Here is a 55,945-nt window from a genome sequence, read left to right on the forward strand (position 1 = left end):
GCCTGCGCGCCGAGCATCCGCTGGAAGTCAAGGCAACCGGCGCGGCCAAAGCGGCCGAAATGACGCCGATCGATTTCGAGGCGTTCAAGAAGCATGTTTCCGAATACACGCTCGACAAGGTCGCGGAACTTGCCGGCGTCGACAAGGGTTTTCTGGAACAGCTGGCGGAACTTTATGCCGACCCCAAGACCAAGGTCATGTCACTCTGGACCATGGGCTTCAACCAGCATGTGCGTGGCGTCTGGGCCAACCAGATGGTTTACAACATCCATCTCCTCACCGGCAAAATCTCCGAGCCGGGCAACAGCCCCTTCTCGCTGACGGGCCAGCCCTCGGCTTGCGGCACCGCCCGCGAAGTCGGAACGTTTGCCCACCGCCTGCCCGCCGACATGACCGTGACCAACCCGGAACACCGCAAGCATGCCGAGGAATTGTGGAACATTCCGCACGGCATCATCCCGGAAAAGCCCGGTTATCATGCCGTCGAGCAGGACCGCATGCTGCATGACGGCAAGCTGAACTTCTATTGGGTTCAGGTGAACAACAACATGCAGGCCGCTGCCAACAACAGCAACGAGGCCTATCTCGGTTATCGCAAGCCGGACAACTTCATCGTCGTTTCGGATGCCTACCCGACCGTGACCGCCATGACCGCCGACCTTATCCTACCCGCCGCCATGTGGGTGGAAAAGGAAGGCGCTTACGGCAATGCCGAACGCCGTACCCACGTCTGGCATCAGCTGGTCAATGCACCGGGAGAAGCCCGCTCCGATCTCTGGCAGCTGGTGGAATTTTCCAAGCGATTTACCACCGACGAGGTCTGGCCACAGGACATCCTCGACAAGAACCCCGACTTCAAGGGCAAGAGCCTGTACGAAGTGCTTTATCAGAACGGCAATGTCGACAAGTTCCCGATCTCGGAAGTCTCGACGGACTATGAGAACCGCGAGGCCAAAGCTTTCGGCTTCTATCTGCAGAAAGGCCTGTTCGAGGAATATGCGAGCTTCGGACGCGGCCATGGTCACGACCTTGCGCCATACGACATGTATCACGAGGTGCGGGGTCTTCGCTGGCCGGTCGTCGATGGCAAGGAAACCAAGTGGCGTTACCGCGAGGGTTACGACCCCTATGTCAAGGAAGGTGAAGGCGTCAAATTTTATGGCCAGAAGGATGGCCGCGCCGTCATCCTCGCCGCGCCTTACGAGCCGCCGGCAGAATCGCCGGATGAGGAGTTCGGCTTCTGGCTGGTGACGGGCCGTGTTCTCGAACACTGGCATTCCGGCTCTATGACCATGCGCGTACCGGAGCTCTATAAGGCATTTCCGGGCGCCCGCTGTTTCATGAACGGCGACGACGCACGCCGCCTCGGCATCAACCAGGGCGGACAGGTGAAGATCCAGTCGCGGCGTGGCGAGATTATCAGCCGGGTGGATATCCGGGGTCGTAACCGTATGCCGCATGGCGTGATCTTCGTGCCGTGGTTCGACGCCAGCCAGCTGATCAACAAGGTCACGCTCGACGCCACCGACCCCATTTCCAAACAGACGGATTTCAAAAAATGCGCAGTCAAGATTCTTCCCGTCGCCTGAGCCAGCGTTTCTGGACTTTCGTCGCGCTCGCCCTGTGTCTGGTAACGGGCACGGTGGCGATTGCGCAGACCGTTCCGCAGCTATCGGGCCGCCCGAGCCCGATGGAGAACACCGGTGCGGAGCCACTGCCGCGCTGGATCGTCGACGACATACAACGGATGCGCAACTATCCGGATCAGCCGCCAATCATTCCGCATTCGATCGAAGGTTATCAGCTGTCGGTGAATACCAACCGCTGCATGTCGTGCCACCGGCGCGAAATGACCGAAGGTTCCGGCGCGCCGATGATCAGCGTGACCCATTACATGACACGTGAAGGCCAGATGCTCGCCGATGTTTCGCCACGTCGCTATTTCTGCACGGCATGCCACGTACCTCAAGCCGACACGCGTCCGCTGGTTCCCAACATGTTCAAGGACATGAGTGAACTTGGGTTCAAACCGACGGGATCTGGCCAATGATCGGAAAAATCAAAGCGATCCTTCTGTGGGTCTGGCGGGTTCTTTCCACGCCCGCGGGAACCCTGAGCCTCGGCTTCCTGACACTCGGCGGTTTCGTCGGCGGCATTATCTTCTGGGGTGCATTCAACACTGCACTGGAAGTGACCAATACCGAAGCCTTCTGCACCGGCTGTCACGAGATGAAGGACAACGTCTACGAGGAAATGACACGCACGGTGCATTTCTCGAACCGTTCCGGTGTGCGCGCATCCTGCCCGGATTGCCATGTGCCGCATCAGTGGACCAACAAGATTGCCCGCAAAATGCAGGCTTCGAAAGAAGTCTGGGGCAAGCTTTTCGGCACCATCAACACGCGCGAAAAATTTCTGGATCACCGGCTTGAGCTTGCCCAGCACGAATGGGCCCGCCTGAAGGCCAATGACAGCCTCGAATGCCGCAACTGCCACTCGTCCATTGCCATGGACTTTACCAAGCAGACAAAACGCGCGGCCGAAATTCACACGCGGTATCTTCTGACCGGCAAGGCGACATGTATCGACTGCCACAAAGGCATTGCACATGAGTTGCCGAACATGGAAGGCGTTGATCCGGGCTGGAAAGTGCCTGCAGAACTGATGGGTAAGGCAGGAACTCACGGCCTGCAAGATACAGACCAGCTTGCGGCGTTTCTTGAGGGCGTGGAAGGCTGACAATATCAAAGTGATTACAGATCTGAACAGCTTCCGAAAACCGCCTGCGGCAGCCATCGCTTCGATGATCGACAAGTTCGGTCGGGCGGTCACCTATCTGCGCGTATCCGTCACCGATCGCTGCGATTTCCGCTGCACATATTGTATGGCGGAAAACATGACCTTTCTGCCAAAGAAGGACCTGCTCTCGCTGGAGGAACTCGACCGGCTCTGTTCAGCCTTCATCGCCAAGGGCGTACGAAAACTCCGCCTGACCGGCGGCGAGCCGCTAGTGCGCAAGAACATCATGCGTCTGGTGCGCTCGATCGGCCGCCATATCGAAACCGGCCATCTCGATGAACTGACGCTGACCACCAACGGATCGCAGCTCGCCCGCTTCGCGCAGGAACTTTTCGATGCCGGCGTGCGCCGCATCAATGTCTCGCTCGATACGCTCGACCCGCAGAAATTCAAGGAAATCACGCGCTGGGGCGATTTTTCCAAGGTCATGGAAGGCATCGACGCCGCGCAGAAGGCCGGGCTGAAGATAAAGCTCAACGCCGTGGCGCTGAAAGGTTTCAACGAGGACGAGATCCCGGACATGATGCGTTTCGCGCATGGTCGCGGCATGGATCTGACCGTTATCGAAACCATGCCGATGGGCGAGATCGAGGAAGACCGCACCGACCGCTACCTGCCGCTCTCGGTTCTGCGTGAAAACCTCGAAAAGCAGTTCACCTTCAAGGATATCCCCTTCAAGACCGGCGGCCCAGCCCGTTATGTCGAGGTTGCCGAAACCGGCGGCCGCATGGGCTTCATCACGCCGATGACCCACAATTTCTGCGAGGGCTGCAACCGCGTCCGCCTCACCTGTTCCGGCACGCTCTACATGTGCCTCGGCCAGAACGACGCAGCCGACCTGCGCGAAGTCTTGCGCGAAAGCAATGACCCGGTGCATCTGGCCGCCGCCATAGACGAGGCGATCGCCCGCAAGCCAAAAGGCCACGACTTCATCATCGACCGCAACAACCGGCCGTCCGTGTCAAGGCATATGAGCGTCACCGGCGGCTAAGGCGGGGCACCTGTCGCCGCTAATTCTCAATTGTCAGGACCAACAGAAAGCCTTTCGAGCCGCTTAGCGTCTAAGACCACAATGGTCTGAACATTTTCGACGTCAATGACGCGCATGCGGCGTAGGCGCCCAAGCGTGCGGCTGGTTGTCTCGATTGTTAGTGCGAGATAGTCTGATAAATCAGCCCGAGAGATGGGCAATTCTAAGCGGAAACCATCTTTAACGCCGCCACATTGCCAGCGCGCAATAAAAATCAAAAAGCTAGCGAGTCTCTCGACCGCACTTTTTCGACCGATGGCAAGAAGCCATTCTCTAGCCTGCTCTAATTCCTCACATATGCTTTTGATCACTTCAGTGGCGAGAAAAGACGAATCGCGAACGTGCTCGTCCATTATCGCAGAGGGAATTAGACAAATTTCGAGTTTTGTCGCGGCAGATATATGGATGGGCCTCGTTACATTTGGCGGCGTAATGATTCCTGGCGCGAACTTTATGCCTACAATCTGCCGCCGACCGTCGCGAAGAGTTTTTGCGAGCAAGGCGATCCCATCGATGATGACAATAAAGTTTGAAGACAACTCGCCCTCGAAGACCAAAGTATGGCCAACGTCGACAACTCGCGTCATCCCGACCTTGCCAAGCTCTCGACGATTTATGAACGATTAAGCATCACGGGTTCCGAGAAATTAAGCTGCAGGTGAAATGCTGCTGTCATTCGGAGGGATATGACATCGTTCCGCGCATGAACATGAAAAAATATCCAAATTTGCGTGCGTTGTAATGATCTCTTCAATCATAAGCCTCTTCACTGTCCGGGATGACGACCCCACTTTGGTGGTCGCTCAGCAGACGGCGCTATCCAAACAGATACCGCTGATGTACTTCATCCTCATGGTGAACACATGGGGCGTCGCAATAACGCATCTGCCCGTCGCCCCATTTTTTCTAACTGTCATCGTCCCGTCGGCAATGACTGCGGCCTGCACCGTCCGCATGCTGCAGTGGGGGCGTCGTGTCCGCAGACCCGCGGCCAACGCAAGTCAGGCGATAGCTGAGCTGCGCCGGACGAACAGGATCGCCTGGGTACTTGCCGGCATATTTGCAGGCTGGGGAATTGGCCTGACACCTTACGGTGACAGTTTCATGCAAAGCCATGTCGCGTTTTACATGGGTATCACCGTCATCGGCTGCATATTCTGTCTCACCCATCTTCTGCCTGCCGCAATGGCCGTGACATTCATCGTCAACATTGCGTTCGTTGCCTATTTCGGACTAACCGGAAACGCTATATTTATGGCAATGGCGGTCGATGTCGGTCTCGTTTCTGCCGCAATGCTCATGGTGCTTTGGGTACAATATAGAGACTTCACGCACCTCGTTGTTTCCCGCAGGGAACTGGAAAACAAGAAGAATGCGCTGGAAAAACGCGAGCTGGAGCTGGTCAACGAGCAAAAGCAGACGGAGGCCCTAAGCGAGGAAAACAGAAAACTCGCCAACATGGACAGCCTGACTGGACTTGCCAACAGACGGTTTTTCTTCAGCAGTCTCGAGCAAATGATCGGTCAACTGAAACCTCAAAGCGATCCGATCCATGTCGGGCTGATCGACCTCGACGGTTTCAAGCCTGTCAATGATGTCCATGGGCACAAAGCTGGAGACGAACTTCTTTCGCAACTGGCGTCGCGGCTCGCGCGGACAAGCCATGGCAAAGCTCTCGTGGCCCGCCTCGGCGGCGATGAATTCGCCTTTCTGTTGCAGACAGCTGATCCCGCTGCACCGAAAAAGCTTGCGGAGGAAATCTGTGGCGTGTGCCGCGAGCCGTTCGTCATTGCCGATGCAATGATCGAGGTTGGTGCATCCATTGGATTTGCAAGCAGCGCGCTTTGCCGGGAAGAAATGACACGCCTTTATGATCAGGCCGATTTCGCACTGTATCAGGCGAAAAGAAATGCACCCGGCACCGCCGTCGCATTTTCGCCGGAGCACCATCACAGCCTGTCTCGGCTAACGGTGATCGAACACGCCTTTCGGGACGGCAGCGTCAACCAACACATCTCACTTGCCTTTCAGCCGATATTTGATGTCGCGAACAACACCGTCACGGCATTCGAGGCTCTGGCGAGGTGGCATCATCCGGTTCTCGGGCAGGTCTCTCCCGCCGAATTCATTCCGGTTGCCGAACGGCTGGGACTTATCAACCATCTCACGCGCACGCTTCTGAGCATGGCCTTGCAGGAAGCGCGGTTCTGGCCGCGTCACATTCGGCTTTCGTTCAACCTTTCAGCGAGAGACCTATCGTCGAGCGATCACGCGATGCGTCTTTTAGCGCTGATTGCTAACAGCGACATCGGATCCTCTCGTATCGATCTCGAAATCACCGAAACCGCAATACTTACCGACCTCGAGCGAGCTCGGGCAATTGCTGAGGCCTTCCGGTCTGCAGGTATAGGAATATCCTTGGACGATTTCGGCACGGGCTATTCGAGCCTGACGCATCTCCATTCGATGCCGCTCACTAAGATCAAGATCGACAGGAGTTTCGTGACGAAAATCGAGGATGATGCAGCAAGTGCAAAAATCGTCAAGTCATTGATCAGGATGGCCGATGACATGGGTCTCGACTGCATAGTCGAAGGGATCGAAACGCAAGCGGAGATGGCAACGATTTGTGATCTCGGAGGTCGTTTCATTCAGGGCTTTCACATTTCTCGTCCACTCACCGCAGCAGATGCGAGAGCGTTCGCCGAAGGCGCACGGGCGTCGCTGGCATCTTAGCGACCCTTCGGACGAAATGGGGCCGCAACGTTGATGCCCACTCGGCGTTGTGAGAGCATGCTTTGCCCTGAAAACGCCACTGAGGTTGTCTGATTGTGTTGAAGGGATTCGAACCATCGGCACCTTTCGGAGAACCGGAAAAATTCAGCGGATCGGCATAACTCAGACACTCGCGTATCTGCCTCGTGTTCCGTCATTATGCCGTTGATGTGTTGGCAGTGGAAACGGTTGCGCTCAATTCTCTGGTCCTCTCAATGGGTCAGAGCTCACTTCAACTTGGATTAGTTCTGCAGGGCAAGGTCAAAGGCGCGGCTCTGCCTTGAAGTGCGACTTCTGCGCGATTCATCCTTGTCTCGCACGTAAACGCAGACTGTTGTGCTTCGTCCGGGTATCGTGATGTCCGTTTGACTATTCGAGGCGCTGACCGCCATCCTCACCGAACAGATGGACGGCCGCAGCGTCGGGCATCACCTTGATAGCGGCACCGGGTGACAGGGCCACGCGCTCGCGAAACACGCCGATGACCTGTGTGTCGCCAAGCCGCAGCGTTACCTGCGTTTCGGCGCCCATCGGCTCGACCAGCAGAATTTCCGCCGGGACGCCCGCCGGATCCAGCCGGAGATGTTCGGGCCGTATTCCGAGGATAGCCGGCCGGCCGACATGGCGTTGCGCTTTAATCGGCAATGGTACGGTCAAGCCCGCCGCGGCAAAGCCAGCCGGGGTGATCGTTCCCTCAAGGAAATTCATCGAAGGCGAGCCGATGAAGCCGGCGACAAAACGGTTTGCCGGACGATCGTAGAGATCGAGCGGCGCGCCGATCTGCTCCACCCTTCCGCCGTTCAGAACGACGATCCGGTCGGCCATGGTCATCGCCTCGACCTGGTCGTGGGTGACATAGACGGTGGTGGTCTTCAGCTTCTGGTGCAGCGACTTTATCTCGCCGCGCATGACGACGCGCAGCTTGGCATCAAGGTTCGACAATGGTTCGTCGAACAGAAAGACCTGTGGATTTCGGACGATAGCCCGGCCCATCGCCACGCGCTGGCGCTGGCCGCCAGACAGCTGACGCGGGTAGCGGTCGAGCAGGCTTTCAAGGCCGAGAATGCCGGCCGCCCAGTTCACCCGTTCTGTGATCTCAGCCTTGGTCCCGCCGCGATGCTCGAGCGAGAAGCCCATGTTGGTCGCCACCGTCATATGCGGGTAGAGCGCATAGCTCTGAAACACCATGGCGATGTCGCGATCCTTGGGATCCAGATCGTTAACGATGCGACTACCGATATCAAGCGTGCCGCCGGTGATGGTCTCAAGCCCGGCGATCATCCGTAGCAGGGTGGACTTACCGCAGCCGGACGGACCGACCAGCACGACGAACTCACCATCGTTGATCTGGAGATCGACGCCATGGATGACGTTAACGGAGCCGTAGCTCTTGCGGATATCGGATAGCGTGACCTGAGCCATGAATGGATCCCGTTGTTCAGCCCTTCAGGCCGGTATGCGCCAGTCCTTCGACGAACTGCTTCTGAGCGATGATGAATACGATGAGGACGGGCAGTGCCGTCAGCGTGGCGGCGGCGAGCTGGATGTTCCACATCGGACCGCCGTAGGCGTCGGTGTATTGCGTGAGCGCCTGCGGCAGGGTGAATTTGTCGGCACTCGACAGGAACACGATCGGTTCGAGGAACAGGTTCCACGAGTGCAGGAAAGTGAAGATCGCGACCGAGGCCAGCGCCGGCTTTGCCAGCGGCAGCGCGATCTTGCGGAAGATCTTTAAGCGGCCGAGACCATCGACGCGGGCTGCCTCCTCCAGTTCGGCCGGCAGCGTCACGAAGAACTGCCGCATCACGAAAGTGGCGAACACGCTCGGTGCGCCGAAGATCGGCACCAGGATCAGCGGCCAATGCGTGTTCACCATGCCGGCCTTCAGAAACATCTGGAACAGCGGCACGATCGTCACCTCCGAAGGGATCAGGAGGCCGAGCAGCACGATCATGAAGATCGTGTCGGCATATGGAAATCTGATCCGCGCGAAGGCGTAGCCGGCCATCGACGACACGACCATCGTACCGATCGTGACGACAGCGGCAATATAGGCCGAATTCCAGTACTGCTGCACGAAGGGCTGCAGTTCGAAGACTTTCGAGTATGTCGTCCAGTCATAGTTCTGCGGGATCAGTTGCGGCGGGAAGGCAAAGATGTCGCTGATCGGCTTGATCGATGATGTCACCATCCACCAGGTCGGGAAAACGAAGGGAATGAGCAGCACGCACATCAGGCCGTAAAGCGTCACCTGCATGCGCGGGGACAGGTCAGTTTTCATAGAACACGATCCTCTTGCGCATCTGCCACTGGGCAAAGGTCAGGACGGCGACGATGACGAAAAGCAGGATGGAGAGCGTCGAGCCGTAGCCGAAATAGTGGAACTGGAAGGCCTGCTGGTAGAGGTAGTAGACCAGCACCGTGGTCGAGAGGCCGGGGCCGCCTTGGGTGAGCACCGCGATCTGCGCGAACACCTGCAGCGAACCGACGATGGTGATGATCGAGGTTAGGAGAATGGTCGGGCTGATCAGCGGCAGGGTAATGCGGCGGAACTGCTTGAACGCCGGCGCACCATCGATGCGAGCCGCCTCGTAGAGCTCCTTCGGCACGCCCTGGAGGGCTGCGAGAAACAGGATCATGTTGAGCCCGACATTCTTGAAGACCTGCACGACGATGACCGAGATCATCGCGGTCACGTCCTCGCGCAGCCAGTTCGGGCCTTCGATGCCGACCATCAGCAGCATGCCGTTGATGCCGCCGTTCTTCTGCAATAGGAAACCCCAGACGATCGTCCAGGCGACCAGCGAAACCACGACCGGCGAGAAGAACAGCGTGCGGAAGACAGCGATGCCGGCGAGCTTCTGATTGAGAAGGACGGCCAGCAGCAGCGCCAGCGACATGTTGAGCACGACGAGACCGACCGAGAAGATGGCCGTGGCGCTAAGCACCTCGAGAAGGTTGGTGTCTTCAAGCACCATCCGGTAGTTCTGGCTGCCGGTGAAGGTGAACGTGTTGGCCAGCACGTTCCACTCATGCAGCGAATACCAGAACACCAGGCCGAGCGGCACCAGCACGAAGGTGATGATGCCGATCAGTTGTGGCGCGATGAACAGGAAGCCGGCGAGGCTGTCGCGCCGCGCGATCGTCCAGAACGGCGGCGGTGCGCCGGTCTTCGACGTTTCGTGATGATGGTGCGCGACAGCCATGACGATGTCCTCAGCGCTTCAAGAGCGGGCCGATTTGGCCGCAGATCTTCTGCAGTGTACCGGACACATCCGCTTCCGGGCGCCAGATGGCGTCGAGGTTCGAGCGCACCATCTGCTGGATCTGAGCAAAGCCGCTATGACCGGGCATGACCTTGCCGGTGGCGATACCGTTGATTACGACCTTTTCGATCTGCACCTGGCTCAGCAGCGGATTGGTCTTCTTCAGCACCTCGGCATTCAGCAGCGACTTGCGTGCCGATGGGAAGAACTGGCTGAGCTTCGCCGAGTTTTCCGGGTTGGTCATGTAGGCGACGAACTCCGCCGCGGTCTTCGCGTTTTTACCCGACTGCATGACACCGATGCCAGCCTGGCCGATCAGCGCGTACTCTCCGGCCGGGCCCTTCGGCAGCGGGACGAGATCCCAGGAAAACGGCTTGTCCTTGGGCAGCAGCGAGGCGCGGCTGATCTGAGTAATGGTCATCGCCGCATTGCCGGCGAAAAAGTCCACGGTCTCGCCGGGGCCGGGCATCGCCTTCTTTGTGAAGATGGCTTCGTGGACGAACGACAGGGCGTCCGCCATCGGCTTGTCGGCCATGCTGCAGGTCTTGCCGTCCTCGCTCCAGGGCGATGCGCCCCAGCCGTTCCAGACCGAGGTCAGGTACTGCCAGTTCTGGTAGTTGAAATCGCGGACGACCAAGCCGCCCTTGCCGGATTTGCCGACGGCCGAAGCGGTCGCGATGGCGTTCTCCCAGGTCCATTCGCCGCTGGCGATCATCTCGGCCGGGGTCTTTGCACCGGCGGTCTTGATGACGTCGTTGTTGACGAACATCGCAAATGGCGAGGTCGAGAACGGATAGGCATAGAGCGTGCCATCCTGCATCCAGCGCTCGGCTGCACCGGCGCTGACTTCCTCGAGGTTGTAGCCCTTCGCCGCCTTCAGCGTGTCGGTCAGCGGATAGAGCGCTCCCGACTTGACGAAGTCGTAGGCGGAGGTCTCGAAGATCCAGGCCATGTCGGGGGCGTTGCCACCGGCAATCTGGGTGGTCAGCGCTGTCGTGTAGGTATCGAACGGCAGCGACTCGTAGGCCACCGTGACATTCGGATGCTCTTTCTTGAAGCCGGCGGCGATCTCGTTGAACAGCTTCAGATGTGCCTCGTTGGCACTCCAGATGGTCATCCGCAGGTTCACGGCGTCCTGAGCCTGGGCAATGCCGCCCAGTCCCAGAAGACCGAGCGCAAAGACAGTCGATTTCAACGTCAGATGATAGGGCATTCCCAGTCCTCCTCCAAAGATGGGTTCGAGCTACAGATGGTAGTGTGGCTTAATAGGCCGCAACCTCGGGCCAGCGGATCTCGATGCCCTCGCGGGTCAGTGCGGCCTGGAAGTCGTGAAGGTGCTTGTCGTCGGCCCGCACCTGATGCGGCGTCAGGCCCTTTTCGAGGCTGAAGGCGGCCAGCATCCCGGCGACTTCACCGATATTCCATTCGACCGGATGCAGGCGGTAGCAGCCATTGGTGATGTGTGTGGTGCCGATGTTCTTGCCAGCCGGGATCAGGTTCTTCACCCGTTGCGGCAGAAGTGCGCCGAGCGGGATCTCGAACGGGCAGGACGGCACGTCGACATAGTTGTCACCACCGGTCGAGGGGTGCAGGTCGATTCGGTACATACCGATGCCGATGCTGTCGCGGTAACGGACAGCACCCCTTTCGCCGCGAACCGTGAACGACAGATCCTGTTCGACGATGCGGGTGACCGGCTTGATGCGCCGGCTTTCACGCACATAGGGCGCCATGGCAAGGCCGTGCTCGGTGCCGGTGATGTCGCCACGCAGGCGCAGGCCGCGATAACCCTGTCCGCCATCGAGCCGCGGCGCTTCCGTCTGCAGCCAGTAGAAGACCGAATAGGACAGATCGGCGGCAGACTTCAGGTGCCGTACCTTGTCTTCTTCGGAAACGTCGATGATGGTGCCGTCCAAGTAGTCGATCATCGGCCAGTTCACGAGGCAGATGTCGGACGTGTAGAAGCCCGGCGCAAAATTCTTGCGGGCGGCTATCCGCCGGAAGATCCAGAGGTTCTCGTCACCGCCACCCTTGCGCTGGTCGGCATCAACGAGAAGCGGATCGTCATCTGGATTGGGCGTGAAGGAGCGGGTCGTGTGCTCCAGCGTGCGCGGATGCGGGGCGGTCAGGCCGAGCATCGGGCCACCCCAGAAATGCGGCTGGTACTGTTTCCAGTAGTCGTAGTTTTCCGGTTTGTCGATCGTCTGGTCCCCATCCACGTGGTCGATGGCAAAGCAGATCGACACGGCTTGGACATTGTCCGGCTGCGCCTGCGCCCCCGCGCTCGGCTCGCCGGTATCCGATTGTGCCTCGAAGCCCTTGGCATATTCGGTACCGGTCATCGGCAGGAGATCGCCAAGCTCGGTGGCATCGAGGATGTAGTCGGCGGAAATCACGATCTCGGCGCCGCTGTCGCGGTGGCGGACGGTGATCGACCGGACGGTATCGCCGTCGACGTCAGCCGCCACCGGCCGATAGGGTTGCAGCACCGTCAGGCGGTCGGCGCCGCGATAGGGTGCGAGCATGCTTTTCATAACGGCAAGGCTGACGCGCGGTTCGGCACAGATGCGGCTGACCCAGCCGCCGCCGGGATTGAGATCGCCCCAGGCGCGGGCGCCCTCGGTCAGCGGATAGTGGTCGCGGTAATATTGGCGCACGCCCTGGCGCAGCTTGCGATAGGAGCGGGTGATGCCGAACTGCTCGACCCAGGTATGTTCGTCGGACGGCACCGCCTGGCTGGTGAGCTGACCGCCGATCCAGTCGTATTCCTCCGTCATGATGACGCGCTTGCCAGCCCGCGCAGCACCGAGTGCTGCCGCAACCCCGCCAAGACCGCCACCCACGACAAGAATATCTGCTCGCATCTCTTTCACGTCATACCATCCGTTTTTTGTGCTGGATCTGAAGGACAGGGTCCCAGTGTCTCTCCCTCGACGGGCTCGCAGGGAAGAAGGATCTGCGTGTCGGCGCCGCCGGTCTCGATACGGGTCACCAGCATGGCGGTCGCCTGTCGACCCATCTCTTCGCGCGGGATTTCGTAGGAGGTGAAGCGCACCGCGCTGCGTCCGGCGCGGATGTGGCTGCCGAGCACGATCATCGAGAGATCGCCGGGCACCGAAATTCCACGCGCGCGCGCCAGGATCTCCACCCGGACGGCGTCGGCCAGCTCGATGAAGAAGGCAGCCGTCGCGCTCGACGAAAGGATCGCGTCGAGGATCTCTTCGGCGGGGCGGTTGACGGTGGGGATATGGACCGCCAATTCCGCGCCTGTTGCCGACAGCGCCGCCTGGTATCCGAGCCAGCGGTCGGCGACGGATTCCGCCGGACCCTGCGGTCCGATATAGGCCAGTTTCGAATGGCCCAGCGAACAGGCCTTCTCGACCAGCGCGCGAGTTCCGGCTGCATAGTCTCCGCCAACGTAAGGAACGGGTCCGCCGGCGTCCTCACGTCGGCCAATCGCCACGAACGGGTAATCCTCGGCCACCAGTCGTGCGAGCTCTGCGCGATCGAATTCGCGGCCGAGAACAAGGCAGCCATCGGCAATGCGTAGCCGGTTGCCCTCGGAAAAGATCTTGCGATTGTTGCCGACGCCGGCGCTGGTCAAAAGCAGCAGGTCGTAGTTCTGCTGCTGCGCCTCTTCCTCGATGCCGAGCAGGAAGGGCGTGAAGAAATCCGCTTGGGCGCTGGGAAAAGCCGGCTCGTAGGTGAAAACGCCGAGAATGCGGTTAAGACCCTTGGCCATGCGACGGGCGATCGGATCTGCGACATAGCCGGTCGTGCGGATGACCTTCTGCACACGCTCCCGGGTTTCCGCCGGAATGCGCGCGATAGCCGTCGGCGCACCATTCAACACGAGGGAAACGGTGGCCTGGCTGACGCCAGCGAGCTTCGCGATATCGTTCTGGGTCAGACGCTTGGTTGCTGCCACGGTCCCGTTTCCAAAGGCTCCAATCTGCTAATACGTATTAGCAGCTAATGCGCATTAGCAGTCCATAGGCCGCTCCTGTCAAGCGAAAAATGGACGACGCGACCAAGCACGGCATCGAGCAACCGCAGCGTGGGGTGAAAGGACAGCGCGAAATTCGATAGAGATGCGCTGGGAAAGCGCCGGCTTTGCATCCCGGCGGTTCTCGCCACCCTATCACGCCAGCCGATCAAGCGCAGATGCGCATTTTCGAAAGCGTAGCCATCATCATCGTGGGGACGGCTTGAGAGCTCCTGAAATCCGAGCTCATGGTATCAAACCATTGCCTGTTGATTGTCGGTGTCAACCTCAAGCTCCAGCTCACCTTTGAGCCTGAGAGCATGAGCCACAAGGTTACGCCCTATACCAATCCCTTGCCTATCAGGAGAAACAAAAATCCCTCCAATGTACTCGTCGAGCAGGCTGATGGAGCCGCAGGGCTGATCGCCCATTCATGCAACCCAAGTCTCGGTGTTAGGCTAACCTGAGATAAGCTCGCCTGGCATCAACGGTAGAACGAGCACCGGGAACGCGGCCTTTAGATCAGCCATCACGGCCAACTCGCGCCTTGAAAGGAATCGCACCGGTGACCCCGTCATTCCTTGCTACATTCGCGATAAATTTTCCAACCCGGTCAACCACTTCTCGAATGTCCGGTGAGCCGTCATCGGACCGTCTCCTTTGAGTGCCTCAAGAGAGAATAGCAACCGGATGCTGTCAGCCCTCATCGCTGGACCGAGTTCCTGCCTGGGATTTCCTTGCCGTTTGCTACCACCCCGACGATACGTGATCGCTTGCTTATCTGGCGATGGCGCACCTTGACCACAGCCCGATCACAATGACCAGGCGTTCTGCCAGCGGTGCCACATCCATGACCGGTCCGAGCATTTAGGGCGCCGACGACTGGCTTTTCTCATGACGCGGGCGCTGGGCAACCTGTTTGACGGCCAGTACTAGACGCGATGAACCTCGTCACAGCTTCTGGCTAAGAGATTTGTACAATTTCCGAGGATCCCCGGGATTCGGGACGTAAGTAAAGCAGTCGCAATACTGGTCGATCGCGTTCATGACGCCGAGCAGCGCCGGCGCTGTGAAGGCCAGAGCCTGGCCTGTTCCCCAGTGACTGGTGAAGTTTCCAACGATCGTCGCCATGTTGGCGTTCAAGCCTGCCTCCTGAGCGGGTTCGAGAATAAGGGATCCCCCCGCCTTGTGGAGTTTGACGGCGGCGTCGATCGCACCGAGGAATTCCCCCGCCAGCTGCTTGTTGTCACTGAAGGCGACGTCCACAGGTACGGGGATGCGCAGCTTGCTGATGAGATCGCTCAGCCGATATTCGAGATACTGCCGGACTCCCTCTTTGGCGAAGTCGGCCTGTCCGGCCTGCAACATTGAAATTGTAAGATCACGCACCTTGTTCACCGCGCCGGCTTGCGGCAGCACCGCGAACTGAGGGTTGCCTTCGAGCCGCTGGTGCCACCAGACGCCGGAGCCAGTGTGCTTGTTGAAGAGCTTTTCCAACATGGTGTCGGGGCTCAGCAGGATCACTTGCAGCCCGTCCGGGTTGGCCGGCCGGGCAAAGCTTTTCCGGAGCAATTCCACGAGATAGAGCTGGTGGCCCGCATCAAAACTGGAGGTCACATCATCGAGCACGATAAACTTGGGCATGCCGCCGTACAATGACGCGGCGGCAAGATAGAGCGCGATGGCGAAAGCATTGCGGTAGCTTTCCGACAACAGCGCCTGGGGTGACAGGTCGGCCAGGCCGTGGAACTCCTGCAAGCGGATTTGAAGATCCTCGCTGTTGGCCCGTTTGACGACCTCAGGCGTGACACCGAAAAACGACATCTCCGCGAAGTTGGTCTTGAATACGGGTTCTACGGCGGCCAGACGGCCTTGCTGATCGCCGCCTCTGCCACCGCGAAATCGTCCGAGGCCCGGTCCAGAAATGTCTTCAAACGCGACACGCGGCCGGCGCGGGCTTTCTCCCGGTCAAGGTCAGTCTGTGCGGCGTCGAGTTTGCCGAGGCTCTCTTGCATCCGGCGGGCCGCCTCAACCTTCTTCGTCACCTCAACTGAAGACTGGGGAAGGATCTCCAGTTCACGCTGCTCTTTCTCGAGCGCCGTATCCCGGGCGCCCGCGCGCTCGTGCAACGTCCCTAGCCAGATGGCAAGGTCCTTGGCCTGCGCCTCGGTAAGCACCCCCTTTTGTGCCGTATTCGACAGGGCAGCGATCGGGCGCTTGGTGGCATCGGGTTCCAACAGCTTCTCAAGTCCTGTCAGGTCAGCCCAGCCCGCCTGGTTCCATTCGAGGCCAACCGCCTGCGTCGCTTCGTCGAGTGCAGTGAATGCGGAGAGCTTCGTGCCGACGTGACTGTGAAGGTCATGGGCAACTGCGCTGTCGCACAGCGGGCATACACCGGCATTTGCCCACTCGGGCAGTTCAAGCGCCTTGGCCCCTGCCTGATAGAGCTGGAGGATGACATCGCCGGCCGTCCTGGCCACGGCCTCCTCGCGGTTCTTCGCGACATTCGCCAGCTGGTTGGTGCGCTCGGCATCAGGCGCCTGCACGTTCAGCGTGACCAGCTCCTGCCGGAGCCGAACACATTCCCCGAGGCGCTCCCGTTGCGGGCCGCCCTCGGCAGCCTTGACGGCTTCGATACAGGCGTCCACGTCGATCTCACGGAACGTCTTGCCGGTTTGATCATTCCAATCGGTGAATGGGTTTTAGAGGAGGCTTGTCGCCAGGCGATAAACTGGCCTCGAGACGTCAAGGTGGCGGTGAACCTATCACCCAAGCAATTCGCCGGCTTTGGTCTGGCGGCAAGCGTCGCACGGGCTCTAACCATGTCCGGCTTGTCCCCAGATAGACTGGAACTTGAGATTACCGAGTCCGTGTTCCTCGCCGACAGCAATGATAACATACAACTCTTGAATGATCTCAAAGACCTTGGAGTGCAAATTGCGCTTGATGATTTTGGGACAGGATACTCCAGTCTCTCCTATTTGCGAAAGTTTTCCTTCGACAAACTCAAGATTGACCGATCGTTTATTACTGAACTACTAGAATACCCCGAAAGCCTGGCAATCGTACGTGCTGTCATAGGCTTAGGCCGAAGCTTTTCGGCCGTTGTTACCGCAGAGGGCGTGGAAAACCGGGCTCAAAGTGAATGTCTATCAGCAGAAGGTTGCGGGCAGTTTCAGGGTTATCTGTTCGGTAGGCCAACGAGCTCGCAAGAGGTGATGAAACGGTTCTATGGCCTAGATACTTACACGCGGCGCGGGGCAATCTAACACGCTCGAATTAATGAATGAATGAATGCCCGAAGAGCTTTGCCGACTTGCCACCAAGCTTCTTTGACAGCGAGGTCGACCCGCATCTTGGGCGCGACATTAACCCTACGGCCTATCGCATCGCTGAAACATCCCAGCCCAATGCCATTGATCCCGCGGATTAGAACTCACACATTACTACGTTTCAGGAGGTAATCCAGACCACCGGCTCGGTACCATCGATAACCGTAGGGTTCGATGACCATATTATGCTTGCCGCCACCATCTGCTTGGCTGTTGGTTCCGTCCGCTATGTCGATCAGATTACGGCCGTCATCGCCAACGCCAGCATCGAATGTGAATTCCACCGGCCTGTCGTGAAATTATAAATTATGACGACGGCATTGTCGCGCCAGTCGTAACGCATCGCCAATACCCCACGTCGCCGCAATCTAGCACTTCGAACGTCCCCCGACCGATCAGCATCGACTGAGCATCGCGGCGCTGGAAGGCGACGTTGAGGTGCTCAAAGCCGTAGGGCCCTTTCTCGATCACCAGTAGGACAGGATTGTTACCTTTCGTAAACCCGCCTTGGGGCTCGTTTACCACTGCATCGGTGTGCGCGCGCGCAGTTGCGCTCAAGTAGTGATAAATCGTCACCCATGCCGATCTCGTCACCGTAACGCAGAACCAGCGTTCCAGGCAGCGAATGCATCAGACTGTATGCAAGCTTGAGGCACCGTTCATCTCCGCCCATGGGAGCCCATCGACGGCGGACCCCACGATCGTAGAGCTGCATCGACTTGTCCGGCCCAAACGCAGCAAGTGGTTTCTGACCCCAGGGAAGACCATGCCTTCATCGGCATTGGCAGGCTTTTATCCGACCAGACGTACCAGTCTCGGTATTGAGAGTTCTTGTCAGAGCAGGCCTCGATAAACCAAGGGTGCTCGTTCGAGATATGGTTGACGACAAGATCTATCACCACCCGGATGCCACGCTGCTTTGCGCCGTGGGTAAATTCTACAAAGTCGCCAAGTGTCTCCCGTAGCGGGGTCCACGTTATGATAGTCGGAGGCATCATAACCGTCGTCACGGCCCGGCGATGTCTGAAAAGCCCACAACCAGACCGCGTCCACGCCGAGCCCGGCCAAATAATCGAATCGGCGTTGCAGTCCCTGAAAATCACCCACGCATCGCCATTCGAATCCATAAAGGTCTCGATAGACAAGCAATAAAGATGCGTTCTTGTACCAGAGATCGTTGATCAAAGCGCACCTCCACCTTTTGAGTGCGAGCAAGGTCAAGCGTACAGCCTTGAAAAAGGCTCCGAGATATTGCCATGACGGCCAATATTAGGTAATTAATTCAATATTACATCACATTCTAACTGAGATATTGATCATATGACCCCCCCTTCAGCGCCGGACTTATCCGCGCCTGCCATGCTTCTGCAGGCACTTGCAAATGCGAAGCGCCTCCACGTCATGCAGTTGCTGCACGCTAATGAATGGGACGTGACGTCGCTCGCCGAAAGAGTGGGTTTATCGCAATCAGCATTGTCGCAGCACCTCTCGAAGCTGCGCGCTGCTCGGCTGGTCAGCACCAGAAGGGTAGCGCAGACGGTATTCTATAGCTGTAATTCGGTAACCGTCGCGCAGATCCTCGCCGTCCTGAAGATCGACCTTGCTGCCACAGATGGGTCTCTGCTCGCGGCTTAACGGCTGCTTATGCTTGAAACCGCTTGACGTAAATTAGGCGACTCAAATATGCGTCACCTGGACGGCAGACCCCCGGCATGATTGCCGCTCCGTCATCCAGGAAGGCGTCCGATCATGAGGGTCGGGGCCTTCCTTTAGAGGTACGTGCAAGTTCCAGCAGCCGGCGCTAGGAAAGAGGCCGTAAGGCTCAGCTAATCGCTAACCGGCGGGTCCTTTCTAAAATACTAAATTTCAAACGCTGATGACAATGGGACGGGACTGTGGGCAGCTTGTTCGAGAACTGATCCTTGACGGTAGACTCTCCGAATATTTGAATGGCCTCAAGTGACGAGGTTGAGGTAATATCGGATGCAAGTTCGAAAGCATCTAAAGAGGCACAGTAAGAGGCTTCTACGTTTACCAGGTTTTCCGTACGCCACGCCGATGTTTTAACTACAAGCGACATATATCAACAGGAAAACTGTCCCCAATATAGGGCGAATTTGAGAGCCGATCCGCAGTCGCCAAAGCTCGGCTGCCAAGAGCAAACCAAAAGCAATTGTCAGGCCGCCAACCGTGAAGCTCTTGACCGATAGCGCCAAAGCTGATGCCGACAGACAAACGGTAGTCGCGAGTGTAGTCAAAGGGGACAAGAGAACTGCGCGGTCGGTTGTCTTCGAAAAGATGTCTTTGAAGCTTGCCCAGCTGAACGCGATAGCTAGGCTGAGCGAAAGATGGTAGAAAACCTCAAGAGACAACGCGATGCTCTTCTCGTTTCTGCGAGGGAAAACGCTTTGGTAGCCACGCATCGGTATTTTTGGCGTCCCAAAAAACATGACCTACTCCAATCAGAACCGGCTCATCCACGCCGATCTGCGCGACAGCCTCCGCCAATGTATCGAGCATACCCACCCAGCGCTTTTCTTTGGTTCTGGTCACAGCGCTAACGATGACAGCCGGTGTACGACTATCCATGCCTGCGGCCAGCAAGCGGCTGCGGATCTCGTCTGCCGTTCGCCCGCCCATATAGAAGATAGTCGTGGTTTTCTGCTCAGCCAAATGATTCCAGTCGAGATCATCAGGCAGAGAACCGGAACGTGAATGGCCGGTGACGAAACGGACAGCCCGCGCATGGTCACGATGGGTCAGGGAAACGCCGAGACACGCAGCCATCGCGCTGGCAGACGTGATCCCTGGCACGACATCGACTGGTATACCCGCCTTTTCGAGGCAAGCAATTTCTTCACCGGCACGCCCGAAGATCATCGGATCACCGGATTTTAAACGAACGACGCGCTTGCCCGCCTTGGCAAGCGACACCATCATCGCATTGATATCCTCTTGTTTGCAGCTCGTGCGACCACCGCGTTTTCCAACCAGCATTCTTTTGGCTTCCCTGCGGGCTAGTTCCAAGACCTCGTCGGAAACTAAGTCGTCGAACAGGATAACATCCGCAGCCTGCAGCGCCCTCACCGCCTTCATGGTGAGTAATTCAGCGTCGCCTGGACCTGCCCCCACGAGAGTGACGCAACCGATGTTAGACTTGGACACAGCATCGAGGTGCCTTGCATCGGCAAGAAGAGCATTTTCGATACCTACCGCGGGCTCAGCGCCGAACGCACGATCAACGAAGCTTTCCCAGAAAGCGCGCCGCGGTGCGCCGACGCGCAGGTGGGAATTGACCTTGTCGCGGATTGTCTGTGCCAGCGACGCCCATGATTTCAGCGAGGGCGGGAGGAGCGTTTCGATACGCCGGCGGATCGCCTGAGCAAGGATGGGCGCTGCACCATCGGTGGAAATGGCAACGATGACGGGCGAGCGGTTCACGATCGATCCAAACTGGAACTGGCAGTATTTCGGCTTGTCGATGACGTTCACCGGTATGCCTGCCGCGCAGGCGGCATCGAAGAATGCCGCCGCTTCTTCATCGTCTGCACAGTCACCAATCGCGATCGATGTATCATCGAAATCTTGCGGCGACCAATCTCGGGCATGATGAAAGAACCGGCCCGCCTCTGGTCCGCCGTCACGTTGAACAAGACTCTCGAAAGCCTGACTTAGCTCTCGTGCGTAAACGTACACGTCGGCACCACATGCTGCCAGCAATTCGGCTTTCCAGGCTGCAGCGTCCGTCCCGCCAGCGAGTAAGACCCTCTTTCTATCAAGAGCCCAGAACACCGGGAGCTTGGCAAGCGGCGCCATGCGGGTCGGGTTCCTGCGGGCGCTCAGATCACTCGGCTGCAACTGCAAGAGATCCATCGATTATCCCCCTTATCTCTGCGCGGCAAGAGCCGCAATTGGTTCCAGCGTTCAATTCCTTGCCGACGGCTTCGACGCTGTGGCAACCGCCGCGAATGGCGGCAACGATCTGATTGACGCCGACGCTGAAGCACGAACAGACGGTCGCACCGGGATCGAGACGGCCACCGCTTGGTCGACCGGCTTCGACAGAAAAGCGTTTGGGCATTTCGGCTTGAGGAATTTTCAGTTGCTCAATTGCCCAGTTGCGGGCCACACCGACCGGCTCTCGGGCAATAAATAGCGCAGCCAGCAACCGGTCTCCGTCAAAGAAAGCCAGGCGCATGTCGCCAGACTTTGCATCCAAGTAGCCGATGGGGTCGATATGGCCGGGAATGTCGAAATGCGTGCGACACCATCCGGCCCAATCCTGCGAAGCCGCTTCGAAAGCGAGTTCCATCCGCCACCCACCCTCGGCCTTCGCTAGCGCCCAATATGTTGCGTCCGGCGCGGCAGGCTTGGCTACCGAGATCGCGAAGCCGTAGTGCGAGACGGGAAAATGACGGGCGGCGACTGCGACATTTTTGGAGGCTGGCTGACCGGAAACAGGATCGGTGACCGGCGCCACGACGGCATCGATACGCGCCTTCGCGGCGAACTGACCGTTCCAGTGCATCGGGACGAATAGACTACCGCGCGCCTGCCGATCGGTAACGAGGGCTCGCACTACAGCTTTTCCATAAGGGCTGGCGATCTCGACAAGTGTAGCGGTGGCAATTCCGATAGCCGTTGCATCGAGCGGATGGATTTCGGCAAAGGGTTCGGCAATGTGGGCGGAAAGCCGGGCACTTTTGCCCGTTCGGGTCATGGTATGCCACTGATCTCGGATGCGGCCGGTATTGAGCGTCAACGGGAAATCGGCGCTGGTCCGGTCCGAGACGGGAACGCTGACCGCAATAAAACGCGCTTTCCGGTCAGCATGGTAAAAGCCGCCTTTGCCGAAGAAACGTGTCGTGCTCGGCTGGGCCCCGTCTGGCTGCGGCCATTGAAAGGGAGAAAGTCTATCATATGTCGGCTCATCTATTGTTCGATAAGCGCCAATATCAAAATCGCGGCCTCCCTCGTTTTCGAATGCCGATAGGGCGGCATGTTCGGCAAAGATATCTGCCGTGGACTTGAACGAAAATGCATCAGCAAACCCCATGCGGCGCGCGACTTCGGCCATCTGCCACCAGTCTGGACGTGCTTGTCCGGGAGCAGGCAGGAATCCGCGCTGGCGCGAGATGCGCCGCTCGGAATTGGTGACGGTGCCATTCTTCTCGCCCCATCCGAGCGAGGGGAGCAGAACATCGGCGAACGTCGTCGTGTCGGTTTGGGCAAGAACGTCCGAGACCACGACGAAGGGACAGGCAGCAATCGCGGCTGCGACTGCATCTGCGTCCGGCATCGAGACGACAGGATTGGTGGCCATGATCCAAAGCGCCTTGATCCTGCCGTCGGCCGCCGCCCGGAACATATCGACAGCTTTTAGGCCAGGCTTGGCAGCGATGGACGGCGATGCCCAAAAACGCTGGACCCGGTCGCGGTCATCCTGGTTTTCGATGGCCATATGGGCAGCGAGCATATTGGCAAGGCCGCCGACCTCGCGGCCGCCCATGGCATTTGGCTGGCCCGTCAGCGAAAATGGCCCCATGCCGGGACGGCCGATGCGGCCCGTCGCGAGATGACAGTTAATGATGGCGCTGACCTTGTCGGTGCCGGAGGCGGACTGGTTGACGCCCTGGCTGTAACAGGTGACGACTTTATCCGTCTCCTCAAACAATCGGAAGAACTGACGCAGCTGCATTGAAGGAAGGCCGGTCATGTCCATCAGCTCGGCGATCCCAAGCGCGCTTGCGATCGCGAAGGCATCGGCAAATCCGCTCGTATGCTCGCCGACATAATTCTTATCGATCGCTGCGCTACTGGCGAGGTGGGCGAGCAGCCCCATGAACAGCGCGACATCGCCATCCGGGCGGATTGCCAGATGAAGGTCTGCAATATCTGCAGTCATCGTCCGACGTGGATCGATGACAACGACTTTCATCGAAGGGCGAGCCGCCTTGGCGGCGGCAAGCCGTTGATGGATAACCGGATGGCACCAGGCCAGGTTTGAGCCGGTGAGGATAACGAGGTCGGCAAGCTCGATATCTTCATAGGTTCCGGGAACGGTATCCGCCCCGAAGGCGCGACGATGACCGGCAACTGAGGAGGACATGCAGAGCCGGGAATTGGTGTCGATGTTTGCCGAGCCGACAAAGCCTTTCATCAGTTTGTTGGCGATGTAATAGTCTTCCGTCAGCAACTGGCCCGACACATAGAACGCCACGGAATCTGGTCCGTGTTCGGCAATCGCTTGCGAAAAGCGTGATGCCACCAGATCCAGTGCCTCGGCCCAACCCGCCTGCTTCCCGCCGATCTGGGGCTCAAGAACGCGCCCATCGAGACCGATGGTCTCCGCCAGCGCCGATCCCTTGGAGCATAGTCGCCCGAAGTTGGCCGGATGTTCCGGATCACCTTTGACACTGATCGCACCGCTGTCGTCGACACCGGCGATGACACCGCAACCGACGCCGCAATAGGGGCACGTGGTTTTGACCTCCCTCATGGCTTATTCCGCCGCCATCATCAGGCTTTCAGCCGCGATCGACAGCGAGCCGTTGTCGTTTCGTACCGGGATCGTGCGCACCTCGCCCTGATCAGCTCCCAGAGCCTTTCCGCTCTCAAGCGAAATGACCCAGTTGTGTAGCGGGCAGGTCACTGCCTTGCCGTGAACGATGCCTTGGCTCAACGGACCACCCTTGTGAGGGCAATGATCCTCGATTGCGAAAACCTCGTTCTCCGCGGTGCGGAAGACTGCAATCTTGCCGTGCAGAGTTTTGACGCAGCGTGCGCCGCGCATCGGAATGTCCGAAATATCGCCAATATCAGTCCAGTTGCTGTCCATGCCCGTCACTCCGCTGCTGCCGGATAGCCAACCGTTGCCATTGGCTGGAACTCATGTTTGTCCTTGCCGGAGACGCGCTCTGACCAAGGATCGACCTGCGCAAATTTCTGGGAGAAGACGAAGCGCTCATAATAGGCTTTGCGCTTTTCCGCATCATCCAAGATTTGGCGACGGATTTCGTCTAGGCCGATACGTTTTGCCCATTTGTAGATGCGCTCGAGATAACGGCCCTGCTCCCGATACATCTGGGTCAGCGCTACGATGTAGTGCAGCGCTTCATCCTGCGTCTTCACCAGGCCAAGCACTTCCGTTCCCTTGATGTCGAGACCGGCGGCGCCCGCGAAATGGATCTCGAAGCCTGAATCGACGCAGATAACGCCAACATCCTTGCAGGTTGCCTCGGCGCAGTTGCGTGGACAGCCTGACACGGCCATTTTCAGCTTGGCCGGGGTCCAGGAGCCCCACATGAACTTCTCGATGCGGATGCCAAGGCCGGTAGAATCCTGCGTGCCGAAGCGGCACCAGTCGGAGCCGACGCATGTCTTCACCGTGCGAAGTCCTTTTGCATAGGCCTGGCCGGAGATGAACCCAGCTTTTCCCAGGTCTCCCCAGACCGCAGGCAGGTCTTCTTTTTCGATGCCTAGAAGATCAATCCGCTGGCCGCCAGTGACCTTCACCAGCGGAATTTCAAACTTGTCGACAACATCGGCGATCGCCCGCAATTCCGCGGCATTGGTGACGCCGCCCCACATGCGCGGAACGACGGAATAGGTGCCGTCCTTCTGGATATTGGCGTGAACGCGCTCATTGATGAAACGCGACTGGTAATCATCGGCGTATTCATCTGGCCAGTCGCAGATGAGGTAGTAGTTGAGAGCCGGTCGGCATTTGGCACAGCCACATGAAGTCTTCCATTCCAGCTCCTGCATGACCGCCGGAATGGTCTTCAGGCCCTTTGCTCTGATCAAGCGGCGAACATCGTCATGACCAAGCTCGGTGCATTTGCACATGGGCTGGACGGCGGCAGGGTTATAGCTGTCCCCAAGTGTGATCGTCATCAGCTGTTCGACCAGACCGGTGCAGGAACCGCAGGAAGCCGACGCCTTGGTATGAGCGCGGACATCGTCCAGCGAGGTCAGGCCTTTGCCTGTGATCGTAGAGGTAATCTTGCCTTTGCAGACGCCGTTGCAGCCACAGATTTCCGCGTCATCCGGCAAGGCTGCAACGGCCGCCATAGGGTCCAGCGGCGACCCTCCTTGGTAAGACTGACCGAAGATCAGCGTTTCTCGCATCGGCGAGATGTCCGTCGCTTTCTTCTTCAGGTCGTTAAACCAGGCGCCATCTCCGGTTTCGCCGTAAAGCACAGTGCCGATAATCCGGTTATCCTTCAGCACTAGCCGCTTGTAGATCCCGGCAGTGGCGTCGCGAAGCACGATCTCCTCGCGATCGTCGCCGTCGGCAAAGTCGCCGAGCGAGAACAGGTTGATGCCTGTGACCTTGAGCTTCGTCGGTGTATCGGAATGAACGAAAGCTGGCGAACGATCGCCAGCCAGATGCGAGGCCACGATCCGCGCCATTTCGTAAAGCGGCGCCACCAGTCCATAGACCATGCCACCGACTTCGGCACATTCGCCAATCGAATAGATATCGCCATCGGAGGTCTGCATTCCGGCATCGACGACGATGCCTCGATTGACCGCAAGACCCGCGTCTCTTGCGAGACCAGCACTTGGGCGGATACCGACCGCCATGACCACGAGTGTGGCCGAAATGATCGTGCCGTTATCCAGTTCGACGCCTTCGACCTTGCCATCGCCGATGATCTGTTTGGTATTGGCCTTGCAAATCACTTTGATGCCGCGATCCTCGACGGCCTTCTGCAGAAGGTAACCGGCCGCGGGATCGAGTTGACGTTCCATCAGTGTCGGCATGACGTGTAGCACGGTAACATCCATGCCACGCTGGGCTAGGCCGGCCGCCGCTTCCAGGCCCAGAAGGCCTCCGCCGATAACGACGGCCTTTTCGCGCGACTGGGCAGCGAGAAGCATGGCCTCGACGTCGTCCAGGTCGCGGTAGCTGATAACACCCGGCAGATCCTTTCCTGGAACCGGAATAATGAACGGCACAGAGCCTGTCGCGATCACCAGCTTGTCATAGCTCTCGGTAACGCCGTGATCCGAGGTAACCGTCTTGGCGCCGCGATCGATCGCAATAATACGATGGCCCTTGTAGAGCGTGATGCCGTGCTTGATGTACCAACCATCGCCGTGGATGACGATTTCTTCGAACTCTTTTTCGCCGGACAAGACCGGCGAAAGCATGATGCGGTCGTAATTGACGCGCGGTTCGGCATTGAAAATGGTGACCTGGTAGCGATCAGGTGCCTTTTCAAACAAGTGCTCCAGCATACGCCCCGGCGCCATGCCATTACCGATGATAACGAGTTTTTCGGTCATTGATGTCCCTTTCCTCAAGCGGCAACAGCGGAGACTGAAGAGGCATTACGATTCAGCTCCCTGATCGACAGGTGCATCCAGATCATCGACACGGCGACGATGGCGAAGAGGAGGAGAAAGCAGCTCGACCACATGCCAGTGAGGTCTTTTAAGACGCCGAATGCGATCGGCAGGATGAATCCGCCGAGACCGCCGACCATTCCGACGATCCCGCCGACGGCGCCTACACTGTCGGGATAATAGACCGGAATGTGCTTGTAGACTGCAGCCTTGCCAAGGCTCATGAAGAAGCCGAGCACGAAGATCACCACGATGAAGACCACGGGTTTGATCCCGAAAGTTCCGATGGCATTGCTTGCCGGCAGCGACAGGACGAGGGTGGCGAGCGCCGACACACCGAGAACCCAGTACATTACACTGCGCGCTCCCTTGCGGTCGGAAAGCACGCCGCCAAAGGCACGAAAGATGCTGCCGGGAATAGAATAAGCGGCAGCAATCATGCCAGCATGGGCGATGTCGAAGCCGTAGGCTCCAACTAGGTAACGCGGCAGCCAGAGCGACAGCGCGACAAAACCACCGAAGGCGAAGAAGTAGTAGAGAGAAAAGCGCCAAACCTGGGTATTTTTCAGGGGAACGAATTCCTGCATGAGGCTGCGGCGGGGCGCCCTGTTTCTGCGGCGCGCACGAAATGAAGGATCATCGGTCGTCGTAAACCAGAAGGCGATCGCCATGACGACCAGCGCTGCCGCCCAGATCTGCGCGACACTCTGCCATCCCCACGCAAGCAGCACGAAGGGGGCAACAAACTTGGTCACTGCCGCGCCGACATTGCCGGCGCCAAAGATGCCGAGCGCTGTGCCTTGCTTCTGCGCCGGGAAGAACGGCGACACGTAAGCGACTCCTACCGCGAACGACCCACCTGCCAGGCCAATGCCGAGGCCTGCTAGCAGCATTTGCGTGAAGGTGGTCGCATAGGAAAGCAGGAAGGTCGCTGCGGCAGCGGCAAGCATGGTCAGCATATAGACGAGGCGGCCGCCATAGCGGGTGGTCCAGACCCCCAGCAGGATGCGTATGATCGAACCGCTGAGGATCGGCGTGCCGACAAGTAGCCCGAACTCGGCCTCGGTGAGACCGAGGTCCTGTTTGATGCGAATGCCGATGATGGCGAAGATCGTCCAGACGGCAAAACAGATTGTGAAAGCGAGCGTGGACATCCACAGAGCTCTGGCTGGTTCACCGGCGTACATAGCTTTCGTGTTTTCAGACATGGCTTCTCCTGGGCCCGACTAAGTCTTGCCGCTTCAAATCAGGGTTGAAAAAACAAAAAAAAGCCGCTGGCCAGGCTGCACCTACACTTTACGTGTGCGCATATCCTGATCAGCGGCTTTGCTGGAGACGCCCCTCGTTGGACGCCAAACTCTTGGCCTGAAGGCCCGCTCATTTCTAAGCAAGACGCGTGCCAGACGGGCCTGAGTCATATGATTCAATGAGTTGGCACGCTGCGCTGTCGAAAGTAGGAAAAATATTGCGTTACGCGCGCAAGGTAACCGCCAAAAAATGTGCAGTGCGTGAAATTTAGGCCTGATATTTAAACACTACTTGGCCGCTTGCGCGGCAATATAGGCTTCGATCGCATCCGGATCGAAAAGGCTACCGTCGAAAAATCCGTCAGGCCCGAGGCTCAGCGCGCCGGATGAGCCGACAGGCGTCTCTTTCATTAAAGCGCCTTCTACCTTGGAACTCGCGGAAGGCATGGCAACGCCGCGCGCGTTCAATGCAGCTCGGTAGATGTCCGGACGATAGGTCTCTGCGGCGATCTGCTGCAATGGGGCACTGTGGCGGACCTGTCCCCAGCGCACCATCTGCGTGTAGAACCAGAGCGCATGGCTCTTCCAAGGGAATGTCGCGGCCTTCGCATGCGGCACGAAGAAATCGTTGACAGAGCGCGTCTCACCGCCACCGATGGGTAGGTTTCCTGTTATAGCAGGCAGCAATAGCTCCTTATCGCGACCAACATATGCTGGCTTCGCCAGAACTTCCGCCAGCTCTAGATGGTTTTCCGGCTGGGCGCACCAGCGCGATGCCTCATCAAGCGCAACGATCAGGGCCGACAACGCTTCGGGATGAGCCTCAGCCCATCGAGCGTTCACGCCCAATACCTTTTCCGGGCTGGACTTCCAGATCGCCGCCTTAACCGTCGCTAGATGCGCACCCCGCTTCAGAACGCCGAACGAGTTCCAAGGCTCGCCAGCGCAATAGCCGTCAATGATCCTTTCAGCCAGCGCATCCCCCATATCAGGCGGCGGCAGAACGACAATTTCGACGTCACGGTCAGGATCGATGCCACTTGCCGCAAGCCAGTAGCGCAGCTCGTAATTATGTCCGGAAAAGGGGTGGACAACACCGAGACGCAGCGGCCCCTCCTGCCTGCGCTCGATAACACGGCGCAGGGCAATGCCGTTGTTGCGCGCGTCGAGATCTGCATTAGCGCCGTGGCCGGCAATCGACTGCCAAAGGTCAGCGGAGACAGTGACAGCATTGCCCCCAAGCCCCAGAGCCATCGGTACGATCATCTCTGGCGCTGGTGCGCTCAGACCCAGATTGCAGGCAATTGGCATTGGGGCCAGGATGTGGGCGACATTGAAATGGCTAACTGCCAGCCGATCGCGGATCGACGCCCAGGATCGCTCCCTCATGAGCGAAAGATCAATTTCATTCTGCTCGGCAAAACCCTTCTCCTTGGCAACAACCAGAAGCGCACTGTCAAGCAACGGTACGAAACCGGCGGTGATCTCGTATCTGGTCGTCATTCGTTGGCTCCCGGGTCGAGAAGGCTTGCAGCGGTTACAAGGCTCTGGGCAATCTCGACGATCTTGCGGTTCTGATTCATCGCTGTCTTACGCAGAAGCGCATAAGCCGCATCTTCGGATAGGCCGCGCGAACGCATTAGCAGGCCTTTCGCGCGATCAATGATCTTGCGGTTTTCCAGCTCGCCGCGAGTTTCCTCCAGCTCTCGTGAGAGGCGTGAAAATGCATTGAAGCGACTGATTGCCATCTTGAGGATGGGGCGCACCCGCTCTTGCTTCAGCCCATCGACGATGTAGGCCGATACGCCTGCTTCCACGGCCGCCTCGATGGAAGCTTCATCGGATCTGTCGACGAACATAGCAATCGGGCGCTGCACGGCGCGCGATATCTGGAAGAAACTCTCCAGCATGTCGCGGTTCGGGTTTTCCAGGTCAATGACGATGACGTCAGGATTGAGTTCGGAAATTCGTCGCGCAAGGCCATGCATGTCCTCGATCAACGTTACCTCATCATAGCCGCCTTCGCGTAGGCCCTCTTCGATGATTGACGCACGAATGCGATTCTCATCGATGACCAGAACGCTGAGACTACGAGGTTTCATAAGATCAACATCAACCGGTTTGCTGCGAGTGGCCGTATTCACAAACGATACACAAACGCCAATGATCGATACCATCGTCTAAATCAAGCGACAAATTTTTGCCTGCGACAACGCTTGGCTGAGGACGTGACGATGTCGAAGCGATCTTGAACTGGCCACATTGGGTCAATTGTTATCCGCCCTGACTGCCAGAAATCCTGCTGGAACGAGCAAGCCGTTTAACCACGATCCGGTAGAGCAGACCCTATTTGCGGATCGCACAATTGTCGTTGCGCTCAGCAATATCGACTTTTATTGATGATCCTCACCCTCATCTGGCGCTCTATAGCGCGATGCATCGCCTCTTGCGCGAAGACGGTGCTGAATAAGTTAATGAACGACTTTTAGTCGTTGCTATCATCCTCCACGAGCAAGAGAACTATGGATTCTCATGGTCATTCTCAACGTTTATGGGAAGCAAGATTTCAATCAGATGGGGCATAGGCTACCTTCCTTTCGAACACGGGGGATGGATGTGAGGGAAATTGGCTTTTCTGTTGGGGTAGCGGTGCTGTTGACCTTTGCGTCCCTGCTGGTCCTATTTTTATATCCGAAACTGCCCGCTCGCCATCGAGACGACGAGACCAACACGGTTGTGAGGCTTGTCGCAAACATTTTTGTGGTCGTCGCGTCACTGGCCTTTGGGCTCATCATGAATTCATCTAAGAACACGTTCGAAAGCGTCGACGCGAGCGTCCACACGTTTGCGACGAAGCTTATCCTTCTGGATCTTGGACTCAGAAGCTATGGTCTTGAAGGTGATCAGGCCAGATCAGCCCTTCGGACGTATGTTGAAGGAGCCGTCGAGCAGCAGCACCATGTATCGGTTTCTGGCCCGGGCGCTGCAGCGGCACAAGGCAGATTACAGTCTTTGGGGCAAGCTCTGTACGGACTCGAAACGCGAGACGCCTTTCATCATGATCTGGCGGGCTCGCTGCAAGATCAGTATGCCAAGATCGTTGAGCAGCGGTGGAGCATTGTTGAAAGTGCAACATTCTCGATATCCTCGCGGCCTTCCCGGATGTGAGGCAAAGGACGGTCGAGTGCGTGGGCGGTCCCGACGCCGTCTAAGGAATGTCAGTGATCACGCAGCATTTGCTCAGCGCCGTGGTTCCTAGCGAAAGCAAAAAGGGTGATGTCTCTCCGTTAAGAGCGAAGCTTTCCATGCGTCCGGCCGTCCTCAAACTCTTCATCAGTGCCCCTTTTACTGGATCACTTTAATCTCGCCGTGCCGCGCAATGTGGGGGCAAAATGTTCCTGATTAGCTGCTGAACCACGTCTCGCCGCCCCGGCAGGAGTGCAGCATCCGTGACCAGAAAATATCAACGCGTATGCAGATACAAATTGTCAGCCAAACGTCAAAGCTATTGGGGAAAAAGTGATCCAGAACTCAATGCGGCATGCTTGAGCCAGATATCTACGATGCTGCGCTTTCACAGCATCGCTCTCCTCCGCTCCACCATCACCGCACGATAGTTAGAAAACAGGATCATCCCACCTCCGAGGAAGACCCAGACATCGATGGCTTCGGCATAGGCGTAGTAGCCGACAAGGGCGGCCATCGGCACGCGTAGGAAATCAATTGGCATGACGACTGATGCGTCAAGTCGTTTCAGAGCCTGGGCCTGGCAGTAGTGGGCGGCAAGCGCGCCGATGCCGGCGACCAACATCCAGGGAATGTCGGTGAAGCTTACGGGACGCCAGTCTGTCAGAGAGGCGAGGAAGCCGAGTGGCAGTTGGATGAGGATCATCCAGACGACGATGGCGCCCGGCGAAACTTCACGCGTAAGCTGCTTCACGAGGATCAGCGAAAGACCGTAGCCGGCGGCGGCGATCAGCACCAGGCCGGCCGCCGGATCTACCATGCCGACGCCTGGACGGACGATGACAAGGACGCCAACAAATCCGCCGACCGTGGCAAGGATCCGCGACCTTGTCAGTTGTTCCTTCAAGAAGAGGAAGGCGAAAAATGCGACCCAGATCGGCATGGTGAATTCCAGCGCGAAGACTGAAGCGAGTGGTAGCATCACGATTCCGATTGTCCACAGATATTGGGCAAAGAAGTGCACCACATTTCGCATGACATGCAGCCGGATCAGCTTGCCGTTGCGCAACTCTGGCAGCAGCGCGCGCCCCAACGCCAGGATAACGAAGAGGCCGACAAGCGCACGGAAAAACAGCACCTGTTGGATGGACAGGGTGCCCGCAAGCTCACGCGAGCCGACCGACATACCGATGAACGAGATCATGCTGAGTCCCATCCAGAATAGCCCTTGCATGAACGCCGCACGACGCAAGTCCTTCGTAGGGGGAGAGTTGTTCGACATGTTCGTCTTCTTTCTGTTCTTTTGCAGACGCGCGCTGCAGGTCGTGCGCGCGTCTTTCTCGGCGACTCAGAGCAGCTCAAGCGGCCGACGGTCCCGGATCATCGTAATCATCCGGCGCGCCGGGAACTGAACAACGTGTCTGGCTGGTGTCGCCGGATACAACACGCAACAGGGGCTGCCGCCGGGCGGGGACGGTGCCTTGACCGAGCGCTTGGCGTTCGCGACGCGACGCCTCCGGCTGGTATTCCACCTTTTCGAGCAGAACCCGCTCGTCGACACCGCCTGCATTGGTCAACAATATGTCCTGACCTTCGACAAGCCCAAGAAGAGCCAGACCACGTAGTGTAGTGATGGGCAGAAACATACCGATCGGCGCGGTCACCTGGCCCGTGGAAAGCACTCTGGTATCGCTTTCACCACCGTTGACGCGATACCTAACTCGGCTGTTGATGCTAGCAATTCCGCCCGGCAAATCTTCGCGGAACACGACGACTGCCCTCCCTATCTTGCGCTGGATTAGCGACACCAGCAGATCGTAGCGGCCGAGCGGGTGGTCGCACATCGCCTCCAGAATCGTGAAATCCTTCGTTGTGAGGATGAAATTATCATTAGGCATATCGCAGTTCTCCCTTACTCCGCATTGGAGCACGCACATGATCATGAACGGAGATCCCCTGCCCGCGTAAGGCGGCGCAGGGGCGACTATCCTGCGATAATACAGCCTCCACAGACGTAGAGGCGGCAGGGCAGCGGACACCGCATCATGATGCGGGCCGAAGTGTCACGGAGGCCGTGGCAGCTACGGAGCTTGCAGCCGGTGCTTCAACCGCTTCAACGGTGAGGCGGTGGACTTGACCGTCACGAGCGGTCCAGCCGATCGACTGCCCTGCGGAAAGGCCAATGAGTGCCGCGCCAATCGGAGTAAGGACCGAGACCTTGCCGGCCGCGATATCTGCTTCTCCGGGGAACACGAGCGTGACAGTGCGGTCTTGGCCCAGATCGCTTGTGAAACGTAGGGTGGAACCCATACGGATTACGGCAACGCCGATTTTGCCATCCTCAACGATGCGGGCGCGGTCGAGCTCAGCCAGGAGCTCGTCGGAAACCTTGGGATGGCGTGCAGCATGCGACTCGGCAAGCCGTGAAAGCCGTTCGTGATCGTAACGGGTTACGACGATGGCCGGCTTGCGGTGGGTCTTTTTTTCGGGAGCCATTGCTGGTTTCCATTACGTATGGGAGCGGCGCATCTAACGCTGCAGTCAATAGAATATATGGGATAATTGTCGCCTCTGTGGGCTGCTTTAACCGTCTTGCGGAAAGCTGCCTATGCCCCTCGACCGGGGCGCGACACGACCGGGCCGGGGGTCATATGCCTGCGATAAGGCATACTCGCTTGAGATTAATTTGGGGGGGCTCGATCAACATGAATTGAACATGGCCTCGCTAAGCGTGGAAGTCAAGCAAAGCGTTCTTCACTTCGGTTGCTGGCGGTTTAACCCTGGCGGACCACCCAGTCTATTTTACAGGCATTAAAATATTCGCCTCGAAAAACCAATCTCGTTCGGAATTTATTCCATTTTGCATAAGTTTTGAGCTATCACCCGGTCAGCCGCCTGTTAATCAGGCAATAATCGAGACTGGAGAAGAAGATTGGCGCATTTGGACGAGAAGCTTGAACCTATCCTGGCAGAAGTGCTGCGACGCAATGCCGGCGAACTGGAATTCCACCAGGCAGTGCGTGAAGTTCTCGAAAGCCTCGGCCGGGTTATCTCGAAACATCCCAATTACGCCTGTAATTCTCTCATCGAGCGCATTTGCGAACCCGAACGGCAGATCATCTTTCGCGTGCCCTGGGTAGACGATACGGGACAGGTACAGATAAACCGCGGTTTCCGTGTTCAGTTCAACTCTGCGCTCGGCCCCTATAAGGGCGGCATCCGTTTCCATCCTTCCGTGAATGTAGGCATTGTTAAATTCCTTGGCTTTGAGCAGACTTTCAAGAACGCTTTGACGGGCATGCCGATCGGCGGCGGCAAGGGCGGGTCGGATTTCAATACACGCGGCCGCTCGGACAGTGAAATCATGCGGTTTTGCCAATCTTTCATGACTGAACTCCATCGTCATATTGGCGAGTACACCGATGTGCCCGCCGGCGACATCGGGGTCGGCGGTCGAGAGATCGGCTACATGTTTGGCCAGTACAAGCGACTTACTAACCGTTACGAGGCGGGCGTACTAACCGGCAAAGCGTTGTTCTACGGCGGCTCAAGAGCGCGCAGGGAAGCGACCGGATATGGTGCGACCTATTTTGTCGAGCGCATGCTAGCGACGAAAGGCCACAACTTCGAAGGCAAACGCGTGGTGGTCTCGGGCTCCGGCAACGTTGCCATCTATACCATGGAAAAGGTCATGGAATTCGGGGGCAAGATTGTCGCGTGCTCGGATTCTGGCGGCTATGTCATCGATGAGAATGGCATCGACCTCGATCTTGTAAAAGAGATCAAGGAAGAGCGTCGCGGTCGGATTTCAGAATATGCTGGTTTTAGGGGCGCTGGCAGCCGTTTCGTCGAGGGCGGTTCGATCTGGGACGTGGCTTGTGATGTCGCAATGCCGTCCGCGACCCAGAACGAATTGACCGGGCGGGATGCCAAGGCACTGATCCGGAACAAGGTCATTGCGGTCGGCGAAGGCGCCAACATGCCAACCACGCCGGAAGCGGTGCGACTTTTTCAGGAAGCAGGGGTATTATTTGCGCCGGGCAAGGCTGCCAATGCAGGGGGCGTCGCAACGTCGGCGTTGGAAATGCAACAAAATGCTTCGCGGGATAGCTGGACTTTCGAGCAAACAGAAAAGCGCTTGGCAACCATCATGCACAATATCCATGATACCTGCGCTGCGACCGCCGAAGAATACGGCGCGCCGGGCGACTATGTGCTTGGCGCCAACATCGGCGGCTTCGTCCGCGTAGCTGAGGCGATGGATGCGCTGGGCATTATCTGAACACTCGTGATGGCAGCTGTCGGCGAAACATGCGTCGACAGGTTTGACTTCTGGTATCCGCTGACGCAAAAACGTCCAATGGCAACGTTTTTGATCCAACTCCCCAGAGAGCCTCAACGCTCAAAAAACGGCCCTCGGCCCGAACGCAGGTAAATCCTGGTTTGCGTTCGGGGGGCCAGGATCATGCAGTTCCCTAAACGATAGCAGTGGCTGGTGCCTCTCGCTAAATTTTTTCGGCTTCAATATCTTGACCAGAAAACCCCTTGCACCCTGCGGTATGCGGGTAACGCTTCCGCGAGCGCTGTCCAAACTTGGGCACTGTTCGCGAACTCAGGCCGAGCGACTGATTGCCGAGGGCCGGGTTAAACTTAATGGCCATCGTGCCATAGACCCCTCGATATGGGTCGATCTAATATCGGATCAGATCGCGGTCGATGGAGAATCTATTTCGGCATCGCCCAAGCTTTACATCATGATGAACAAGCCCCGCGGTGTGGTTACCACGCGTGATGATCCCGCCGGTCGTGCTACGGTATTTGACTGCCTCAAGCCTCAGGACATCCCCTTTATTTCGCCGGTCGGCCGCCTGGACAAGGCTAGCGAAGGCTTGCTGTTGTTTACCAATGACACGGTACTCGCCCAGCGGCTTCTCGATCCTATCACGAATGTTCCCAAGATCTATCACGTCCAGGTCAGGGGAGAAATTGGCACTCCTGAACTTGAGCAGATGATTTTTGGCATTCCCAGCGACGGTGAACTCCTCCGTGCCACCTCCGTTGACGTATTGCGTCACGGAAGCAAGAATGCCTGGATCGAGGTCGAACTGCGCGAGGGTCGATACAGGCAAATCCGCAGAATGCTGGAAGGCGTTGGACTGGACTGTCTGCGCCTGGTCAGGATAGCGGTCGACACGCTGCGACTGGGTGACTTACAAAAAGGAGACAGCAGGCCTCTCACGACCTCCGAAATCGTCTCACTGCGCAAGCGCGCAGCTCTCAAATAATAAACGTTAACATCTCACTTTTTGAACGCCAAGCCGGCGCTTGCCGCTAGTATCGGGCAACTCAGATTGTGACTGAAGATGATCCAGGCCTGCGAGTTCGGAAACCCGACGGTTCTTGTTACCGGACAGGAAAGCAATAGAGCTTCTATCCTCGGTACCTGAACGACAATGGAGATTTGCCGAAAAAAGCACCGCTTCGCCGTGGAAATCGCCACGTCATCATCAACGGCGTTCAACCGAGCTTTAGATGCAGGGCCTTAAGATGGCATGAGGATTGCAGGGGATGGATACCTGCATATCGCTCGGCGGCGCCAATCATGTTCCACCCTCTAATGACCTGTCTTCTCCTAAGCGTCGCGGCCGGTTTGAGCATGCGGCGATTTCTCCTGCCGTATTTTCCCGACGGCGACGCGGCAGAAAAGCGTGCACCTGTGACAATGGTGGCGAGTGCTGTCTTCCTGGCAGCGATTGCCTTCACGGTCTCCGATCAAAATCTCTGGGCAATGCCCATCGTTCTGACATTCAGCGTCTGGCTTGCGTCATTTCTCGACGATTTCAAGCCGAACATGACGATCGCCATCTCCGTCGTCAGCTTGGCAACCTATCTCGGCCTCCGGTCGGTTCAGTGATCTCAGCTTGCCGCGCACGGCCATTTTCGATATCGCGCGTCTTGGTATCTCTCGATACATTTGGCGTCACCCCGAGCGCTTCGAAGTCACCATGCTCAAAGGTCAATCGCCGCTGGCTGATGCGGCCCTTCTGGAAGCGACCGCGCGACGGCACTCAAAAGGTCGGTCTGGGAAATTAGCCCGATAATGTGGCTCTGCTCATCGACGACGATCACCGCATGTGTTCGGCCGTCCGTCAGGACAGGAAGCAGGCTTAGGGCTCGATCGGCAGCAGAAGCGGTGGTTGGCAGAGAGACAAGTTCCTTCAAGGGTCCTTCTCCCATCACCAGTTCTCTCAAACCGACAGTTCCGATCAGTTGTCCGTTTTGATCCTTGACCGGCAGAGTTCGGATATTATGTTTGAGAAGCAACGCTCGCGCCTGTTCGATGGTGGCATCGATTCCGACCGCAACAACATCGCGCGACATGATGTCGGCACATTTGATCCCGTCATTGGAACGGGCGACCGCCTCGTACTCCACGCGGCGAAGCAATCGTCCAAGGTCAGTGCGGTCAATATCGAATGTCTCGTGGAGCGCCTCAAGCGCGGCGTCGATATCTTCGTCACGAAACCCGGTCCTCTCGGCCGGAGGAAGGTCTGCTGTTAGATGACCGCTCACCGTGGGCGTTGCGACATGTGGATAGTTATGCCGGGAGAGCTTGTGGAACAGCAGTCCCACTGCAACAAGGATGCAAGAGTTCAGGGCAACCGGAACGAACGGAAACAGCAGACCCCAGCTTGCGACAGCAGGTCCACCGAGGACGGCTGTCAGGGCTGCCGCCCCGCCAGGTGGATGGAGACATCGGGTGAAGGACATTGCCGCGATTGCCAATGACACGCCCACACCGGTAGCAATGATCGGGTCGCTGATAAGACTGGCGGCAAGCACCCCCATGATGGCAGAAATCGTGTTGCCTCCGATGATCGACCATGGCTGGGCGAGCGGGCTTGCCGGAACGGCAAACAGCAGCACAGCCGAGGCGCCCATCGGCGCGACAATCAACGGCAGATGTGAACCTTTTCCGAGCAGGTAGCTGCAAATCAGACCTGTCAGCGCGATCGCCGCGAGAGCGCCAAGGCATGCCAGCAGCCGATCGCGCAACGTTGCGCCAGCAAGAATGGGTCGGAACAACCATAGTGAAAGAAGCGCGCGCTTCTGGGCCGCTCCTCGGGGATCTGAAGGGGACATTGATTACCTGATAGAAAATTGTGTTGGCGGGTTCAGGAAGGAGAAAGGGAAGCGTAGAGCGGAGGCGTTGACGCCAGAAGCATATCCTCAAATCCGCAAAGCGGATCAGACCTCCGGTCATTTCGGGAAATGAGCAGTGTGTCTACCGCACCAAGGGAATGTACAACGATATCGGCGGTCCAATGCATGCCTTCAAGGACAGAGCGCGGTATGACACCCATTGCGTGTCCCGCAACGACGTGGGCGAGAATGGAGTGATAGGAGGTCAATTCCACGGTCGGAACGTCGGCTCCCAATTTCACCCAACGCTCGGCAATGCGGCGATAAGTACAACCTGGTTCTAAAGCGGCAAGAGCCGTCAGCCGAATATCGCCGGCGTCGCGGAGCGGAGGATGGTTGGACGGCAGGATCAGAAGCAACTCTTCTTGAAAGACCCTTGTCGCGTGAAGCGGATGCTGCTCACGCCCAAGTATCCCTGCCCATTCTTTCTGATCAGGCGGTTGAGCGATGAGAGCGCAATCGAGTTCGTCGGCAATCACCGCCTTTGCCAATTCCTGCGTTGCGCCAAGCGTCAAACGCACTGTCACCTTTGGCCAGGCCTCATTAAAGGTTGCAAGCACCGGCGGCAGGCGGCTTGCTGCCGTGCTTTCCATCGTGCCCACTCGCAACGTCTCCCCCTGATTTTCTTTCCTGAGCGCAAGACGAGCCTCAGTGGCGAGAGCGACCATTTTCTTCGCGTAGCCCAGTAAAATTTGTCCTTCCCGGGTCAGGGTCATCTTCTTTCCCTCCCTGCTGAAAAGCAAAGCGCCAACTTGCTCCTCAAGAAGCTGGATACGTGTTGTTATATTCGAGGGTGCCCGACCAAGCTGCTTCGCCGCGCGCGTGACGCTCGTCTCGTCGGCGACGATAAGAAAAATATGCAATGAGATTGGGTCCAAAAAAGTCACCAAATGAAGAATGGTATTGCCTTATTATTCTCCATGAGCGAACATCACGCAAGCCGGAGATGACGGTTTGAAGCCCGTAAATGCATAAATAGAAATGAAATGTCAGATGAACGACGAAAATCAGAATGACAATCCTGATCACTTCTCCTCGCCTGCCTGTTTTATGCATGAAGTCGATCCAGCCTATATGGGACTGGAGGGTAATGGTGAAACGGTCAAGGAATGGCGCAAAGGTGAGCGCCGCCGTCTGATCGATCATCGTGCCAGTTTTAACGCAGAAGAGCGCGACCAGAAATCCTTGCGGATCCGGCAAAACCTTGACCGGCTTTTGCCTGAAGTCACTGGGCGCACTGTCAGTATCTACTGGCCATTTCTGGGCGAACCTGATCTTCGCGGTTGGTTGACAGCGGCTTCAGTCCGTGGCGCAACATGCCTGTTGCCGGTGGTGTCTGAAAAGGGCAAGCCTCTCACGTTTCGATCCTGGCGGATTGGCGAGAAATTAACGCGCGGTGTCCTAAACATCCCTGTTCCGCTGCACGGTGATGAACGCCAACCGGATATCGTCATCGCCCCGGTTGTCGGGTTTGACGCGCAATGTTACCGGCTCGGGTTCGGAGGCGGATATTTTGATCGAACGCTCGCTGTGCTCCATCCAAAGCCTGTTGTGATCGGCGTCGGGTTTGACTTCCAGCAGATCGAGACGATCCGTCCTCAGGGTCATGACATTCCCATGGATGCGATCGTCACCGATACTGACATCCGGTTTCGCCAAGGCTTTGATACCCTTTTCGCTTGGAAATTCTAGGGCTAGCTGATGAGTTCTCTTAGCGTTACCTCACTTGTTCCAGTCTGTCTAACGGCGGTCATTGCGCTCAGCTGGAACCCATTTCTGATCCTTTACCGAAACAATGCCCTTGCTGTGCGTACACCTGTCATGACGACGCTCGCCGCCAGCCTGGCATTGTCGGCGTTGACCTTCACTTATTCCAACTTGGGAGCAACGACCGGGAGCCTCGTGTTTGCGACCGGCCTGATGCTCTCGATACCGTTGCGCGGCAATCTACGGCATGAGATCGGCATAGCCCTCTCAGCCGTGTGCCTTTTTGTGTGTTTTTCAATACGGAACGGCGTTCAGGTATAGGAGCGAGCAATGCTTACGGATCACAGGCCATCAAAAGGAATTTGGTTGCACTGGTATGCGTGGTACCCCGTCTTGCCAGCGGACGATACACTATGTTGGCTGGAGATCGTGTTCCGGCGAAAGGCGGCCACTGGTAGGTGGGAGTATCGATCAACGCGGTCTGAACGAGAACGGCTTCTGGCTCAAGCTGGCATTCCTGTCTCTCCTGGAGCTTGAGTTAAAGGTCCAGCCTGTCGTTCTTCAGGCCAGGCATCTCATCGATCTCGAGAGTACGCCGGCATGCAAAATGGCAATAGCTAATGGCAGTAGCTCGGCGACCTAGGCGCGAACAACCGCGAAATTTTTGCCAGTTATGACCGCCGGTTAGGGTCATCCAGTGCTGGATTGTAAAATAACGACAGCGTCAGGCTTTGGGCGATACGCTGCGCCGTCGCCATAAACCATACCTTGGCTTCTTCATTCGTGACGACGTCGTCCAGCGTTTTTTCAAACAGTTCCAGCCATTGTGGGAATAGTTCTGGCGTCAGGTTGGCCACACTTAAATGGGCCTGAACGGGTTTCCCCCCATATGTGCCGTCTCGGAAGGCAACCGCCGACCAGAAGCTTTTCATTTTCAGGGTGTGTTCCGACCAGCGCCCTGTAAGTCGTGCGTTGAAAACGGGACCGAGTTCGGGATGCTCTACTACACGTGCGTAAAAAGTATCGACTACGTTGCTGATCAAGGCGCGGTCGATGCCGAGCGCGTACATTTCCTCATCCGCCCGATTGCGAACCTCGGCGTTTTGAGCGGCGCGTGCTTGCAATTCATTTTCCATTCAACCACCAAAGCGCTGCGTTGTTTGCAGCATATGCCTGCTCCCTGTCATCCGCAAACGTAGTGCAGATTCCTTTGAAGATGGCAGTCATTGACGCGGTGACCGTTTCGACGATCTACCTTTAAGGAACGTCAACTCCTCATGCTGAACCTCATTTCCGACATCCAGGATTGCGCGCCATTGACGATTTCCGAAACGTAATGACAGACGCCTCGTCCCTGCGTGCTCATCCGAACCTATCTCCACGGAGCTAGTGACGAAACCTCGTTGGATAAAGTAGCGGAATTCCGACTGCGACACACCGAAGCGGGATGCGATCTCGCTCGAATCCAGGGTGAAATCTCCGTTTGGGCTGCACTCGACAAACAAATTCGTGTCCATTCATAAAGGCCAGTGCGGTAGAAAAATCTCCAAGAGAGAACGATTGCTTATTGTCATTCCTATATCAAGAATTAATATCGGTATTTGGAGATTTGTAGTGGCTGGGCCTCCGAAAAGACAGTCAGGCTGCCGACTGAGGAAGGCAGAAATTTTGGATCCATTTTTGTCAGCTACATCATAAATAATCGGATTGGAATTTCGCAGATGACAGATATCAGAACGATTGCAGCATCGAACGGCATCGCCGACGACACCGCTTTCTGTGCTGTGACGGCTCCCATCTACCTATCCAGCAACTTCGCGTTTCGGAAATTCGAACAGGCGCAGGAGTACGAATATTCCCGCACCTCCAACCCAACGCGGGACCTGCTCTCCGATACGCTGGCTAAGCTTGAGGGCGGAGCGGGAGCGGTGGTGACATCCTCCGGAATGGCGGCCGTGAATCTAATCCTCAGTCTTTTAAAACCCGGCGAACGCGTCATTGCGCCTCACGACTGTTACGGTGGAACATATCGGTTGCTCTGCGCCTTGTGCGACCGTGGCCATTTTGAAGTGGAGTTCACTTTGCCCTTGGCGGGACCTGCGGCGATATCTGCCACAGCGGCGGGGAAGTTTTTTTAAATGCTCCGGCCGCCTCGGCATCCTGCGCATGATGTCTTGGGCGAGCCGAGAGCTTGCGATAGCCCATGGCACGCACTTCGCGGCCCAAGGTCTCCTCGCTCACCGAGATGCGGAAGTCTTCCCAAATCCACTGAGCCAGATCACACAGACGCCAGCGAGCGATGCCATCCAGGTACGGGGTCGGTCCGCGCTCTATGGCTTGCGCCAAAGCCGTTCGCTGTTCATCGTTCAGGAGAGAAGGCTTGCCCGGGGCCTTGCCGTTGATCAGGCCGTCGGGACCGCGTTCATTGAAGCGCACCACCCAGTCGCGCACGATCTGAACCGTCACACTGCCAAGCCGGGCGGCATCGGCGCGTGAGCCGCCGTCATAGATTGATGCGAGCGCCAGAAGCCGCCGCGCCTGATCGGCATCGCGTGTCTGCCGAGCCAAGCGCCGCAACCCGGCCCCGTCGAAGTCCGACCGCAATGAAAACGCTGAACCCATCGCAAACCTCCTGTTTGCGCCATCGATTCAGATTCGTTCGCTTTTGGGAATCCCAAGAGTCAACATCAGTGACGATTGGTATGACACCAGTCGCCTCAATGGAAAACTAACCGGAGCTTTCAAAGCTGGGATGCGAGCTCCGAAAGGGCGCCCAGAGGTAAAGCTCCCGTTACCAACGATGGCCCATTCTTCCTGTGTTTGTGCCACCTGTCCAAACTTGTCATTTTCACCTCATCGAGAAATTGGTCGGTCGCCTTCCCGCTTCGAAAGTTCACTGTTGCTATGGCTAGGTAACGTAAGCTTCGCGCAAGATCGATGCACAATACATGCGTTGTTCATGATAAACTAAAAAGCAGGTAGACGGTGATACAGGATTTCGAGATCATACTCGACTGGCAACAGCGCGGAATGAACGCCCGCATCCTTGGTCTACGTGTGGAGGAGTGTCCGCAGAAGGCTGGCCTAAAGATCCGCATTGATCCAATGAGTACTCTCAAAGCTGAAGCATGGGTGTTTGGTTGGTCAATCGAAGACACCATGAGGAGTGGTATTACACCAGCCGTAAGTCTGGTCTCACCATCTGATTATGTGTTGCATTCTTAAGCGGAGGTGCATTAATCTATGCTAACGGAAGATATCTGCTCGCACAGCGTTTCACGTTCTCATTCAGAGTTTGCTTTTCAAGCGTCGGCCGACGTCCTGCTCGCGCTGGCAAACAGGCAACGCCTTCGAATTCTCAAGCTGCTTTGTGACTCGGAATGGGACGTTACCTCGCTTGCACGTGCGATCAATATTTCGCAGCCCTCTCTTTCGCAACATTTAGCGAAGCTTAAAAGTTCAGGTCTCGTTGCCGGGCAACGGGATTCTACAACTATTCGCTACAGGTGTATTTCCCCTTTTGTGAAACAGGTCGTAGATGTGATCGAACGCGATTTCCCTGAGACGCGGGATAGACTCAGCCATGAGCGTGAATTAAAAAAATCACGGATGATGCTTGTATGAAATTTGTTCCGGATTCAGTTGACTTTGAAGTTGGCCATCGATTGAGGAAGCTGCGTCGGACAGCAGGGATGACACAAACTGAGCTTGGTAGTCACCTAGGCGTCACGTTCCAACAGATTCAGAAATATGAAAAAGGCGCCAATCGTATCGCCGCGAGCCGGATGCACGAGATCGCTCGCTTATTCGGGGTTCCGATTTCTATGTTCTTTGAGCCTGCGAAGGCGCTAGCAACTGCAGACGGTGATTTGGATATCAAAGATCCGGTAATTCATTTTGTCTCAACTGCTGAAGGAAAGAATTTGAACCTATCCTACTGGAAGCTTGCACCAAACTTGCGGCTAGAGGTGCGTCGTTTGTGCCAGGCGCTCGCCGATATGAGCCCTGAAGTGTATCCCTCCGCCGAAGGCCGTCTGCCGTGATTTGCTGATCGGCTTTAAGTCCATGCCTTATGTCATGCGCTACAGTCATTTCCCCCATTGGCATGTCAGCCTGAAAACCGCGCGTAGGGATATCAGCACGTTGCTCCATTCCAAGTTACTTGAGTACATCGGATCGCGGAGAAAAGGCCGTTATCGAACGAATTCACGATGAACAGGAATATCAGTCGGCATCATCGTCGTCCTGTCCGCCGGAAGTGAGGTCGGCGAGATCTTTGTTGGCAGCATTCGACGCAATCCGGCTGCTCAGAAGTCCAGCATCCTCAAGTGCCTCTATGTTGGGAAGGTCACGCAGTGTCTCAAAGCCAAACACTGACAAAAAGCGGGGTGTTGTCACATAGGTGTAGGGCGCGCCGGGTGTCGGACTTCTCGGCCCAGAAACGATAAAGCCCGCATCTCGCAGGCCGGCGATCGTGTCACGACTGACCTCTTTGCCGAAAATTTCTGACAGTTCAGCCCTGGTGATCGGCTGAAAATATCCCACCGCCGTCAACACCATGGTCTCGGTCTCGGATAGCGCTGGTGCAGTCGATCTCGCCGGAGCGGTCGAAATGCGAATTGTCTCAGCAAACCGCGGTCGGGTGCGATGCTGCCACCCACCCGCGACCGGCACGAGTTCATAGGGCCGATCCCGCAGCTCCTCCACCAGATCGTCGATCAGCAAGTCAATGCTGCAGTCCCTGCCCACGACGGCTGCCAGCATCTCTCGGCTGACTGGCTCAGCGGAAGCGAAAATTACTGCCTCGACCCGTAGCATCCATTCTCGCCACCGCAACTCCGATGGCAGATCGTCAAGCTCGCGATCGAAGAGAACGTCCTGCTTTCGGTCTCGCGACGCTCGCCTTTTGGTCTGAGTTGTCGAAGGTTTTGCCATATTCATAGCCCGAACATGCGGAATGATGAACGGCCGGAAACTTCTCGTACAGCCTCGAAACTCTCCAGTCGCTCAAACAGTCGAGTAGCTGCCCAGCGCGACAGATTGCAGCCCGGCGCCGAGGCCGAAATCGCGTCTTCATTGAGGAGCTTTTGGATAACCGCATCGCCCCCCTTGGTCCTCACTTTTGGCACTGCTGCCATTAACCGAGCGGCACGGCGATCAATATCGGCGGCAGATTGAAGCGCCGCCTCGACGCTGCTGACCAACGCCAAACAGATTGCCTTCGGATAAGCTGGCTCACCCGGCCGCACTCGGCCTCTTCCGCCGATGGTGCGGAATGCAGACCCGAACCGTACAGGTAGCAATAGTGGCACGGGTCTCGCCCATTTCAGCTTCCGGGCCAGTACGATGTCTGCCAAAGTCAGAGCCAGGACTTCTGCGTCCGGACGAAGAGCCATGATTGCGGATATCAGATCAGCAATAGCAAGAGGGGCGGCGCGCCCGGACTGGGTTGCCGCATCGGTGAGATCCACGATCGAGGACAGCTTCATGTCCCACCGGATCGACAGAAGCTCGACCAATTCGCTGACGAACGCAGTACCTGGCATGGCTGTTTGACGTGCCAGCATTCGTGTGGCTAAAAACAGCTTTCCGGCCGGCCCCGGATTCCCATCGGCCGGCGCTAGCAAAACGGCGTCGCGCAGCGCATCCTCTTCTTCATTCCGACCGAGCATGCGGGCAGCGACAGCAGCCGATTTAAGGGCTAGGCGATCGCGCCAGCAACCAATCCATCGAGGATCGGCGCAGATCAGATCGTCGAGGGATTTCAGGGCGATACCGGCGGCAAAGGCGGCATCAATTTCGTCGATGTCACGACCGCGCGCCAACGTCCAACCCGGCAGGTGAACTGACCATGTCGTTCGTTCAATTTGCGCTTTGGTGATCGAGTCCATGTCTGGCAGCATAAATCATGGGCGCGGTTTTTGCCACTAATATTGACTGAAACCGCACAGCCTGTCGTCGCCAAATAATGTCCGATAATCTTGCATTATCGGACGTCTTTGCTATTCTTACTGGATCCGCTACGAACGCCAAGATTTTACTTCTAAACGCGCATTTCGCCGCTTTCAGATAATCGAGAACGGTGCTAATTGTGGCTAGACAGCCTAGCTAGATCGGAGCAGATTCATGGATTGGCAGCTGCAGGACGCTAAAAACCAATTTTCGAAAGTAGTGCAAAAAGCCCGCTTCGAAGGCCCACAAGAGATAACCGTGCGTGGCGAGCGCACGGCCGTTGTCTTGTCCGCAAAAGACTATGACGCTTTGCGCGCAGGGCGACCGACTTTGGTCGATGACCTGCTCGCCGGTCCGCCCTGGGATGACGCCTTCACCGACGCTGTCGACGCGCGGGCCAAAGTTTCAAGCCGCGACGTGGCCTTCTGATGTATCTAGTGGATACGAATATCGTCTCGGAGGCAAGGCGGGGCACTCCACAGGCGGTGTCGTGGTTGCGCTCGGTCGATCCTCTCAGCGTCCACTTGAGTGCGCTGACGCTTGGTGAGATCATGCGTGGTATTGCCTTGAAACAAAAATCAGATCCCAAGGCTGCGTCACATCTTGCCGAATGGCTGCGCAAGCTGCGCCACGATCATGCTGACCGCATCCTCACGGTGACCGACGAGATCGCAGTCGAATGGGGCCGCATCGCCGCAATCCGTCCACGCGGCGACATCGACGGGCTGATCGCAGCCACTGCAATTGTCCATGACCTGATCCTCGTCACTCGCAACGTTAAGGACTTTGAGGACACAGGCGCAGCGGTGATCAATCCATGGGAAGTGTGAGATGAGCGAGATTCTCGGTGGACAAGCTGTGGCGGACGAGCCTTTCATTTCCACAGGAGAAATTCCCTCCCCTGCCCCACAACCGGGGTCCAGCCTGTCGGGCCACCTGCAGGATCTCACCGATCGCGCTCGAAGCTACGTCGACGCGGCCAGCTCGATCAACACTAGAAAAGCCTACGCATCCGATTGGAAGCATTTTTCTGCCTGGTGCCGTCGCTCCAGTCTTTCCCCCCTCCCCCCACTTCCGCAGACCGTCGGTCTCTATATCACAGCCTGCGCCTCGGGATCCGTCGACCGCGGGGCAAAGGGAAATTCCGTTTCGACGATTGAGCGCCGCCTCTCGTCGATCTCTTGGAATTATGCGCAGCGCGGCCTGGTCCTCGATCGCAAGGACCGGCATATCGCCACCGTAATGGCCGGCATTCGTAACAGCCATGCCCGCCCACCGGTCCAGAAGGAAGCGGTCATGGCGACCGACATCATTGCCATGCTAGAAACACTCGATCGCGGCACTCTGCGCGGCATGCGCGACCGTGCAATGCTGCTAATCGGCTACACTGGTGGGCTTCGGCGGTCAGAGATCGTTGGCCTTGATCTAAAAGCCGACCAGACCGAGGACGGACGCGGTTGGATCGAGATCGTCGACAAGGGCATGCTCCTCACCTTACGTGGCAAAACCGGGTGGCGAGAGGTCGAGGTCGGCCGCGGCTCGGCCGATGCCACCTGCCCGGTCGCCGCGATCGAAACGTGGATCAAGTTCGCCAAGCTTGCGCACGGTCCCCTCTTCCGTCGGGTCACGGGACACGGCAAAGCGGTTGGATCGGAGCGCTTGAACGACAAGGAAATAGCCCGCCTGGTCAAGCGCACCGCCATGGCTGCGGGTATTCGAGGCGATCTGGCCGAGATCGAGCGTCAGTTTAAATTCTCGGGCCACTCCCTGCGCGCCGGCCTCGCCTCGTCTGCCGAGGTCGACGAGCGATATGTGCAGAAGCAGCTAGGCCATGCATCAGCCGAGATGACCCGCCGGTATCAGCGCCGGCGTGACCGCTTCCGCGTGAATTTGACCAAGGCTTCAGGGCTTTAGCTGGCCCCTCCCCTCCTCCGCATGAAATTGTAAGCGGAGATTTTAGTTCGGAATTCTCACTTAGCGCTTCAATTGAAATCGGGAGCTAAAAGCCACAGTATGATTGGTGGTTGAGGTTATAACCATCGATAAGTACCTCTTATCGGAAGTGATAAGTACACGGCGTTTGTACGTCGATGCGCGCCGTGCTATCCTCGCGTCAAACCTGCCGCCGGAGCTCAAACAATGCCGCAAACCAGCTACAAGATCAGTGAGGCCCGCAAGAACTTTGCTCAGGTGCTGGAACGCGCCAATCAGGGCGAGGAAATCATTATTATGCGGGGCAATGACGTATATGCGCGCATCGGCCCGGGGGAAGCCGGCGGCAAGCGGCCGTTTGGGCTGCTACGCCAGCGTGGTCTACCCGACGACCTATTCGATGATCACGACGCGGAACAGGCGGCGATCGACGCTGGCGACTGGAATGACGATACCGGCGTATTTCGGGGCCCCGTCCCCGATCACGGGAGCCGCTCGTGAAAATTCTGCTCGATAGCCATGCGGTGTACTGGTGGACGATCGGTAGTGACCGTCTGTCACAGAAAGCCAGAGCGCTCATCGAGGACAAGACCAATGTCATTTTCGTCAGCGCCGTCTCCTTCTACGAGCTGGACAACAAGATGCGCCTCAAAAAGCTCGATCTGAAGCCGCAGGAATTGCGGGCTGCAGTGACTGCCAGCGGTTTGCAGACATTGGCCATCAGTGATCTGCATGCCGAACTGGCGGCCGCTTTCGACTGGGAACATCGCGACCCGTGGGACAGGATTCTGGCGGCACAGACGAGGCTGGAACATTGCACACTGGTTTCGACGGACGTTGTATTTGACGCGGTTCTGCATGAGCGCGTGTGGTAAGAGCGAGCGGACGGTCGCAGCGTTTGCCATGACACGGGTTGCCGATAGCGAAGAATGGGCAGCCCGTCATTTCAGTGTGGTTGGCTTGGTCATAGGAGAGAAGATGCGCATTTCGGTAGATGTCGTCGAAGCCGCTGACCGGTTCGAGGAACTGATCGAACTGGCGCAACGTGGCGACGAGATACTGGTCTGTCGTGCAGGAACACCGGTCGCCGCGCTAACTGCGGGCACGATGGATGACGTCTGGACGCTGGCTGCTAGAGGGCGCGCAAATGTACCGGCCGGCACGACCTCGAACCACGACGATTGCTACGATGAGCACGGATTGCCTAAATGAGCGCCGTCGACCGTCGTGCCCACGAACTCGACACGATCGCCGCTGTCCTGCCAATGGAACGGCGCGACGAGCTCGCCGAGCTGCTCACCGATCAGGATGTCGCGACGCTTCGCCATCTGGTCAATGAGGGCATGGGCGAAAACACCCTTCGAGCCCTCACCTCCGATCTGGCCTATCTGCAAGCCTGGTCCCTGGCGGCAACCAGCAAATCCCTGCCCTGGCCGGCGCCCGAGGCGCTGCTTCTGAAATTTGTCGCGCATCATCTTTGGGATCCACAGAGGCGACAGGAGGATCCTCAGCATGGGATGCCTACAGAAGTCGAACAGAACCTTCGTAGTCAGGGCTTTCTGAAGGCGGCTGGCCCGCATGCGCCCGACACCGTGCGCCGGCGTCTTGCCACCTGGTCGACCCTGACGAAATGGCGAGGCCTTTCTGGCGCCTTCACATCCACTGCCCTCAAGTCGGCCATACGCCTTGCTGTCCGTGCCACACCGCGGCCGCGCAAACGCAAGAGCGCCAAGGCGATCACAGGGGATGTGCTGGCAAAGATGCTGGCCACCTGTTCAAGCAACAGTCTGCGCGATCTGCGTGACCGGGCGATCCTGATGGTAGCCTTTGCCTCCGGTGGACGCCGGCGCAGCGAGATCGCAGGATTGCGGAAGGAACAACTGACGGTCGAACCGCCAATCGCCGGTGAGGACAGCCCTCCCCTGCCCTCTCTTTCCATTCATCTCGGTCGCACAAAAACATCCGGGTCCGATCACGACGAGGTGGTTTATCTCACCGGCCGGCCTGTCGAGGCGCTGAATGCCTGGATCGCGGCCGCGCGCATCGAGGCCGGGTCCGTGTTTCGCAAGGTGGATCGCTGGGGCAATGTCTCGAAGCGGACACTGGATCCGAAATCGGTCAACGATATCGTCAAACAGCGGGCGGCGATGGCGGAGTTGGATCCTGAGGAGTTTTCGGCGCACGGGCTGCGGTCGGGATACCTGACAGAAGCTGCAAATCGCGGCATTCCCCTCCCCGAGGCCATGGAGCAATCCCGTCACCGCTCTGTCCAGCAGGCATCCAGCTACTATAACAGCGCCACGCGCCGTAGTGGGCGGGCGGCAAGGTTGCTTTAGGGGCCTTCCTTCACCATGAACGTTTCATGATGGGTATAACGGCACTCCAGATCGCTTGTCTCATAGTCCAAGATACTTTCTCATTGTCCTCCATTAAACTCCCGCTAGGGTTACGCTTACAGCATGGGGACAAGTCATTACGGCTGGAGGAAAGTCCAATGAACGAGAGCCATGAGAAGATTTCGAGAGCCGCAAATACAACAGACAAAATCCAGTCGCTTGTGGGTGAAGCGCTGGATTCCCTGCGGTCGGGTTTCAACGGCCGGGTTGTTAATGGTTTCGGCGTGTACGTCGACTCTTCAAGTCGCTACAATGATCTGAACACTGCACTGGTTGCCATCAAAGCTGCTGTGGAAATCATGCGGGAGACCGATTGGCCGACAGACGCCGAATTTGGAGCCGTCGATGCATAAGCCTGCGTTGTGAATTCATGACTAGACACGACTGGCTAAACGCTCTTTGCCCACGCCAGCAGATCACGCCAACGCTTCATGTATCCCTCAACAATCTGCGGATTCATATCAGACGACAGCAGCCGGTCCGCGAACATGCCGAGGTCGAACCTGTTCAATTCGGTATCTTGTGAATAGTGCCTGAAGGTGTATCGAAACATTTCCTCCCAGCTTTTCCGAACACTGACCGTCTCGTCCTGCAATTCGAGACGGTAACGGTCAACCAACTCACCAAGTGTCATCTTTACCCTCGTCCCTCGCGATCAGCGCAGATTTATACTCAGCCATCCTTCTCTTATCATCTTTCCCGCCCTCCCCGCTCTCAGACGTCGCTGTTTTCCGATTTTTCCCCCGCAGGGCTCCGCCAGCGCGCGATTTACGCCAATGTCAGAACCCAGTTCATTCAGGGCAGCAGATCGATTCTGGCGGGGCTGGATTTCACTAATAATACACGCTTGCAAAATGCCGTTTTCTCACGCATTCTTAATCTGTACAAAGCATCTGAAAAATGCATGAGAGAACCATGGCAAAACGGCAGGCCGCCAATCCATCGCCACCTCCAAAACGTCTTATCGGCTATGCACGTATCTCGACCGACGATCAGGTCGATGATGTCCAGATGGACGAGTTGCGCGCCGCCGGTTGCGAGCGGATTTTTCAAGAGCATGAATCTGGCGCGCCACGGACCCAGCCGGTACTGACAAGGCTGCTCGGCGAGCTTGCCACCGGTGACGTCCTTGTCGTCGTCAGGCTGGACCGCCTCGCTCAATCGGTGAGCCATCTGTTGCAACTGATCAAGGGCCTTCTAGAACGCGGCGTCTATTTCAGATCGATCTGTGATCCGATCGACACGTCCACATCTCAGGGAATGTTTTCTCTTCAGGTCCTCGAGGCGGTCGCACAGCTCGAACGAGCGCTAAGCGCCGAACGAACCAAAGCTGGGATCGAGCAAGCGAAGGCTCGTGGCAGAATGCCGGGCAATCCCGGACTTCGGGAAAGGCGGCCAGAAGCGATCATGGCGGTGTCGAAGGCGCGAGAGAAACTCTATCTCAACGAGTTGATCTCGTCCGCCCAAACTTGGCTTCCAACCGTCCGGCAGCTTCGCCCCGCGCACAGCTGGGACAATGTCGTGAGGGTCCTCAATCGCCAAGGCCATGACTGGACCGTGGAAAGACTGCGCCGCGCGGTGCATCGGATGGTCCGTGAGAAGCTGGCCGATCCCGAGCTGATCGCGCGCTCGCCCCGTCGCGCTCCGGAAGATCACCTGATGAAGCTCGTGGCGGCCATTGCCATTGCTGATCCAGGGCTGTCGCTGCGCGAGATTGCCGCCCAGCTGGATCAAATGGGTGAACGTCCGGCGCGCGGTGGGCGGAAATGGCAACCGTCCTCTGTTCGCCACCTGCTGGACGAGGCACATCGGTTCGGCCTTATTCGTCATTGAGGGCACGGAGCATCAACTTGCCGATTGTGCGGCTTCTCGCGCGGCCTGCTTTGGTTCGTTCGGCGCTTTGCGCACGCTCGATACGTTTCCTGCACTTTACGGGGTATGGTCACGAACGAGGCTCGACGCATAATCGTTCCTGCCTGATCGGGAAATGGGTGGTCGCGCTAACCAATACGATCGACCTCATGCGTTTCGGTTGGCTCGTTGCCATGTGCAGGAGCGTCATCCCACCGGAACTTATCCCTACAGCCGAGAAGCGATCGACCCCCGGCTTCTCAAGCAACACCAGCACGTCGCTGGCCGCTTCCTGGTGCGTTAACCTTCCCATTGGATTGGTCGAGACCACGACCACGCAGATCGACAACGATCAGTCGATAGGGTTCTGCAGCCTGGCGACAAAAGGATCCCAGTTCCGGCCGGAACCATCAAAGCCGTGTAGAAGCACGAGTGGCTCTCCACTCCCGTATTCCTCGTAATACAACTCAATGCTGTCGATCTGGACGACCCGTCCATTGGTGGCGGTTTGCTTCGGGACGTAGGTTGTTGTCACGGGCGTGCTTCTCAATCCAACCAACGTTCTGCATTGCAGAAGCCTTGATAAAAGCGGCTGTTTTTTCCTGATTTTTATGACGGCCATGGTAACGCGTTGTGCGATAACCACTACGCCCCCTGTTGGCGCTTTCATGAAAACCTCCGGACCGCATACACCGGATGTGGTACGCCGCCGGCTGGCGACATGGTCGACGCCAAGCAGATGGCGCGGGCTCACCGGCGCGTTTTCCACGCCAGCCCTTGAGTCCGCCATTCGCCTCGCTGTATGCGCCGTGCCACGTGCCTGCGTGAGATCGGGCAATTCTGATGGTGGCTTTCGCATGGTGGGCGCCGACGCAGCGAAATCGCCGGCCTGCGCATCGAGCAATTGATGAGAGACGATCCCATCGCCGTCGCCGACGCCCCTCCCCATCCCTCGCTTGCCAACCATCTGGGACGCACAAAGACCAGTGGCGGCGATACGGACGCGGTCGTCTATCTTACCGGCCGCCCGGTTGAGGCGCTCGACGCCTGTCTGGATGCGGCGAAGGTTCCCCGTGGCAGCATTTTCCCGAAAGATCGATCGCAGCGCCATGTTTCGGTTTGGCGCCGGATCCGAAATCGGTCAACGATATCGGCAAACAGCGCGCGACTTTGGCGGGTTTGACCGGCGAGGAGTTTCCCGGCCACGGGCTCAGGTCTACCTGACCGAGGCCGCCAACCGCAGCATTCCTTAGCCGAGGCAATGAAGCAGTCTCGCCCTCGCTCGATCGAACAGACTGCCAGCTGCTCTACGACACGAGCCGCGATCCCGGCGGGTCATCATATACCAAAAATCAAGAAACGTCCGGGGACCCTCTCTAGCGAATAACATGGAGATACGTACCGCTATGAGGGAAATTGGCCTTTGCTTAGACGCCATCTCGCCGCACATAAGGTTGTGCTCCTGTACAGCCACTGTCCCCCGGCTGTGCAATGCAACTCCCCTAGAGGCATTGCCTCTCAACTAAAGGGCTGCGGTTTTGCTAGCCCTTTTTTTCTTGCAGCGACATTCACTACGGTCAGCCCGATCCCGATGGCCGGGTCAGGCCCCAGTTCGCATAAGCCGCGCCACACCTTTGAGGACATCATCAACGACGATGAGCGCGCCGCCAAATCCATTCCCGTGGTGCAGTCATGTCAGCTATAGAAAGAGCGCAATAGCTCAAATGATGCTGAGCCGGTGGGTTTGCAGGCCCTGTGGATCCAGATACAGCGCCCTACCATCAAGGAATGAGAAAGAACAAACAGCGTCGTTCAGTGGCAGGTGAGCAAGCCGGCGATCATGGAAAAATGATCAAGTTACAATTGAACGCGCTTGTAGCAGATGCAGTCGGGGCAGGATGGAGTAAGACCGATACCATCTCGGCAATGGAACAAATCGCCAGAAGCATTTCCCCCCGTAAATCTGACGCTGGTGATCTGGAAGAAGTTCTCGCGGCAGTGAACAGGATGCGTGCCTCATTGCCACAGTGATATCCGGTAGAGCGATTTTCAGGAACAAATTTAGCCTTGCCTGCTTTGAGGATCGTCAGGCAAGGAGACGACAATGCCGGAATTCAACCAGACAGCGGACGCGCCCAGTGTCCAGCTCAATATCGAAGACGGAACCGCCAGCTACTTATTTCGCGAGCAGTCATACATGCTTCCCGGCACTTACAGTGATATCGACGTGGCGCGCCGGAATGCTGAAGAACAATGCCGTGGCTTGGGGTGGTCGGGGTCCGACTGTGAAGCTAAGACAATCTAGGGCAATCATTGTGGACGGACGCCGGGCGGCAGCAGAAAGCCGGCGGGGATTATTCCCCCGATGAACTCGGCGGCCTGGGCGTTGACGATCCCTTTAAAGTTTTCGACGACCGCCGCGGCTTGGGGGCGTGGATGCATCAACGCGAGCCTGACGCAAGCATCGGCCATGTTCGACAATATGAAGAGCGTGCCTTTGTACTCGTCACGGCGAGGGGCTTTCACATACCCAGCAGTCGCGTCGTAGAAGTCCTGGACCTGCGCACGTGTTTCCTCGATGTCCTGTTGCCCAAGCAGTTTGCTAGCCTTGATAGCGTTGAGAATTTCGATCGCAGACGCATCCTTCTGCATGATCTTATAATATGCATCAAGCAACTGGCCTGGCGCGACCATTGCGTCCTGCGCCGTGCGGATGTTTGCGATGGTGGCCTGTAAAATTGCTCTTGTCTCTGCCACGTAAGCTTCATAGAGCGTCGCAAGGATAGCCGCCTTGTCCGGGAAGTACTGATAGACCGACGCAATTGGTCCACCGGACTTTGACCCGATTTCCTTCATCGTGACGGCATCGATTCCTTTTTCACCAATAAGATCCGCAGACACCTTCAGGATCTCTGTTACGCGATCCCGGCTTCGAGCCTGCTTCGGGGATCGACGCAAAATTGGCGGCTTTGGCTTCGATGAAGGACGGTTACGGGTCATCTCAATTCCCTCCGCCCCGTTTTGTGGGGCCTTTCCAAGTTGGATACGGTGTCTGTGATAACAGACAACGCTAAGGTCCACCTAGCTCCCAGGCTATCATCCAATCATGCACTTCGAAAATTTTGTACATTCGCAGATGAAAGATTGACCTCTGTTTCAGAGGGTAGGGCGCGCATCTCGGGCACCAGTTTCAGAACAGCCCCTCGCGGTTTCAGACAGCCACTTGGGGGGCCGGGGTAGGAGTGGGCCACCGTCACCAACCGAGACGTGGGCGGTGTTGCGTTAAGACGTCATTTCTTGCGACGGATGGAATGGAGGAACCGAAGGGAGGGTAGGGGTCAATGAATTTTAGGTGCTCGGCCGCTCGGAACGGCGGTCAAGTTTGGGCACAGCCGACCACCGCGCGGCGCCTCAAGGATTGCCGAAATGTTGAATATCAACAAGTTAAGGTGTAGTCAGCTGACAACATCCATTTCACCTTACGGCCATGTTACCGACACTGTGCAAACTCTACCGGCACCCAGACGGTGACGTTGAACCCGATAGCAGGATCAAACCTCTCCGGTGCCAACAGCGCATTGCCATGTTCCTTTGCGAACCAGCGGGCAACGTCGGCATTGTAGATCTCTTCGACGACCTCGCGAACTTTTCCGGCTGCGGCAATCGCTCCGCCGTGCATCAGCTTTGCCGTGTTGACATGCGCCAGCCTGCGCTTCGCCGGAGAACCACCATCCGAAACAGCGACTGCCAGCCGTGCAGGTCCATAACTTTTGACGCGTACCTTCAGGCGGGGAGGGCGGTAGGCATCAAAACGAGCATTGATCTCGGCGATGCAGGCAATGACGTCCTCATCGCTGATCTGCACCTGCGGCGCTACATCGGCAACGACATCGAGCTGGTGGTCAAAGTTCTGGCGCGTGATTGCTTCGG

57 protein-coding genes and 2 pseudogenes (2 of these 59 cut by a window edge) are annotated in these 55,945 nt (G+C 57.4%); 27 read left to right on the forward strand and 32 right to left on the reverse strand.

Annotation, left to right across the window (positions count from 1 at the left end; genetic code table 11):
* The 4 genes from napA to moaA all read left to right on the forward strand — a co-directional run.
* Nucleotides 1-1,589, forward strand: partial view of a periplasmic nitrate reductase subunit alpha gene (gene napA, locus AAIH70_RS25115; RefSeq protein WP_430036215.1) — the 3' portion only. It extends 916 nt beyond the left edge of the window; 1,589 of the gene's 2,505 nt are visible here — the last part of the coding sequence; its start codon lies off the left edge, out of view; it ends in the stop codon at nt 1,587-1,589.
* Nucleotides 1,559-2,050, forward strand: a complete 492-nt coding sequence (locus tag AAIH70_RS25120) for a nitrate reductase cytochrome c-type subunit (RefSeq protein WP_430036217.1) — start codon at nt 1,559-1,561, stop codon at nt 2,048-2,050. Before napA ends, AAIH70_RS25120 begins: the two co-directional genes overlap by 31 nt.
* Complete coding sequence (locus AAIH70_RS25125; RefSeq protein WP_430036219.1) at nt 2,047-2,739, forward strand: cytochrome c3 family protein; 693 nt, start codon at nt 2,047-2,049, stop codon at nt 2,737-2,739. The genes AAIH70_RS25120 and AAIH70_RS25125 overlap by 4 nt, the downstream gene beginning before the upstream one ends.
* 64 nt (nt 2,740-2,803) lie before the next feature.
* Complete coding sequence (gene moaA / locus AAIH70_RS25130; RefSeq protein ID WP_430036439.1) at nt 2,804-3,790, forward strand: GTP 3',8-cyclase MoaA; 987 nt, start codon at nt 2,804-2,806, stop codon at nt 3,788-3,790.
* A 26-nt stretch (nt 3,791-3,816) separates the two neighbouring features.
* Here the strand turns inward: moaA and AAIH70_RS25135 are convergent, their stop codons facing one another.
* Nucleotides 3,817-4,416 carry a Crp/Fnr family transcriptional regulator gene (locus AAIH70_RS25135; RefSeq protein ID WP_430036221.1) on the reverse strand — a complete coding sequence of 200 codons (600 nt, stop codon included), beginning with the start codon at nt 4,414-4,416 and terminating at the stop codon, nt 3,817-3,819.
* Between the two features lie 154 nt (nt 4,417-4,570).
* On the opposite strand from AAIH70_RS25135, the gene AAIH70_RS25140 reads away from it, so the two are divergent.
* Nucleotides 4,571-6,565, forward strand: coding sequence for a putative bifunctional diguanylate cyclase/phosphodiesterase (locus tag AAIH70_RS25140; RefSeq protein ID WP_430036223.1), 1,995 nt, complete (start codon nt 4,571-4,573; stop codon nt 6,563-6,565).
* Nucleotides 6,566-6,973: 408 nt separating this feature from the next.
* Here AAIH70_RS25140 and AAIH70_RS25145 read toward each other — a convergent pair whose 3' ends face one another.
* The 9 genes from AAIH70_RS25145 to AAIH70_RS25185 form a co-directional block, all read right to left on the reverse strand.
* Nucleotides 6,974-8,026, reverse strand: a complete 1,053-nt coding sequence (locus AAIH70_RS25145; RefSeq protein WP_430036225.1) for an ABC transporter ATP-binding protein — start codon at nt 8,024-8,026, stop codon at nt 6,974-6,976.
* Nucleotides 8,027-8,042: 16 nt separating this feature from the next.
* On the reverse strand, nt 8,043-8,885 hold the full coding sequence (locus AAIH70_RS25150; RefSeq protein ID WP_430036227.1) for a carbohydrate ABC transporter permease: 843 nt from the start codon (nt 8,883-8,885) through the stop codon (nt 8,043-8,045).
* Nucleotides 8,875-9,810, reverse strand: a complete 936-nt coding sequence (locus AAIH70_RS25155) for a carbohydrate ABC transporter permease (RefSeq protein ID WP_430036229.1) — start codon at nt 9,808-9,810, stop codon at nt 8,875-8,877. Before AAIH70_RS25155 ends, AAIH70_RS25150 begins: the two co-directional genes overlap by 11 nt.
* A gap of 10 nt (nt 9,811-9,820) precedes the next feature.
* Nucleotides 9,821-11,083: an ABC transporter substrate-binding protein gene (locus tag AAIH70_RS25160; RefSeq protein ID WP_430036231.1), complete on the reverse strand. Its 1,263-nt coding sequence runs from the start codon at nt 11,081-11,083 to the stop codon at nt 9,821-9,823.
* A 49-nt stretch (nt 11,084-11,132) separates the two neighbouring features.
* Nucleotides 11,133-12,734: an FAD-dependent oxidoreductase gene (locus AAIH70_RS25165; RefSeq protein ID WP_430036441.1), complete on the reverse strand. Its 1,602-nt coding sequence runs from the start codon at nt 12,732-12,734 to the stop codon at nt 11,133-11,135.
* Nucleotides 12,735-12,739: 5 nt separating this feature from the next.
* A complete protein-coding gene (locus AAIH70_RS25170) occupies nt 12,740-13,798 on the reverse strand; it encodes a LacI family DNA-binding transcriptional regulator (protein WP_430036233.1) in 1,059 nt (352 codons plus the stop codon).
* Nucleotides 13,799-14,109: 311 nt separating this feature from the next.
* On the reverse strand, nt 14,110-14,286 hold the full coding sequence (locus AAIH70_RS25175) for a GNAT family N-acetyltransferase (RefSeq protein WP_430036235.1): 177 nt from the start codon (nt 14,284-14,286) through the stop codon (nt 14,110-14,112).
* A gap of 520 nt (nt 14,287-14,806) precedes the next feature.
* A complete protein-coding gene (locus AAIH70_RS25180) occupies nt 14,807-15,679 on the reverse strand; it encodes a hypothetical protein (protein WP_430036237.1) in 873 nt (290 codons plus the stop codon).
* A gap of 29 nt (nt 15,680-15,708) precedes the next feature.
* Complete coding sequence (locus tag AAIH70_RS25185) at nt 15,709-16,503, reverse strand: hypothetical protein (protein ID WP_430036239.1); 795 nt, start codon at nt 16,501-16,503, stop codon at nt 15,709-15,711.
* Here AAIH70_RS25185 and AAIH70_RS25190 point away from each other — a divergent pair.
* A complete protein-coding gene (locus AAIH70_RS25190; RefSeq protein WP_430036241.1) occupies nt 16,456-17,124 on the forward strand; it encodes an EAL domain-containing protein in 669 nt (222 codons plus the stop codon). The two genes, AAIH70_RS25185 and AAIH70_RS25190, sit on opposite strands and share 48 nt — an antisense overlap.
* A gap of 167 nt (nt 17,125-17,291) precedes the next feature.
* Here the strand turns inward: AAIH70_RS25190 and AAIH70_RS25195 are convergent.
* Nucleotides 17,292-18,372, reverse strand: a pseudogene (locus tag AAIH70_RS25195) (alpha-amylase family glycosyl hydrolase).
* 135 nt (nt 18,373-18,507) lie between these two features.
* Between AAIH70_RS25195 and AAIH70_RS25200 the strand changes: the two are divergent.
* Nucleotides 18,508-18,822, forward strand: a complete 315-nt coding sequence (locus AAIH70_RS25200; protein ID WP_430036243.1) for an ArsR/SmtB family transcription factor — start codon at nt 18,508-18,510, stop codon at nt 18,820-18,822.
* A gap of 726 nt (nt 18,823-19,548) precedes the next feature.
* On the opposite strand, the gene cysG is transcribed toward AAIH70_RS25200, so the two are convergent.
* From cysG to AAIH70_RS25235, 7 genes are all read right to left on the reverse strand, one after another.
* Nucleotides 19,549-21,060 (reverse strand): siroheme synthase CysG, encoded by a 1,512-nt coding sequence (gene cysG / locus AAIH70_RS25205; RefSeq protein WP_430036245.1) that lies wholly within the window; start codon nt 21,058-21,060, stop codon nt 19,549-19,551.
* Complete coding sequence (locus AAIH70_RS25210) at nt 21,032-23,686, reverse strand: molybdopterin-dependent oxidoreductase (protein WP_430036247.1); 2,655 nt, start codon at nt 23,684-23,686, stop codon at nt 21,032-21,034. Before AAIH70_RS25210 ends, cysG begins: the two co-directional genes overlap by 29 nt.
* A 3-nt stretch (nt 23,687-23,689) precedes the next feature.
* Entirely contained in the window at nt 23,690-24,025 is a 336-nt protein-coding gene (nirD, locus tag AAIH70_RS25215) for a nitrite reductase small subunit NirD (protein ID WP_430036249.1), read from the reverse strand.
* A 5-nt stretch (nt 24,026-24,030) separates the two neighbouring features.
* On the reverse strand, nt 24,031-26,481 hold the full coding sequence (gene nirB / locus AAIH70_RS25220) for a nitrite reductase large subunit NirB (protein ID WP_430036251.1): 2,451 nt from the start codon (nt 26,479-26,481) through the stop codon (nt 24,031-24,033).
* Nucleotides 26,482-26,495: 14 nt separating this feature from the next.
* Complete coding sequence (locus AAIH70_RS25225) at nt 26,496-27,749, reverse strand: MFS transporter (protein ID WP_430036253.1); 1,254 nt, start codon at nt 27,747-27,749, stop codon at nt 26,496-26,498.
* Between the two features lie 327 nt (nt 27,750-28,076).
* Nucleotides 28,077-29,291: a CmpA/NrtA family ABC transporter substrate-binding protein gene (locus AAIH70_RS25230; protein WP_430036255.1), complete on the reverse strand. Its 1,215-nt coding sequence runs from the start codon at nt 29,289-29,291 to the stop codon at nt 28,077-28,079.
* Nucleotides 29,288-29,890 carry an ANTAR domain-containing response regulator gene (locus tag AAIH70_RS25235; RefSeq protein ID WP_430036443.1) on the reverse strand — a complete coding sequence of 201 codons (603 nt, stop codon included), beginning with the start codon at nt 29,888-29,890 and terminating at the stop codon, nt 29,288-29,290. Before AAIH70_RS25235 ends, AAIH70_RS25230 begins: the two co-directional genes overlap by 4 nt.
* Before the next feature lie 430 nt (nt 29,891-30,320).
* Here AAIH70_RS25235 and AAIH70_RS25240 point away from each other — a divergent pair, with 430 nt between their 5' ends.
* A complete protein-coding gene (locus tag AAIH70_RS25240; RefSeq protein ID WP_430036257.1) occupies nt 30,321-30,956 on the forward strand; it encodes a hypothetical protein in 636 nt (211 codons plus the stop codon).
* A gap of 406 nt (nt 30,957-31,362) precedes the next feature.
* Here the strand turns inward: AAIH70_RS25240 and AAIH70_RS25245 are convergent, their stop codons facing one another.
* The 3 genes from AAIH70_RS25245 to rnk all read right to left on the reverse strand — a co-directional run bounded on the left by AAIH70_RS25245 (nt 31,363) and on the right by rnk (nt 33,470).
* The gene (locus AAIH70_RS25245) at nt 31,363-32,256 is read right to left on the reverse strand and encodes a DMT family transporter (RefSeq protein ID WP_430036259.1); all 894 of its coding nucleotides are present in this window, start codon (nt 32,254-32,256) and stop codon (nt 31,363-31,365) included.
* A 76-nt stretch (nt 32,257-32,332) separates the two neighbouring features.
* Nucleotides 32,333-32,872, reverse strand: a complete 540-nt coding sequence (locus tag AAIH70_RS25250) for a nucleoside-diphosphate kinase (protein WP_430036261.1) — start codon at nt 32,870-32,872, stop codon at nt 32,333-32,335.
* A gap of 145 nt (nt 32,873-33,017) precedes the next feature.
* Nucleotides 33,018-33,470, reverse strand: a complete 453-nt coding sequence (rnk, locus tag AAIH70_RS25255) for a nucleoside diphosphate kinase regulator (protein ID WP_430036262.1) — start codon at nt 33,468-33,470, stop codon at nt 33,018-33,020.
* Nucleotides 33,471-33,906: 436 nt separating this feature from the next.
* Here rnk and gdhA point away from each other — a divergent pair, with 436 nt between their 5' ends.
* The 3 genes from gdhA (at nt 33,907) to AAIH70_RS25270 (ending at nt 36,888) form a co-directional block, all read left to right on the forward strand.
* On the forward strand, nt 33,907-35,256 hold the full coding sequence (gene gdhA, locus AAIH70_RS25260; protein WP_430036264.1) for an NADP-specific glutamate dehydrogenase: 1,350 nt from the start codon (nt 33,907-33,909) through the stop codon (nt 35,254-35,256).
* A 277-nt stretch (nt 35,257-35,533) separates the two neighbouring features.
* Entirely contained in the window at nt 35,534-36,259 is a 726-nt protein-coding gene (locus tag AAIH70_RS25265; RefSeq protein WP_430036445.1) for a pseudouridine synthase, read from the forward strand.
* Between the two features lie 317 nt (nt 36,260-36,576).
* Nucleotides 36,577-36,888 (forward strand): hypothetical protein, encoded by a 312-nt coding sequence (locus AAIH70_RS25270; RefSeq protein ID WP_430036266.1) that lies wholly within the window; start codon nt 36,577-36,579, stop codon nt 36,886-36,888.
* 95 nt (nt 36,889-36,983) lie between these two features.
* Here the strand turns inward: AAIH70_RS25270 and AAIH70_RS25275 are convergent, their stop codons facing one another.
* Together AAIH70_RS25275 and AAIH70_RS25280 are read right to left on the reverse strand one after the other, a co-directional pair.
* A complete protein-coding gene (locus AAIH70_RS25275; RefSeq protein WP_430036268.1) occupies nt 36,984-38,117 on the reverse strand; it encodes an HPP family protein in 1,134 nt (377 codons plus the stop codon).
* Between the two features lie 32 nt (nt 38,118-38,149).
* A complete protein-coding gene (locus AAIH70_RS25280; RefSeq protein ID WP_430036270.1) occupies nt 38,150-39,055 on the reverse strand; it encodes a LysR family transcriptional regulator in 906 nt (301 codons plus the stop codon).
* Between the two features lie 115 nt (nt 39,056-39,170).
* Between AAIH70_RS25280 and AAIH70_RS25285 the strand changes: the two genes are divergently transcribed.
* Complete coding sequence (locus tag AAIH70_RS25285; RefSeq protein ID WP_430036272.1) at nt 39,171-39,869, forward strand: 5-formyltetrahydrofolate cyclo-ligase; 699 nt, start codon at nt 39,171-39,173, stop codon at nt 39,867-39,869.
* A 686-nt stretch (nt 39,870-40,555) separates the two neighbouring features.
* Here AAIH70_RS25285 and AAIH70_RS25290 read toward each other — a convergent pair.
* Together AAIH70_RS25290 and AAIH70_RS25295 are read right to left on the reverse strand one after the other, a co-directional pair.
* Nucleotides 40,556-41,020, reverse strand: a complete 465-nt coding sequence (locus AAIH70_RS25290; protein WP_430036274.1) for a group III truncated hemoglobin — start codon at nt 41,018-41,020, stop codon at nt 40,556-40,558.
* Nucleotides 41,021-41,107: 87 nt separating this feature from the next.
* Nucleotides 41,108-41,401: a DUF6522 family protein gene (locus AAIH70_RS25295; protein ID WP_430036276.1), complete on the reverse strand. Its 294-nt coding sequence runs from the start codon at nt 41,399-41,401 to the stop codon at nt 41,108-41,110.
* Between the two features lie 204 nt (nt 41,402-41,605).
* Between AAIH70_RS25295 and AAIH70_RS25300 the strand changes: the two genes are divergently transcribed.
* Nucleotides 41,606-42,022 (forward strand): PLP-dependent transferase, encoded by a 417-nt coding sequence (locus AAIH70_RS25300; protein ID WP_430036278.1) that lies wholly within the window; start codon nt 41,606-41,608, stop codon nt 42,020-42,022.
* Here the strand turns inward: AAIH70_RS25300 and AAIH70_RS25305 are convergent.
* Entirely contained in the window at nt 41,961-42,506 is a 546-nt protein-coding gene (locus tag AAIH70_RS25305) for a helix-turn-helix domain-containing protein (RefSeq protein WP_430036280.1), read from the reverse strand. The genes AAIH70_RS25300 and AAIH70_RS25305 overlap by 62 nt on opposite strands.
* A 621-nt stretch (nt 42,507-43,127) precedes the next feature.
* Between AAIH70_RS25305 and AAIH70_RS25310 the strand changes: the two genes are divergently transcribed.
* The gene (locus AAIH70_RS25310) at nt 43,128-43,508 is read left to right on the forward strand and encodes an ArsR/SmtB family transcription factor (protein WP_430036282.1); all 381 of its coding nucleotides are present in this window, start codon (nt 43,128-43,130) and stop codon (nt 43,506-43,508) included.
* Nucleotides 43,505-43,927 carry a helix-turn-helix domain-containing protein gene (locus AAIH70_RS25315; RefSeq protein WP_430036284.1) on the forward strand — a complete coding sequence of 141 codons (423 nt, stop codon included), beginning with the start codon at nt 43,505-43,507 and terminating at the stop codon, nt 43,925-43,927. Before AAIH70_RS25310 ends, AAIH70_RS25315 begins: the two co-directional genes overlap by 4 nt.
* Nucleotides 43,928-44,108: 181 nt before the next feature.
* Here the strand turns inward: AAIH70_RS25315 and scpB are convergent, their stop codons facing one another.
* Both scpB and AAIH70_RS25325 read right to left on the reverse strand, forming a co-directional pair.
* Nucleotides 44,109-44,819: an SMC-Scp complex subunit ScpB gene (gene scpB, locus AAIH70_RS25320; protein WP_430036286.1), complete on the reverse strand. Its 711-nt coding sequence runs from the start codon at nt 44,817-44,819 to the stop codon at nt 44,109-44,111.
* A gap of 2 nt (nt 44,820-44,821) precedes the next feature.
* Complete coding sequence (locus tag AAIH70_RS25325; protein ID WP_430036288.1) at nt 44,822-45,775, reverse strand: DUF1403 family protein; 954 nt, start codon at nt 45,773-45,775, stop codon at nt 44,822-44,824.
* Between the two features lie 235 nt (nt 45,776-46,010).
* On the opposite strand from AAIH70_RS25325, the gene AAIH70_RS25330 reads away from it, so the two are divergent.
* From AAIH70_RS25330 to AAIH70_RS25365, 8 genes are all read left to right on the forward strand, one after another.
* Nucleotides 46,011-46,265: a type II toxin-antitoxin system Phd/YefM family antitoxin gene (locus AAIH70_RS25330; RefSeq protein ID WP_111564548.1), complete on the forward strand. Its 255-nt coding sequence runs from the start codon at nt 46,011-46,013 to the stop codon at nt 46,263-46,265.
* On the forward strand, nt 46,265-46,666 hold the full coding sequence (locus AAIH70_RS25335) for a type II toxin-antitoxin system VapC family toxin (protein ID WP_430036290.1): 402 nt from the start codon (nt 46,265-46,267) through the stop codon (nt 46,664-46,666). The genes AAIH70_RS25330 and AAIH70_RS25335 overlap by 1 nt, the downstream gene beginning before the upstream one ends.
* Before the next feature lies 1 nt (nt 46,667).
* On the forward strand, nt 46,668-47,750 hold the full coding sequence (locus AAIH70_RS25340; protein ID WP_430036292.1) for a site-specific integrase: 1,083 nt from the start codon (nt 46,668-46,670) through the stop codon (nt 47,748-47,750).
* Nucleotides 47,751-47,975: 225 nt separating this feature from the next.
* Nucleotides 47,976-48,269, forward strand: a complete 294-nt coding sequence (locus tag AAIH70_RS25345) for a type II toxin-antitoxin system Phd/YefM family antitoxin (protein WP_430036294.1) — start codon at nt 47,976-47,978, stop codon at nt 48,267-48,269.
* On the forward strand, nt 48,266-48,643 hold the full coding sequence (locus tag AAIH70_RS25350; protein ID WP_430036296.1) for a type II toxin-antitoxin system VapC family toxin: 378 nt from the start codon (nt 48,266-48,268) through the stop codon (nt 48,641-48,643). Before AAIH70_RS25345 ends, AAIH70_RS25350 begins: the two co-directional genes overlap by 4 nt.
* Nucleotides 48,644-48,746: 103 nt before the next feature.
* Nucleotides 48,747-48,980 carry a type II toxin-antitoxin system Phd/YefM family antitoxin gene (locus tag AAIH70_RS25355; RefSeq protein WP_430036298.1) on the forward strand — a complete coding sequence of 78 codons (234 nt, stop codon included), beginning with the start codon at nt 48,747-48,749 and terminating at the stop codon, nt 48,978-48,980.
* Nucleotides 48,977-50,104, forward strand: a complete 1,128-nt coding sequence (locus AAIH70_RS25360; RefSeq protein WP_430036300.1) for a site-specific integrase — start codon at nt 48,977-48,979, stop codon at nt 50,102-50,104. Before AAIH70_RS25355 ends, AAIH70_RS25360 begins: the two co-directional genes overlap by 4 nt.
* Nucleotides 50,105-50,262: 158 nt before the next feature.
* Nucleotides 50,263-50,517 carry a hypothetical protein gene (locus AAIH70_RS25365; protein ID WP_430036302.1) on the forward strand — a complete coding sequence of 85 codons (255 nt, stop codon included), beginning with the start codon at nt 50,263-50,265 and terminating at the stop codon, nt 50,515-50,517.
* A gap of 35 nt (nt 50,518-50,552) precedes the next feature.
* Here the strand turns inward: AAIH70_RS25365 and AAIH70_RS25370 are convergent, their stop codons facing one another.
* Nucleotides 50,553-50,798, reverse strand: a complete 246-nt coding sequence (locus tag AAIH70_RS25370) for a hypothetical protein (RefSeq protein ID WP_430036304.1) — start codon at nt 50,796-50,798, stop codon at nt 50,553-50,555.
* A 281-nt stretch (nt 50,799-51,079) separates the two neighbouring features.
* On the opposite strand from AAIH70_RS25370, the gene AAIH70_RS25375 reads away from it, so the two are divergent.
* Nucleotides 51,080-51,997, forward strand: coding sequence for a recombinase family protein (locus tag AAIH70_RS25375; protein WP_430036306.1), 918 nt, complete (start codon nt 51,080-51,082; stop codon nt 51,995-51,997).
* 109 nt (nt 51,998-52,106) lie between these two features.
* Here AAIH70_RS25375 and AAIH70_RS25380 read toward each other — a convergent pair whose 3' ends face one another.
* Entirely contained in the window at nt 52,107-52,328 is a 222-nt protein-coding gene (locus tag AAIH70_RS25380; RefSeq protein ID WP_430036447.1) for an alpha/beta fold hydrolase, read from the reverse strand.
* A 352-nt stretch (nt 52,329-52,680) separates the two neighbouring features.
* Between AAIH70_RS25380 and AAIH70_RS25385 the strand changes: the two are divergent.
* The 3 genes and pseudogenes from AAIH70_RS25385 to AAIH70_RS25395 form a co-directional block, all read left to right on the forward strand.
* Nucleotides 52,681-53,402 (forward strand): annotated as a pseudogene (locus AAIH70_RS25385) (integrase); the annotation flags it as partial.
* Between the two features lie 401 nt (nt 53,403-53,803).
* The gene (locus AAIH70_RS25390; RefSeq protein ID WP_430036308.1) at nt 53,804-54,046 is read left to right on the forward strand and encodes a hypothetical protein; all 243 of its coding nucleotides are present in this window, start codon (nt 53,804-53,806) and stop codon (nt 54,044-54,046) included.
* 73 nt (nt 54,047-54,119) lie between these two features.
* Nucleotides 54,120-54,320: a hypothetical protein gene (locus AAIH70_RS25395; protein WP_430036310.1), complete on the forward strand. Its 201-nt coding sequence runs from the start codon at nt 54,120-54,122 to the stop codon at nt 54,318-54,320.
* A 5-nt stretch (nt 54,321-54,325) separates the two neighbouring features.
* Here the strand turns inward: AAIH70_RS25395 and AAIH70_RS25400 are convergent, their stop codons facing one another.
* Complete coding sequence (locus AAIH70_RS25400; RefSeq protein ID WP_430036312.1) at nt 54,326-55,015, reverse strand: TetR family transcriptional regulator; 690 nt, start codon at nt 55,013-55,015, stop codon at nt 54,326-54,328.
* Nucleotides 55,016-55,505: 490 nt separating this feature from the next.
* Nucleotides 55,506-55,945 carry the 3' portion of a hypothetical protein gene (locus AAIH70_RS25405; protein ID WP_430036314.1) on the reverse strand. It continues 139 nt past the right edge of the window, so only the last 440 of its 579 coding nucleotides appear in the window; its start codon lies beyond the right edge, outside the window — the gene reads right to left on this strand; the stop codon is at nt 55,506-55,508.

The organism is Neorhizobium sp. BT27B (genome assembly GCF_050455485.1).
Taxonomy (GTDB): domain Bacteria; phylum Pseudomonadota; class Alphaproteobacteria; order Rhizobiales; family Rhizobiaceae; genus Neorhizobium.

Coding starts and splice junctions, on each gene's coding strand:
- AAIH70_RS25310 (WP_430036282.1), top strand. CDS start 43,128: ATGCTAACGGAAGATATCTGCTCGCACAGCGTTTCACGTTCTCATTCA.
- AAIH70_RS25375 (WP_430036306.1), top strand. CDS start 51,080: ATGGCAAAACGGCAGGCCGCCAATCCATCGCCACCTCCAAAACGTCTT.
- AAIH70_RS25360 (WP_430036300.1), top strand. CDS start 48,977: ATGAGCGCCGTCGACCGTCGTGCCCACGAACTCGACACGATCGCCGCT.
- AAIH70_RS25340 (WP_430036292.1), top strand. CDS start 46,668: ATGAGCGAGATTCTCGGTGGACAAGCTGTGGCGGACGAGCCTTTCATT.
- AAIH70_RS25225 (WP_430036253.1), bottom strand. CDS start 27,749: ATGTCTGAAAACACGAAAGCTATGTACGCCGGTGAACCAGCCAGAGCT.
- moaA (WP_430036439.1), top strand. CDS start 2,804: ATGATCGACAAGTTCGGTCGGGCGGTCACCTATCTGCGCGTATCCGTC.
- AAIH70_RS25305 (WP_430036280.1), bottom strand. CDS start 42,506: ATGGGTTCAGCGTTTTCATTGCGGTCGGACTTCGACGGGGCCGGGTTG.
- AAIH70_RS25295 (WP_430036276.1), bottom strand. CDS start 41,401: ATGGACACGAATTTGTTTGTCGAGTGCAGCCCAAACGGAGATTTCACC.
- AAIH70_RS25245 (WP_430036259.1), bottom strand. CDS start 32,256: ATGTCGAACAACTCTCCCCCTACGAAGGACTTGCGTCGTGCGGCGTTC.
- AAIH70_RS25390 (WP_430036308.1), top strand. CDS start 53,804: ATGAGAAAGAACAAACAGCGTCGTTCAGTGGCAGGTGAGCAAGCCGGC.
- AAIH70_RS25355 (WP_430036298.1), top strand. CDS start 48,747: ATGCGCATTTCGGTAGATGTCGTCGAAGCCGCTGACCGGTTCGAGGAA.
- AAIH70_RS25150 (WP_430036227.1), bottom strand. CDS start 8,885: ATGAAAACTGACCTGTCCCCGCGCATGCAGGTGACGCTTTACGGCCTG.
- AAIH70_RS25285 (WP_430036272.1), top strand. CDS start 39,171: ATGAACGACGAAAATCAGAATGACAATCCTGATCACTTCTCCTCGCCT.
- AAIH70_RS25265 (WP_430036445.1), top strand. CDS start 35,534: ATGCGGGTAACGCTTCCGCGAGCGCTGTCCAAACTTGGGCACTGTTCG.
- AAIH70_RS25395 (WP_430036310.1), top strand. CDS start 54,120: ATGCCGGAATTCAACCAGACAGCGGACGCGCCCAGTGTCCAGCTCAAT.
- AAIH70_RS25275 (WP_430036268.1), bottom strand. CDS start 38,117: ATGTCCCCTTCAGATCCCCGAGGAGCGGCCCAGAAGCGCGCGCTTCTT.
- AAIH70_RS25380 (WP_430036447.1), bottom strand. CDS start 52,328: ATGGGAAGGTTAACGCACCAGGAAGCGGCCAGCGACGTGCTGGTGTTG.
- AAIH70_RS25240 (WP_430036257.1), top strand. CDS start 30,321: ATGGTCATTCTCAACGTTTATGGGAAGCAAGATTTCAATCAGATGGGG.
- AAIH70_RS25210 (WP_430036247.1), bottom strand. CDS start 23,686: ATGAGGGAGGTCAAAACCACGTGCCCCTATTGCGGCGTCGGTTGCGGT.
- cysG (WP_430036245.1), bottom strand. CDS start 21,060: ATGGATCTCTTGCAGTTGCAGCCGAGTGATCTGAGCGCCCGCAGGAAC.
- AAIH70_RS25370 (WP_430036304.1), bottom strand. CDS start 50,798: ATGACACTTGGTGAGTTGGTTGACCGTTACCGTCTCGAATTGCAGGAC.
- AAIH70_RS25365 (WP_430036302.1), top strand. CDS start 50,263: ATGAACGAGAGCCATGAGAAGATTTCGAGAGCCGCAAATACAACAGAC.
- AAIH70_RS25155 (WP_430036229.1), bottom strand. CDS start 9,810: ATGGCTGTCGCGCACCATCATCACGAAACGTCGAAGACCGGCGCACCG.
- AAIH70_RS25165 (WP_430036441.1), bottom strand. CDS start 12,734: ATGCGAGCAGATATTCTTGTCGTGGGTGGCGGTCTTGGCGGGGTTGCG.
- AAIH70_RS25160 (WP_430036231.1), bottom strand. CDS start 11,083: ATGCCCTATCATCTGACGTTGAAATCGACTGTCTTTGCGCTCGGTCTT.
- AAIH70_RS25175 (WP_430036235.1), bottom strand. CDS start 14,286: ATGGGCGATCAGCCCTGCGGCTCCATCAGCCTGCTCGACGAGTACATT.
- AAIH70_RS25125 (WP_430036219.1), top strand. CDS start 2,047: ATGATCGGAAAAATCAAAGCGATCCTTCTGTGGGTCTGGCGGGTTCTT.
- AAIH70_RS25345 (WP_430036294.1), top strand. CDS start 47,976: ATGCCGCAAACCAGCTACAAGATCAGTGAGGCCCGCAAGAACTTTGCT.
- AAIH70_RS25315 (WP_430036284.1), top strand. CDS start 43,505: ATGAAATTTGTTCCGGATTCAGTTGACTTTGAAGTTGGCCATCGATTG.
- AAIH70_RS25300 (WP_430036278.1), top strand. CDS start 41,606: ATGACAGATATCAGAACGATTGCAGCATCGAACGGCATCGCCGACGAC.
- AAIH70_RS25290 (WP_430036274.1), bottom strand. CDS start 41,020: ATGGAAAATGAATTGCAAGCACGCGCCGCTCAAAACGCCGAGGTTCGC.
- nirB (WP_430036251.1), bottom strand. CDS start 26,481: ATGACCGAAAAACTCGTTATCATCGGTAATGGCATGGCGCCGGGGCGT.
- AAIH70_RS25180 (WP_430036237.1), bottom strand. CDS start 15,679: ATGTCGTTTTTCGGTGTCACGCCTGAGGTCGTCAAACGGGCCAACAGC.
- AAIH70_RS25200 (WP_430036243.1), top strand. CDS start 18,508: ATGACCCCCCCTTCAGCGCCGGACTTATCCGCGCCTGCCATGCTTCTG.
- scpB (WP_430036286.1), bottom strand. CDS start 44,819: ATGGCAAAACCTTCGACAACTCAGACCAAAAGGCGAGCGTCGCGAGAC.
- nirD (WP_430036249.1), bottom strand. CDS start 24,025: ATGGACAGCAACTGGACTGATATTGGCGATATTTCGGACATTCCGATG.
- AAIH70_RS25120 (WP_430036217.1), top strand. CDS start 1,559: ATGCGCAGTCAAGATTCTTCCCGTCGCCTGAGCCAGCGTTTCTGGACT.
- AAIH70_RS25335 (WP_430036290.1), top strand. CDS start 46,265: ATGTATCTAGTGGATACGAATATCGTCTCGGAGGCAAGGCGGGGCACT.
- AAIH70_RS25235 (WP_430036443.1), bottom strand. CDS start 29,890: ATGAAACCTCGTAGTCTCAGCGTTCTGGTCATCGATGAGAATCGCATT.
- AAIH70_RS25140 (WP_430036223.1), top strand. CDS start 4,571: ATGATCTCTTCAATCATAAGCCTCTTCACTGTCCGGGATGACGACCCC.
- AAIH70_RS25135 (WP_430036221.1), bottom strand. CDS start 4,416: ATGACGCGAGTTGTCGACGTTGGCCATACTTTGGTCTTCGAGGGCGAG.
- rnk (WP_430036262.1), bottom strand. CDS start 33,470: ATGGCTCCCGAAAAAAAGACCCACCGCAAGCCGGCCATCGTCGTAACC.
- AAIH70_RS25145 (WP_430036225.1), bottom strand. CDS start 8,026: ATGGCTCAGGTCACGCTATCCGATATCCGCAAGAGCTACGGCTCCGTT.
- AAIH70_RS25400 (WP_430036312.1), bottom strand. CDS start 55,015: ATGACCCGTAACCGTCCTTCATCGAAGCCAAAGCCGCCAATTTTGCGT.
- AAIH70_RS25325 (WP_430036288.1), bottom strand. CDS start 45,775: ATGGACTCGATCACCAAAGCGCAAATTGAACGAACGACATGGTCAGTT.
- AAIH70_RS25250 (WP_430036261.1), bottom strand. CDS start 32,872: ATGCCTAATGATAATTTCATCCTCACAACGAAGGATTTCACGATTCTG.
- AAIH70_RS25330 (WP_111564548.1), top strand. CDS start 46,011: ATGGATTGGCAGCTGCAGGACGCTAAAAACCAATTTTCGAAAGTAGTG.
- AAIH70_RS25230 (WP_430036255.1), bottom strand. CDS start 29,291: ATGACGACCAGATACGAGATCACCGCCGGTTTCGTACCGTTGCTTGAC.
- AAIH70_RS25270 (WP_430036266.1), top strand. CDS start 36,577: ATGTTCCACCCTCTAATGACCTGTCTTCTCCTAAGCGTCGCGGCCGGT.